Below are 57,671 nucleotides of genomic sequence, written 5' to 3' on the forward strand. Positions count from 1 at the left end.
CAATCAGAGTTATATCGCTCTTGGTGCATACAGTGAGCGAGTGGTGGTTACTTTATATGTTTCAGAGACAGCAGATAAAAGTTGGCTTGCGAAAAACGAATCCAATTACCCTATTTTACGATTGAACTCGCAGCCTGTTCCTATTGAGTCTGAAGATTATCTACTCGTTGATCCTTTAGGGCAGTGGGTAATGCGTTATCCGCAAGCTGAAGCTAGTGCGCTGGTGGTGCAAAACAAAGGTTTAATCGCGGACGTAAGGAAAATATTGAAGCTTTCGCGAGTAGGGTAGCGACCACAATTATGCGAACAGAATCTACGCGAGGAGAAGATATGCATGGATGCATTTCAATACAAAGATTGACCTGGCTAGCCTTAGTAATGACTTTTGTTGTGATTGCATTAGGCGCATATACTCGACTCGCCGATGCAGGACTTGGGTGCCCTGACTGGCCAGGGTGTTATGGAAAAATTGCCGTGCCAATGCAACCAGAAGATATTGCTAAGGCAGAGCTACTGTTTCCTGAACGAGCGGTAGAGGCTCATAAAGCTTGGCTAGAAATGATACATCGTTATTTTGCTGGTACTCTCGGTCTAGTGGTATTTGCGCTCTCTTTTCTTGTCTGGAAAAGTTCTTCAATTAACAAAGCCTTCCCTATCATTTTGAGCGTGGTGATTATTGCTCAAGCGGCTCTTGGAATGTGGACAGTGACGCTAAAACTCATGCCTGTGATTGTCATGCTACATTTGCTCGGTGGATTTACCTTATTCAGCTTACTCACCTTACTTATGTGCCGGTTGAAGAACACACAAAAGCCTTCGATAAACTTGTCTCATTCATCCTTATCCACCTTGCGAGGCTTCACGGGATTTGCCACCGGAATCTTGATTCTGCAGATCATGCTTGGAGGCTGGACATCATCTAATTATGCCGCCCTGATGTGTACCTCTTTACCTATCTGCCAAGGTGAATGGCAGAGTCATCTCGACTTTGGTAACGCTTTTAATTTCATTCAATCCGGTTTTGAAAATTATGAGTTTGGGGTTCTGGATTATGGGGCAAGAATGACCATACATGTCACACACAGGGTAGGGGCGTTGATTACAACCGCTGTCTTATTATCTTTGATGGTGTTGTTGTGGCGCAGTTCTTTACCATCGGCAAGGATCTATCTAAGAGCCATTGGCTTTGGCCTTGCGGTTCAGGTTTGGTTGGGCATTGCTAATGTTATTTTTCACCTTCCCCTGATCAACGCGGTAATGCATAACTTAGGCGCAGCACTGTTATTGGTCACCTTAGTCGCAACCAATCATTTCGTATGGGCGAGGGTCGCTGCTTCTAACCCACAGTCACAGGATTCTGAAACGGAGTATTCAGTATGAGCAATCTTGCAGGTTCACAGACACTGACGAGAACCAGAAGCACCCTTCAGAGTTATTACCAACTGACTAAACCCAAAGTCGTTGCACTAATGCTACTTACTGCCGTGGTAGGTATGTGCCTTGCGATGCCCGGCGCTTTGCCATTGCAACAATCGCTGCTTGGTTTGCTAGGGATAGGCTTAATGGCGGGCTCTGCTGCCGCGTTTAACCATCTTATCGACCAACGTATCGATGCCATCATGGCTCGCACCTACAAGCGTCCTTTGCCCTCAGGGGATTTATCCTCTGCCAAAGTCTTTGTGTTTGCAGCCTCTATTGGAGCCATAGGGTTTGTAGTCTTGGTGACTTGGGTGAACACATTAACCGCCGTGCTCACCTTTGCTAGCCTATTAGGCTATGCAGTGATCTACACAATGTATCTCAAGCGTGCCACGCCCCAGAATATAGTGATTGCCGGTATTGCAGGTGCCATGCCGCCTTTACTTGGGTGGGTAGCGGTTACCGGTGAATTGCATGCTAATGCATGGCTGTTGGTTATGATTATTTTTATCTGGACGCCACCACACTTTTGGGCGCTGGCTATTCACCGTAAAGATGACTATGCCAAGGCTGATATCCCAATGTTACCTGTGACACATGGTGTTGATTATACAAAAACCAGTATCTTGTTATATACCATCTTATTGGCATTAGTTTGCGCTATGCCTGTATTGGTGGGTATGAGTGGTCAGATATATCTTGCCAGTTCAACCATCCTTAGCGCTGGCTTTATCTATCATGCTTGGAAGTTGAAATATAAATCTGACAACAAACAAGCGATGGAGACATTTAAATTTTCCATCTATCATTTGATGCTGTTGTTTGTGGCATTGCTGGTGGATCATTACCTATAAATAAGGTGTCGTCCCCTTTTTCCATACGATGACTTTGTTCATTAACATCATCCCAGAAGTGTTCAATTGGGAACATGTTTCAGCCTTATTTACTACGATATATGGCACATTGAAACTTACTAACTAGAGAGAGTCGTGTATGTTCAGTCACGTAATGATCGGTACCAATGATATGCAAGCATCAAAGCAATTTTATGATGCAGTGCTTTCAACCTTAGGGTATTCAGAAGGAAGTATCGATGATAAAGGGCGCTGTTTCTACTTCTCTGATAGTGGGGCATTTTGTCTCACAACCCCTATCAACGGTGAACCTGCTACTCACGGAAATGGTATGACGATTGGCTTTAAAGCTGCCAATAAAGAGTCGGTCGATAATTGGCATCAAATTGGTTTAGATAGTGGCGGGTCTGAATGTGAGGAGCCGCCAGGAATCCGCGGTAATTCTAAAACTCAGCTTTATATGGCGTACTTGCGCGACCCTTCAGGAAACAAAATCTGCGTTACTCACTTCATGTAACCCATTTCAATCTGTGTTTTACAATGCCCTATTGAGTTACTTGATGGGGCGTTTTGTCATCTTTAATTAAAGATTCGAACATGGTTATTCTAAGGGGCTGTTGAACAAAACTATATCAATCATGCGTAGCCCAATTCTTTTTTCTCCCTTATGTCCTATAAGTTTTGTGGAGTTTCTTTTCTATACTTGCTTAATCTCACTTTGTGGTGAGTGACGAGCGGTAAAGTGCTGGTAGACGTTGTTTCAACTAATCAAAACAAGACAGCGATCATAATAAATTAAAATTATGTTTTAATTTTATTTGAAATGCAGTTTCAAAAATTGCTATAGTACTCTGCAACAGAGAAATGACATCTTTGAAACCACATACCTTTTGAGGAACCTACATGATTCTTGATTCTTTTAGCTTACAGGGCAAAGTTGCCATAGTTACCGGCTGCAATACAGGTCTTGGTCAAGGAATGGCTCTTGGTCTTGCGAGCGCAGGCTGTGACATTGTTGGTGTTAACCAGTCTGAGCCTAGTGAAACGAAGCAGAAGATTGAAGAGTTGGGTCGTAAGTTTGTCGATGTTCGAGCGGATCTTTCTAAAACAGATGATATCCCTAACATTGTAGACCGGGCAGTGACCGAATTAGGTCGTATTGACGTGCTGGTGAACAACGCGGGTATTATTCGTCGTAACGATGCTATCGACTTCTCAGAACAAGACTGGGATGACGTGATGAACGTTAATGTAAAATCAGTTTTCTTCCTTTCGCAAGCGGTTGCCAAACAAATGATTGCTCAGGGAGAAGGCGGTAAGATCATCAATATCGCTTCCATGTTGTCGTTTCAGGGTGGTATTCGAGTGCCTTCTTATACAGCTTCGAAAAGTGGTGTAATGGGTGTAACACGATTAATGGCCAATGAATGGGCAAGTCATAACATCAATGTGAATGCTATTGCTCCGGGATACATGGCCACAAATAATACAGATGCACTGCGCGCAGACGAAAAGCGAAACAAGGAAATTGTCGATCGCATTCCTGCTGGTCGTTGGGGCAAACCTGAAGACCTTGCTGGGCCTTGCGTATTCTTGGCTTCATCTGCATCAGATTATGTCAACGGATATACCATTGCCGTCGATGGCGGTTGGCTATCTCGTTAACCAGAACACAGGACAGATTCGGGCCACGCTATCGCTAAAATATTAATAGCCGTGTGTCGAGGAGAAGCGCTTACAACAGCGTATCTTCAGCCCAAGACTTATAATTAGATTAATTTATTGCAGTCTACTGCAGGAGTATTCAATGAAAATCGCATTAATGATGGAAAATAGCCAAGCGCCTAAGAATGCTATGGTCGCAACTGAGCTTAACAATGTTGCTGGTGGTCTTGGTCATGACGTATTTAACGTTGGTATGACTGACGAAAACGATCATCACCTAACCTATATTCACCTAGGTATCCAAGCAAGCATCCTTCTTAACTCAAAGGCTGTAGACTTTGTAGTAACGGGCTGTGGCACAGGTCAAGGCGCGCTAATGGCAAGCAACCTGCACCCTGGTGTTGTTTGTGGTTACTGTTTAGAACCATCTGATGCATTTCTATTTAACCAAATTAACAATGGTAATGCGATTGCTCTAGCATTTGCTAAAGGCTTTGGTTGGGCTGGTGAGCTGAACGTTCGCTACATCTTTGAAAAAGCATTTACAGGTGCTCGTGGTGAAGGTTACCCAATTGAGCGTGCTGCTCCTCAACAAGCAAACGCTGCGATTCTAAGTGAAGTGAAATCTGCAGTATGTAAAGACGTAGTTTCTTCTCTACGCGCGATCGACCAAGAGCTAGTGAAACAAGCAGTAGGTAGTGCACAATTCCAAGAGTGCTTCTTCTCTAACTGTCAAGATTCTGAGATTGCTGAGTACGTTCGTTCTCTAATCGATTAATTTTCAGCATTAGTAAACGTTAAGGCCAGCTGTTATTGCAGCTGGCCTTTGTTGTTTTAGGATGAAGTTAAACTGGCTGGTTGGTTTGCACCACTAACTTACCGAAGTTCTTTCCTTCCAGTAGACCTATAAAAGATTCAGGTGCATTTTCTAGGCCTTCAACAAGATGCTCTCTGTAAGTGATTTTACCTTCGCTAAGCCAAGTCATCATCTGTTGTGCAAATTCAGAATAACGGTGGCCATAATCGTCAAATATAATGAAGCCTTGCATCTTGATTCGCTTAACTAACAACTGCCCCATCAACAGAGATAGTCTGTCAGGACCTTCTGGCAGCGATGTAGCATTGTATTGTGAGATCAGGCCACACAAAGGAATGCGAGCTGAAGTATTCAGTAGGGGCATAACTGCATCAAACACCTTTCCCCCAACGTTTTCAAAATAGATATCGATTCCATCACTACATGCGTTAGCCAATTGTTCGACAAGGTCATTAGCTTTGTGATCAATACATGCATCAAAACCCAGAGTATCGACTGCAAACCTGCATTTTTCTTTGCCGCCGGCGATTCCTACAACTCGACAACCTTTGATCTTGGCGATTTGACCAACCATAGAGCCAACGGCTCCCGTAGCAGCGGCGACGACTACAGTTTCACCAGCTTTGGGCTGACCGATATCCAAGAGCCCCATATAGGCAGTAAAGCCAGGCATGCCCATCACACCGAGAGCATAAGAAGGATGTTCTGGGTTCAAGCCAAGTTTAATTAAACCTTCACCATTAGATACCCCATAATCTTGCCACCCAGTAAAAGCGAGTACCCACTCACCTATAGCAAAGTCATTGTGCTTAGATTCAGTGACTTGACAAACTGTGCCACCCACCATGGTGTCGCCAATAGCAATCGGCTCAGCGTAAGATTTTGCGTCACTCATTCGACCGCGCATATAGGGGTCTAAAGAGAGATAGACACTTCGCAGTAATATTTCTCCGTCGGTGATCTGAGGAATATTGGAGGTTTCTAATCGGAAATTACAAGGCTTTGGTGCGCCAACGGGACGTGAGGAGAGTACTAATCTGCGGTTAATTGCGGTCATGAATGTTCCTTGTTGGTTACACATACAGTAACTTTGTTTTTAAAATCAATTGAATGGGTTACTGAATTTTTCATCATTGAGCATATCATCATCGGTCAACGTGTTTAGAAAGGCAACTAGTGCCTCCTTTTCTTGCTCAGTAAAATCGAACCGTACAGGATTGCCTTCAGAGTCGAGTAAAGGTGCGCTTAAACGAGGATGTGCTTGTATACCAGAGCTGTAGTGCTCAATAACAGCCTCAAGACTATTAAAACGTCCGTCATGCATGAATGGGGCTCGAACAGCAATATTTCGTAGCGACGGTGCTTTGAATTTGCCCTGATCGCGTCGATTCTGAGTCGACTCAAATATACCTTGATCATTAGTCGATTCAGCGTCTAAACCATTGTTAGTTGAGTGTGTTGTGATTTGTTCAAGATCATTGGGTATAGGGCCGGCAAAGGCTTCTGTCACGTGACATCCTGCGCAATTTACATTAGTGCCATCGGCCAGTTCCCGAGGTAAAAAGAATAAGCTTTTACCTGTATTCTCTTGTTCAGTAAATGCCGGAAAATCAACAATGGGAGATTGCACTTCGCTTCGAGCAATATCATATTTGGCTGTAGTGCTGACTAGGCTACGAATAAACTGCGCAAGGGCTCTTGCTATGCGGTCACTTGAAATGTTTTCATCGCCAAAAGCATTACGAAATAGCTCAGGATAGTAGCTTTGATTAGTGACTATTTCCTCCAGTTCAGCCAATATTAACCCCATCTCTATGGGATCTTGAAAGGGCATAAGAACTTGCTCTTCTAAGCTACCTGCACGTTCATCCCAAAAGAATTTACCACTAAAAAAGAATCTCGCATTCACTAATCCCATCGAGTGACGGCGAGTCAATTCGCCATCAAAACCTCTACTTTGTATTTCTGGGTCTGAAAAAGCATGTTGAGCTTGATGGCATGATGAACAGGAAATAGTCCCGTTCGCACTCAATCTTTTGTCGTAAAAAAGTACCCTACCTAGGGTAGCTCCAGCATTAGTCACGGTATTGTCGACAGGGGTATTATCAAAATCAGTCGCTGCGTACTGAAACTGAAAACGTCCAGGGAAGTCATTCTGCGTTAAGTGCTCAGGGAGATTGAGATTAGCATAGTTAAAATTCTCCTCTGGCAGAGTAGGGACAGAAGTATTTTCATTCTGAATAGTATCGTCATCTGAGTCGTCACTACTATTGCAACCAACAAGTGTTGCTGTAAGAAAAATAGATAAGCCTAAACGAATAAAGGGTCGTGACATAACTTCCTACTAGCCTGAACGAAAGGGGTGAGATAAGCCTAGCACCCGTTGCGTAAAACAACGTAAAGGGGAGTACTTTTTCTACTCTATGACATATAGCCACAATTCATCGTGTCTACATAACAACTTAGCCACAAATCAATTGAACCTAATAACTCATAAATTAATATGGTAGCTATGTTAGTCACAGAGACTAACCCGCTATTTCCAAGGAAGGGTATGTTTCACAAATTACTAGTAGGTGTAAAAAAGCCGTTTTTGAAGATGTTACCTATCCCAGAGCCCAGATTAGTGATGGGAAGTGGAGTATCAGAACAAATAGGTGAACTATGTCGAGAGTATGAAATTTATCACCCCCTCGTAGTCACTGATAAGCTGTTGGTAAATTTAGGTGTCATTGATCCGATACTGGATTCTCTCCGTGGTACCAATCACCCTTTTACTTTGTATGATGAGGTGACACCTGATCCCAGCTTTGATGAGGTGAGGAATGGGGTACGCTTATTTATAGATAAAGGGTGTGACGGAATTATAGCGGTAGGCGGAGGCTCTCCAATGGACTGCGCCAAAGCGATATCGGCGAGTGCTAAAACGAATAAGGATGTGACCCGACTGCTCGGTCTCATGAGGGTTCATAGGCCTATTCACCCGATTATTGCAGTACCGACCACTTCTGGAACGGGCTCAGAAGGTACCGTTGCTGCTGTAATTAGTGATCACCAAGCAAGAAAGAAGCAGGCGATTACAGACCCTTTTATTGTGCCTAAGGTTGCATTATTAGACCCCAAGTTAATGGTTGGTCTACCCCCTAAAATTACTGCCGAAACAGGAGCAGATGCGCTGACGCACGCAATAGAATCTTATATCAGTGGTTACGCTAACGACTATTCGCAACAGCTTTCTATTTCGGCAATTCAAAGAATTTTTAGATGCTTGCCGGTTGTGGTGGTGGACGGTAATCATTTAGAAGCGCGTCAAGAAATGGCACAGGCCAGTTATGAAGCGGGTCTTGCATTTACTCGAACCTACATTGGTTATGTTCATGCCATAGCTCATCAATTGGGTGCCTTCTATCATGTTCCTCATGGCCGTGCGAACGCTATCGTATTACCATCAGTATTGCGATTTATTGTAGCGATAGACCCCAAATCGATTGCATCACTGGCTACGACTGCGGGTTACGCAACCGGTGATACCGATAGTGCAAATGCTTTGGCGTTTATAGAGAAAGTCGAACAGTTACTTGCGCAATTGGGTATTCCTAATTTTGTAGCTGAGCTAAAAATCGCAGATATATCTCAAATTGCAAAGCAAGCTATTGATGAGGCCTTTGGCGATTATCCCGTTCCAGTTGAAATGAGCGAAGAACAATGCCATCACATATTAAAAGGACTAGTTAAGAGAATGGATAAATGACGACTAAGAACCACAAAAGCCAAATCAGAATCATTGTAGCAACGCTCGTTGTCGCCTTTTTGTCTATTTTTGGGCACGTCATTCTTACCCCTGTATTAGCTAAGATGGGGTGGGTTGAATATGTTGCTGCGGCTATCCCGTTTACCATGATGGGATTATGTGTGTGGGCCGTTCGTGATGCTGCAAAGGCCTTAGATGACGAAAATGAAGATAACGAGTCTTTGTAGTTTCACTGTAAGGTCTATTCTTTTTAAGTAGATAATTAAAGTTAACTTAAAGTTCAGTGGGGATGACAATGGTCTTAAATACACGTTTCTTCACGGTTGGAGAGGCAGCTAAGCGCTGCGGGGTAGCGACATCAGCGTTACGATTTTATGAGAGCAAGGGGCTGATTGAAAGTATCAGAACGGAAGGCAATCAAAGACGTTATCCAGCCAGTACCATTCGCGTCATTTCAGTCATCAAAGCGGCGCAACAAATAGGAGTGAGTTTAGAAGAGATTAAACTTGCACTGAAAACCTTACCTAACCATAAGCAACCGACCAAAAAAGACTGGGCTCGAATGTCTAAGCAATGGGCTGCGTCTTTGGATCAAAAGATACTGGAGATGCAACGACTAAGAGATAACCTGGACGGCTGTATTGGTTGCGGATGCTTATCGTTAAAAAGCTGCAAGCTATTTAACCCTGAAGACACTGCCTCCGCTCTAGGCACTGGCGCTCGTTACTTAATTGATGGTTCACCGAGCTCTGAAGACTAATCTATAGATGTTAGTGGTGGGCACTTGTAGGCTGTTCCTATAAAGGTCGCAGATGTTTTGAAATAGTGGGGGCTAAGTAACACAACCGTATTTGCCTTAGTGAGATAGGCATTATTTTTTATTTCATTTATTGCCCCTTGTATAAGTACATCATTGGGATAGAAAAGATGCGAATACCAATGCCCTTCACTGCCGGTGACTTCACCGACCCACTCACAGTGTCTTTCTAATGGTAAATTATTGGTGCGAACTTGTACGTCTTTTGCTTCTGGCATCAGGTTTTTTTCTGGCGAAGTACACCCGATCAGAACCATCGACACCCCTAGTGCTAGCCAAAGCTTCATCATTTTTCTTAACCTGCTGAGATAATCGATTCAGAATTTAATTCTATTCATGAATTGTTAACGAGGAACCCCCTAAATTCAATTATTTAACTGTTTTCTTTTGTATGAATATTATGATTTATTAAAGCATCGAATAAGAAAATTCATCCTATGAGGGTGAATTGAGAACTTGAGAACCTTTCAATGGCACTTTGCACTCAGAGATTATCTCTGACACCTTTATCTGAAAATGATTGGGCACTATTTTATAGTTTGCATGTGGATGAGCGTGTTATCGCTTTATGCTTTGACCAACCTAGCCTTAAAGATATTCAGTTGAGGTTTCAAGGGCGAATCCAACCTTGGAATAAGGGTTCTCGTCATTGGTTGTGTTTGGTTATTACTGATCGTGTTTCAGGAGATAAAATAGGTCTTACGGGATTTTTCTTGCAAGATGAGGTTGCGGAAGTAGGTTACATGCTATTGCCCCAGTTTCATGGGAAAGGCTATGCGACAGAGTCTTTAGGATGTTTGATTGATTGGGCAAAGCAGACGCATGGCATTGAACAGTTTTCTGCCACGGTTACCAAGGGCAATTTAGGCTCTGAGCGAGTGCTTGAAAAGTCGGGTTTTTCTCTTACTAAAACCATCCCTGATGCTTATGTAATAAGTGGTGTATCTCATACTGACCACATATATCGACATTCAATTCAGTCCCCGTTAGCAATTAGCATCGTCTTATTCGATTGGGGCGATACCTTGATGGTTGATTTGCCTAATCAACAAGGGAAGATGTGCGACTGGCCAGAGGTATATTCGGTCGAGGGGGCCATCGAGGCACTTCAAACTCTTTCTAAAAAATACCCAATATACGTGGCGACCAATGCTTTAGATTCAACTGAAAGTGACATTCACAAAGCCTTTCAAAGAGCAGGTTTAGCCCCGTTCATCTCCGGTTACTTCTGTAAAACCAATATGGGTATTGGTAAAGGGAGCGCAAAGTTCTTTTACACGATTGCAGAGGCACTAGGTGTATGCCCTGATTCGATGTTGATGATGGGAGATACACTAGATAAAGATATCAACCCTGCAATCGAAGCAGGGTTGAAGGTGATTTGGTTTAATCGGCAAAATTCTGACACGGTAGATAAACGAAATATCCCTCAGATTAGCACCTTATTTGACTTACCTCATACGGTAAAATCTTTGTAATAAACGAAAGTTATCGAGTGCGAATGAAGGTATTTTTTACCATGTGATCCGCTAGTCTTTCGCAACCTTGATGTTTGAATTTTAAAGGTGCGGATAACTCGCTAAATAAGGGAATACCACCACCAAGAAGGACAGGGATGGTTGTAATGATAAGCTCATCAATAAGATCGCACTGAAGGAAGCCTTGTATTGTTTTACCACCATCAATATAGAGTTTTCCAAATCCTCTTTCATTCAGTGATTGAACAATCTCAGGTAACTCACCACTGACCAAGAACACCTTGCCTTCGAGTCCTTCCGGTACTTTTGTCAGTGTGTTACTAAGCACGAAAACAGGCTTTGAATACGGCCAATCAATGCCAAAACTGAGTACGATTTCTAGAGTATTCCGACCCATTATTAAAGCGTCAATACGATCCATAAACGCTGAAAACCCAAAATCTGATCCTTCAGGATTTGGCACGTCGTGAAGCCAATCAATTTGATTGTTCTTATCTGCAATATAACCATCAAGGCTAGTGGCGATGTATACGATATTTGGCATTAGTTCGGCTCATTCAAGCAATAAATTATCAAATTAATATACATCGGATATTCAATTCCTTTAAATAAAAATCAGAAATTGGAAAGAGTACCGTAAGTTTTTTCTTGTGAACTTAACACTTTGTTACGCATAACCTTAGTGTCTGTTATCGTTAACTTTATGTTTTATATAGATATAAATGATTCTCTTAGTGTCTTTTTGTGAGTTAATGTTCTTGAAATATTGGTGTCATATTTTTATCATTAACCTTGCCTACGCTCCTTTTCAAATTTACTAAAGGAATGTAGGAATTAACAATGGCTTTTCAAAAAACGCTTTGTGCGACGCTCATCTCAGCCGCACTTCTTGTGGGTTGTAATAGTGGTAGTGGGAACGACACTCAATCTCCAAATCAACCGCCGGATGAAACCCCAGAACTACAATACTCGACGAAGATTGGCATCCTAACTGATACCCAAGGTGGGGGCGACAATGTCGCAGTTAATCAGATGGAAAGTATCTTAGATTACTATCGTGAGAATGACGTCGATATTGTTATTGCGGTTGGGGATCTTACTAACAGCAATACTGAACATGAATATGAGCAGTGGAAAGCGATTGCCAGTCAATATACAGACCAGATTACTTTCTTACCTTTGATGGGGAATCATGACCGTAAGCCAGGTGATAACTACACGTGGAAGAGGATTATGGAAGAATTTATTCCGCGTGCCAACATCAACCACATGCCGGGAAGAGAGTTTCAAACCTATGCCTATCAACATAATAATGTGTTGATGGTTCAGATCTCAGACCAAGATATGCCTTATGCCTATGAATGGGCTGAAGAAGCGATTGAGCAACGCGATAGCAAGATCTCCCATGTGTTTGTTTCTACACATAGCCCGTTCGTGGGTCCATATCGTGGTGGTGTGGCCATGGAGCGAGTGACAGCACGATGGAATGACCAACGTGAAAATGACATGTTGACGAGGGATTTTGAGAGTTGGCGTTCATTGTTTACTGATAATGACGTCATTTTTGTATCTGGTCACGATCACCAATACAGCCGTTCTGTTGTATGGGATAACGGTGCTGGAATGGATACGCAGTCTGGCGAACCATCAACAAACCATCGCTTTTTCCAGCATGTCGTAACAGGCAACGCTTCAGAGAAAGGGTATTACAATCGAGTGGGTGAGTTTGAGCGTCTGCAAAGTATGCTGATGTACAAGACGCGTTATATCACTCCAAAAACAGTTGACCCATCCCAGCGTCCTGAGTGGACTCAAGATCTGCTCGATCGTGATAGTGAAGCGACTGGAGACCTAATGGTCAATGCGTCGTGGTTTAATGTGACGGATAATGAAATTGAGTACTCGGCATTTTATGACACATTCACCGATTCTAGTGATTTATTAGTAAGTACAGATTGGAAATTATTCGATCGATTCACTCGAACCAATAACCGTTGTGACAAGATTGTTTACCCAAGTAGCGTGCCATTTACTACGGAATACTATAGCGCTGTAGACAGCAAATATCGCACCGTAAATTGTTACTCATCTCAAGGTGTCAGAGCGCGTATTATTGATGGGCAAAATGATGTATTTAACCGAGTTGACCAAGCCTTAGATGGTGCTTTGTGGATGGGCTGGTCTGATCCAGACGCTATTGCTCGTATGTGGGAGTACATGATAGTTAAACCAACGATTAGAAGTGCATCAGAGGATGCTATTGGCAACCCTTCTGGCGAAGACTTTGTAGTCGATGGCCGCAGTGGACTAAATCTCAATCACGCTCATCGTTTCTCAATCAATCAAGACAACCGTATGCACTGGTATCCAGCGACCTATGATATGAAAAAGCTTGTGTCATTGAACTGGGCTAATCAGGAAGAAGCTACCGCATCAGATGTTTTGATCATCAATGGTATTCAAAGCCAAACAGGAACCTATATCAATGCGTACGGTGCGGAGAAAGATATAACCAGAGAAGCCGGTTGGCCGGGTACTTCAGCAGAAGATATTGAAGCAGGTGGTGACCATAAAAACCTAAATGCGATTGCTAAGCGTCCATTAAGTGACAATGGTTATCCGGAAATACTTAAACAGAAATCGCCTTATCGCCTAGATGATAGCCGTAGCTGGATTCTTGATAATAGCGTTCGTGGCGATAACTATACCTTTGAGATTTCAGTACCGAAAGGTGAGAAGGCGTCGAATCTTCAGTTAGCAACTAAAGTTGGTAATGAGTGGAAAGCCTTGGTGGAAGAAACTTGTATAAGTGAGGAGAGTTACAAATCTGAATACCTGAATTCGCTTCCATCTGATTTGGTTGATAAGGGATGTCAAAATCAGTGGGTTGTTGGTCAGTCAGGAGATTCGTTCTGGGCTCGTGTTGATATGGACGGAAGATTCGCTCTAATATCTAAATAACACCTAAGCATTTCTATAGGCCATTAGTCTCTCTAATGGCCTTTATTTCACCTGTGTATACCTAATTATGATCAAATATTTTATTACTGGGCTGGTCTGTCTTTTTTTAAGTGCGTGTAGCCAAGAAGATACATTTCAATCGCGGGCTTCAACGTTAACTAACTGGGAGCAGCTACTTGCACCCGAGCAAAAAGAGATATTCCTTGGTGTCATGGAGCAAGAAAAATTAAGAGCCAAGGAGCACGATGAGCTGGATCCTTTCATTCAGCCCCAATCTATTGGTAATGATGTCGCTATGGTAAATCCTGAAATAGTAAATAAGCGAGCGTCTATTGCTGGGTTTGTTGTTCCATTAGAGTGGGATATGGATGTGGTGACTGAGTTTTTGCTTGTTCCTTATTTCGGGGCATGTATTCACATTCCTCCGCCACCTGCGAGTCAAATGATACATGTGCATTACCCTGAAGGTGTTCCTAATCTACTCATGCGAGACGCGGTCGTGGTAAGCGGTATGCTAGTAAGCCAGCAAGATCAATTTGGTGATGCTTGGGATGTGGCTTACCAGGTGACCGATGCTATGGTTGAGGCGTATTAGAACAGTGCTATCTATCTAAGCGGTATGATTTGAACAGCTCAGCCACGTCCACTTTAGCGTTGAGTCTTGCCGCGAGAAGGTATAATCCCCCAATTTTTCGGTGCAAGAAAAGAGCATCCGCAGGCGGTGTATGCCAGTAATCTTGTTCCATACTGAGTACTGTGCCTGCTTGGCTAAGTCTTTGCGCTAAGTTGCTCGAACCAAAGTCATATTTGCCATTAAATTTGAGTGGCTCACAGGCGAGTTTGACCAGATTAAAGATGGCTTGCTTTTGCTCTGGTAATATCTGTTGGCTGAAAAAACCTATTTGAGTCAGGGCTTGGTCCAATCCCTCGTCATCATGATTGATGAGAGAGGTAAAGGCGAGACGATAACCATCGCTAATGTTCTCGTTGTAGGCGCGCGTTGCACCAAAATCTAGAAGTACGACTTTCTGATCCTTCTCATCGTAAAGGAAGTTGGCGAAGTTTGGGTCTGTTTGTACGAGCTTGAAGCAAAATATCTCTTTGAACAGCAAATCCAGTAAAAGTGTCATCACTCTATCGCGGGTATGTTGATCGGCGTGCTCTAGTGACTCTATCGGTTTGCCTGCTACATGTGTCATCGCGAGAACATTGTCAGTGGTAATGTCCTCGAGCACGTCGGGAATAACAAAGTCGGGACTGCCTTCTAATAACAGTTTATAGCGATTGAGAAGGTCGGCTTCAAGAAGATAATCGGCTTCTGCATGCAGTTGTTTCTTAGCTTCTTCAAGCAGGTCTTTATAATCCACACCCTTTGGAATTAATCCTACGATGTTGAGCAGGGTCCCAACATTATCCACGTCACTATCGATACTTTGCTTGATGCCGGGATACTGGACCTTTATCGCAAGTTTGGTTCCATCGTCGGCATGGGCTTGGTGCACTTGCCCAATAGAAGCACTGGCTATAGGCTTAAAGTTAAATTCAATGAAGTTGTGTTGCCAGTCTTGTCCTAATTCATGGGATAAGACTGTCGCTAACTGTTTGGTGGGCATAGGAGAGGCGTCAGAGCGAAGTCTCGATAAAATGTCAGCTAATTCAGGGCTAATGAGGTCGCCTGCATCCATGGACATTAATTGCCCAACCTTCATGGCTGCACCTCGAAGGTGAGCTAACTGGTCGGCGATTCTTTTAATATTACTTGGGGTGAGGAGAAGGTCTTTTGCCTTCGGCTTTTGTCCCTGCGCTATCTGTTTTGCGCCTTCGGTGACCATAGCGCCACCCACTCGAGTCGCGAGGGAGGCAAATTTGCCAAACCGAGAAAGGCGATGCGTAGGTACTTTGCTTTGTTCAGAAGCCATGTGAGTAATATCCCTGGTTCAGATTCTTTTTAAATTAAAGGCTTATACCAGACCTGACAAGCTTAAGATCAGAAACTAAAAGCCCTGTGGCATAAATGCGACAGGGCTTGATGAGTATTCTGCTAGAGCACTTGGCTCAAGCTCATTACCACAAGATCAAATAGCGCTCTTCTAGGGAGAGTATTTGATAGATACCTTCAAGCATTATTTGGCTCCTCTACTGGGTGATGTCTTCTATATTGATTTCCATAGCCTTTGCAAGTCCCTCGCCGTAAGCTGTGTCCGCCTGTAGCGCATGGGCAATATGCTTGTGCTTAATATGGATTGAAACTCCGTCCATAGCTCGAGCGGTATTATCAAACAAGCGCTGCTTTTCATCCTCTGGCATGATACGGAAAAGGTTGCCCGCTTGAGTGAAATAATCGTCGTCTTCACGATGATCCCAATGAGTGGCAACACTTTGCAGTTCTAGTGGTGGCTCTGAGAACTCAGGCTGTTGCGCCCACTCTTGATGTTGATTTGGCTCATACCCGATGGTCGATCCAAAGTTACCGTCGGTACGCATTGCCCCATCTCTGTGGTAGCTGTGTACAGGGCAGCGAGGCGCATTAACCGGAATTTGATGATGGTTAACACCTAAACGATAACGCTGAGCATCTCTAGTTAATTGTGGCCGATGACCAGCGCCATCTAGCCACTATCTGAAAATGGGCTGCTTTTGAGGTCGCTTTATTTAGGCTTTTAACGCGTCGAGTATGGTTTCAGCGTTACTCACTTCAAACGCACTGGCTTTCTCGACATTTAGATGGGTGACTACACCATTGTCTACTACCATGGCATAGCGCTGAGAGCGGATGCCACCGAAGTCGGCCGTATCCATTTCAAGTCCAAGTGCTTTGGTGAAGCTGGCATTCCCGTCACCAAGCATGAGTATCTCGCTGGCATTTTGTGCCTCCCCCCATGCGTGCATTACGAAGGCATCATTCACAGCAACACAAGCAATGGTATCAATACCCGCCGCTTTGATTTGATCGGCATGAACAACGTATCCAGGTAGATGAGCCTCTGAACAAGTAGGGGTGAATGCCCCTGGCACAGCAAACAGAACCACGCGCTTATTAGCAAATAGGTCATCTGTACTGTGACTGACCATGCCTGCATCAGTGAGTTCACTTAGGGTCGCCGCAGGTATTGCTTGTCCTTTATGAATCATTTTTGTTCTCCGTGTCGTTTAGTACAGATGAGTTTAGCTTATAGTTTGATTCAGCCTAGATTGAATTGGTCAGTTTGTTTTCTGGCTGATGCAGTTAGTGGACTCTAGCCAATCTCAAAGGAAGTAACGCCATAGGTCCGCTCTAGAGGTAAATCGGGAAACGAATCAGTATACATACGAGCCGTTTCAAAGGATTTCGTCATCTGGTATTTCTCTGCCAATGCAACCGCAGACGGATTGACCTCCGGTGTATCAAGAAAGATGGCATCAGAGTCGGTGACCCTTGCTGTAAGCGCTAAGAAAAGCTGTTCTGCTAGATCAGGGGAGTCGGCAAACAGAGGACCCATTTTGTAGCCATTTCGACACTGCCTAATCACGCCATATCCGGCAAGTTTATCTTCTTCCATGACCCCAATTGCGTGGCTGTCTGGCTGGCTTATCCATGCCTTAGTAAATTCAGCCCTATCGGTAGGAAAGAAAGGCTGGTCATAGGCATTCAAAGTATCGAAAGGAATCGATGAAAGCTCAATAATATCAGGGTTTTGAGGAGCATTTCCGCCGCCCAATCCCTCGTAACGAATATTTTGATAAGCCAATCTGAAACCAGATTTTTTATAGTTCTCTTGCTGATCAACCACACCATCAAGGCCAATATTCAGCCCCGATAACCGCTTAATGCCCACATCCCAGATCTGTATTCCATAGCCTTGACCGCGATATTCTGGTTTGACGATATAAAAACCAAGAAAACCGAACGACTCATCGTATTTGACCACTGAGATAACGGCGATGGGTTCATCATCAAGATACCCAACTAGAAAAGCGTCTGGGTCAGTAATGTAGTAGCAATCGGCATCATGCAACCCGGGGTTCCAGCCTTCACTGGCAGCCCATTCAACTGCAGTGTCTATCTCTGCGCGGGTCATAGTTTGTATTGAGTAAATACGCTCGCTCATTAGCTTATCCCTAAACGGTCATATTGACTAATCCATGTCAGTCACCGATATCAGTATAGACCTGAGTTAAAATGAAATATGGGCGAGCGTCGCTATTGAACATGGGTATAGTTCACGACGTATTTCTTTTGAAGACTGCAATTCAGATGACCGAATTTGAAAAGATGCTTGAAGAACAAGGTTTTGATGGTGGTGACAAAGAGATCAATGATTCACAACTTCAAGCGTGAAGAGCACCGTCAGATCTTGGCTGAATTAGCTAAGATTGCAGAAACCGGTGCGCTGATTCCGGTTGTTGATCCTAGAACGTTCAATCTTAGTCAAGCCAGTGATGTATACGCACACCTAGCCTCTGGTAAGGCGATTGGCAAGGTTGTGATCAGCGTTATCTAAGCCTCCGTGCAAGCTCAGACTATCTTCAATAAGACTCTCTTTTTTAAGTGAGCCTTATTTGTGTTCAAATATAGCGTATATTTACCTTTATCTAGAAGCCGATGCTGAGTCAAAGCAGGCCAAACTAAGTGAATATAGAGCACCTCAAATTATTCGTCCGAGTAGCGTCTACTCATAATATTAGTCAAGCAGGTCAAGAACTTGGTCTGTCTGCTCCCGTTGCCAGTATGCACATTAATCGCTTGGAAGAGAGTGTGGGGGCTCGTTTAATTCACCGGACTACGCGTAAGGTGTCTCTGACAGAAGAAGGAGAAGCCTTTTTACCTCATGCTGAAGAGTTACTGTTAGGCGTTGATGCAGCGTTAGCATCAGTAGGTAAAGGAGCAGAAAGACCACAAGGTACGCTTCGAGTTACGGCTCCTGCTTCGTTTGGTCGTATGCACTTGATGCCCGCTTTGAAGGGGTTTCTTAAAGAGAACCCTGACTTATCTGTCGATATTCAACTTACCGACTCTATGATTGACCTTATAGATGGTGGTTTTGATGTGGCAATTCGAGATGCAGAGTTGCAAGACTCTAGCTTGATAGCGAAGAAACTCGCAGTTGATGAACGCATTATGTGTGCTTCACCCGAGTACATTGAAAAGTATGGCTTACCTGAGAGCCCAGAGTCATTAAGTAAGCATCAGTGCATCGGACAATCTGGTCTTAAGATTTGGACTTTTGATACACCGAAAGGACAGGTCAATATTAAGGGAACGGGTAGTATCCGAGTCAATCATGGTGAGGCGGTGAGAGATGCATGTCTAGATGGATTAGGTATTGCTAAGTGCGCTACGTGGCTTGTGCATGAGAATCTTAAGCGTGGTGAACTTGTACAGGTGCTTCAAGGCTATCCTCTAATAGATGGTGCAGCAATATGGGTTGTTTACCCCAGCGCTCGCCTAGTCGCACCAAAGGTGAGAGCTTTCGTTGATTACTTCTCTCAATATTATGGAAATCTCCCATACTGGTCACTAGGGCTAAACTAATGGACAAAGTAAAGATACGAGTATGTATTGCTCTGCTGGCGGCCTACGTATTGGCGTGGGTGCTGATTATTCTAGTACCTACATTGGGACTAGAACCGCAACAAAGTGATTTGTACACTTCATATTTATTGATTGCCGAAGAAGTATTGCTACTGGCGTGTGTAATAATAATTGGCCCTATGTTTATCACAGATATTAAGGCCAAACTTACTGGAAGTGATAATAAACAATAGTTCCTGATATTGCTTAACATCGCGCCTTCTGGCCGCGGATAATTTGTGGCTTTTCGCAGCCAGACTACTAACTATTCGATAACAAAAGCATCTCAATAGCCAGTTGCTTATTGTTAAATTGATTCAGGCTACGCTCACGACTCAGAGCTATAGTTAATGAACTTGAAATTTCTTCATATAGCTGATGAACAGCTTTCACTATCAATCGACTCTTCACTCGTATTCAATGTGAGTTATCCAGTAGAGTTGTATGGAAGCAATATAGATGGCAAATGTAATCATTCTTGATGGAGGCATGGGGCGCGAACTAAAACGCATTGGTGCTCCATTTTCTCAGCCGCAATGGAGCGCGCAGGCGCTTATAGAGTCGCCTAAACATGTTGAGCAGGCTCACCTCGGCTTTATTGAGGCAGGTGCTCAGATAATCACAGTAAATAGTTATGCCTGCGTACCATTTCATCTAGGTGAAGCCTTGTATCAAGAGCGAGGAGCAGAACTCGCGCGGACAGCAGCAGAGCTTGCAAGAGAAGCGGTTAATATAAGTAAGCAAAACGTTGCTATTGCAGGTTCTATTCCTCCTGCGTTAGGTAGCTATCGTCCTGATCTATTTGAACAAACAAAGGTCAAAGAGATCACTCAAACGCTATTTGAGGCACAAGAAGAGTATGTCGATCTATGGTTAGCAGAAACCGTAGCCAGCATCGCAGAGTTTGAAACTATTAGCCAAGTGCTATCCCAAACTGATAAACCTTGTCACTACGCATTTACCTTACAAGATGATGAGTCTGATATTCCAAGAATACGTTCTGGAGAAACAGTCAAAGAAGCTACGCTGAAACTCTGCGAATCAGGCGCCGATGGTCTCTTTTTTAACTGTTCAATTCCTGAAGTGATGGCGCAAGCAATAGCGGAAGCTAAAGCCATTATTGATGCTCAAGGCGTTGATATTGTGATTGGAGTGTTTGCTAATAGTTTTACGCCGATTGGTGCAACCCATGAAGCCAATGACACCATTCAATCTATGCGTGAACTTTCTCCTGAAGATTATCTCGAATTTGCAAAGCAATGGCATCAAGCTGGAGCCACTATTATTGGGGGTTGCTGCGGGATCCACCCGTCACATATTCAAGCTTTAGCTGAATGGAGAGACCGCAAGTGAGAAATCTAAATTATGGGTTAGCCATTCCAGCAGTGGTGATGGTGATTGCTTTATTGTTTGTCTCGTCTTTATTTCCGGCACAGTCACAAGCTATGGCTGGCGGAGCCATGACCTTTGTCACCAATTGGTTTGGTTGGTTAGTTCAAATTGCGAGTTTGGCGCTGGTAGCATTCCTGTTTTGGCTTGCCTTTTCCAAGTACGGAGATATTAAACTAGGCGAAGAGGACCCTGAATATAGCAACTTTACCTATGGCGGCATGATTTTTACTGCAGGTGTAGGCGCCTCCTTAATTTATTGGGGAATTGGCGAGCCTATGTATTATCTGCAATCGCCTCCACTGTTTGCTGAGGCCAATAGTTTCTCTGCTGCGGCTTGGGCGGTGACATACTCTATTTTCCATTGGGGCATAACCGGGTGGGCGATTTATTGTTTCCCTGCTATTCCATTTGCCTATGCATTTTACGTAAAGAAACAACGTACATTAAAGTTGTCGACTCTGTGTGAATCCGTGGTGGGCACTAATCCTATTGTAGCGAAGACGATAGACTTGCTGGCTATCTTCGGTACCTTAGCCGCATTTGCCAGTTCATTGTCGTTGACCGTCTCATTGCTGAGTACGGGAGCGTCGGAGCTATTTGGCATTGAAAATGGGTTACTTTTGCAAGGTGGCATTATCTTGTTATTTGTCGCGGTATTAATGTGCGTGATGCTGGTGGGCTTTAATCGAGGGATTAGTAAGGTATCAGATTATACGGTTTTGATGGCCATCGGGTTCGCACTGTTTGTGTTGTTCTCGTCCAATACACAATTTGTTCTGAATAACTTCACAGACTCAATAGGGGTGATGTTAGATAATTTCTTTAGAATGTCGCTTTGGACCGACCCGGTTCAGCAAAGTGGATTTCCTCAAAGTTGGACTCAATACTATTGGTTCTGGTACTACGCCTACCTCATCATGATGGGCTTGTTCATCACACGCATATCGCGAGGTCGCACCATTCGCCAAGTGATACTGTGTACTATCTCTATGGGAACACTTGGCTGCGCCTTCTTTATTTCAATCTTTGGTGGTTATGCAGTATGGGCTCAGATGCTAGGTGGTTACCCCGTCCAGCAATGGATGAGTGATGGAGGGTTAACCTATGCGGTGGTTTCTCTTATCGAAACATTGCCTGCACATTCGTTTGTTCTAGGTATATTCTTGGTCATCCAGTTCTTTTTGATGCTAACGACTATGTCCAGTGCAAGCGTCGCGACCGCTATGCTGACGACCAATCGATTAGAGCTTAATGGTGATCCTGATAACAAGGTAAAATTATTGTGGGCAGGAGCAATTGCCGTCATCAGCTTTAGTGTTTTTTTGGCGGGTGGTGGGATCAATACCATCAAATCACTATGCGTTGTGGCAGGACTACCTATGATGTTTATCTATGCCATTTTGGTGAAGCATCTATTACATGAGCTTGGTGTAATCAAGAGTAAGAAGTGGAAGAGTAGTGATGTGACCTTAGTAGAGGCTGTCACTAATTAGTGAGAGTAACGCATTAAAAAAGTGCTGAACCGTTTGGTTCAGCGCTTTTTGTTATACCAGTCACAGTAAGTAAATGGGTTTAGATAGAGGTATGAAAGTTTCTGATCCCTTCAACGCTCACCTTTTGATAGAACGGCTTTTGCGACATTTCACGCAGGCCTTGGAAAGTTTTATAAGGCTGGGAAATAGCCACTTTATTGACTAGCCATGCCGGTAAACTGCCACCAGGTTCGGTGAACACTTGATAAGTAACTCGCGTTTGCGTTTCACTGATAGGTGTAAACACCCACGTACTATGCAAGGTCTCAATACGCACTTTATTCTTAGTGCGAGGCACTTCATCTGGGACTGCTTCTTGCTTTATTGTCACCGCTAAGGTGTCAGGGTTTTGGCTAATGTGGTTATGAACAACAGAGTCCCTATCGGCGACAGGCCATGGTGCTTTGGTCATAGCGTAGGTCACGTTGTCCATGTTGGAGTTTGCCTTCACTAGACGCATTTCATCAACATTCTCGACCCAAGTCGTGCCCACCTCAACATCGTTAAAAACCGCCATTAGCGTTGTTAAGTCTGACTCTATAGTCATTTCAGCTCTAAAAGCCTTAAAGCTACTGCCTTCGATACTGCGATTGTAGACTGTGATACCGTGGCTATTTTTTACTTCTTTCCAACGGGTCGTTTCAGCAAAAACATTGAAGGAAAGTGTTGCAACTAGCAGTGCAATTACGTTCTTGGTGATCATTGTGGCAAGCTCCTATTTTTCCAAACTACACGGTTTAACTTTTGTAACCGCCAAGCATTGAGTGCGAGAAAACCATTCATGCTGATGCCCATTGGAACGAAAATAGCATGACGAATAGGAACCGAGAGTTCTCGAACTAAGCCTGTATAAGTGCCAAGTAATACGATGTTGGTGATGATATTAATAGCCAATATCAACGCATTTTCATTTGATGCTGATTGCTGATATTGCAGTACAGAAGCCACTAATAATAATGGTGCTGTCCACGCAATCCATTGACATTTTATCCAGTACCAAGTCGCCTGTGGCAGGGTTTCTGCCTTGACAATCCGATTCATATTCTTGGAAAAACCTTGCCAAATTTCGGTAGTACTGGTGTACATGCGCGTACGCATTAGAGAATCTGCAAATGCCCAAAAAATCCGAAAGCCGCGTTGCTTCATTTTCTTAGCAAAGGCCAAGTCTTCGGAAACATCGCTTTTGACTAATTCATGCCCATTAACCGCGCGGTAGCTTTTTGCCTTAAACAGCATAGCTTGGCCATTAGCAATAGCTTCTTGCTGGGTTGGGTCGTTTGAAGCAACAAAATCCATCGAGTTAGCTGTAGATAGGAAGATGCCAGGTAGTAGGGATTTTTCACCTTTTGATACCATCACTTGCTGAGGGTTAAATGACAGCATCTCGATATCTCGAGTCTTGGTGAAGTCGATAACACTCTTGATCATATGCGGTGAAGAGTGTGTATCGGCATCAATGAAAAAGAGGTAGTCACCAGTTGCGTGCGTCGCTCCCCACATGCAGGCGTTACTTTTGCCTAACCAGCCTTTTGGAAGTGCTCTTCCGCGGATACATTGAGCTGAAAATTCAGAATTAGCCATCAAATTTTCGGCAATCTCTTTAGTACCATCATCAGAAAAATCATCAATAACAATGACTTCTAGTTTGTCAGTTGGATAGTCTTGTTCAAGTATACTTCCAAGTGATCCAGTGATGTTTTCGGCTTCGTTGCGCGCGGGGATAATAATTGAAACCTTAGGCCAATCATTTTTATCTTGTGTAGCGTCGGGAATGTGGATGCGTTGTTTAGCCAGTCGAAGTAACCTGAAAATAAACACCACAACAGTCAGTAAACAAAAGACTGACAGTATAAGTAGTAACATGGAATAACCCTTAAGCACCCTAAAATTTAAGCGATTCGAAGTTCAGTCGCTTAGTTTTGGCATCCATGCAACAAAAATACGATGCAGTTACGCTATCAAGTTACGTGATGAGGTTCTAACTTTTACTGTCTATTATTTTCATTTGCTTACAGTTTTATTGCAGGTTTGTGTGGGTTTTATCCAATTTCTTGTCGTAATTGATTTAAATATTGGCGCATGAAGATTACTCGCTTATTGGCTTCTTTGGCTGCTGATTTGGTATTCATTAGCTCCGGTAACTTAAACAGTTTTTCGAAGAAGTGGTCAACCGCATAGGTTTTGTCATCTAATGCTCGCTCTTCGGCGAATGGATCTTCTGGAGAGTAAAGTGCGGCGTTAAAGCTATTGCTGACTTGAATACAGCGGGCAATGCCAATAGCGCCGAGAGAGTCGAGCCTATCCGCATCTTGCACGACTTGGGCTTCTATGCTTTTAGGTTGGATATCAGCACTATAACTATGAGCACTTATTGCGTGGTAAATATCTTCGTAGGTATAAGTTGGGTACTTAATAGAAGCTAGAAATTGCACCGCTTTATCTGCCGCTAATTGCGAACTAAGATGTCGTTCAGGATGATCTTTAGAATAAGAAAAGCAGTCATGAAGATAAGCCGCAGGTAATACGACCCAAAGGTTGGCTTTTTCTTGTTTAGCCAGAACCTTCGCTGTGGCTACTACTCGTTGTACATGGCTTAAGTCATGTGCAGCGTCTGTTTTCATCTCTTTTCGGATGAACGATTCAAATTGCTCCTCAAAGTCGGTGGGTAGTTTCATTCAACATGCTCTATTCAATAGGAAAAACCTTCTCAAAATACTCTAGCACTATTTCAGAATCTTCATTGAAACTAACACTGATCTCTTTGGCATATTCTGAGAAAAAATGAGTGTGTTCTTTCTGCCACCATTCAAAACTGCCGTCACCTTCTCCCTCCAATGCAGCAAACTCTGCATCAATCTCCTTAAAGGGCTTGGTTTCAACTTTATGAGTTTTGATAATACAGACAGGGTTTTGGGACCAATCCAATACGATAGTGAGATCACTCTGCTTCGGAAGGGGTACGTTCTCTTTGTCATAGCCGATTTTTAAGCTGCACGTTGCTCGTTTCTTTCCCTTGTTGACTAATTGGGCGCATTCGTTGGCATTAAATTCATCGGCGCAGAAGTGATCAGCGTTGATCGTGCCTATGCTTTGTCGCTGTGCATCATTGAGTGTCGCGAGATATTTATTTAGCAGAGTATCGTGTTTATTTGGCATAGTTGAGCTCTCAAAAATAATCTACAACTAGCTTATCTGGTCAGGCTCAATTGAACAGCTAGATTGTGATTTTTAGTGAAGTGTATTTTAGTTTTTTACAATTTTATCAGCATGTTATGTGACCTGTGTACGATTGAAGCCTGATCGCAACCAGTATAAATTGAACCAGTGATGATATGCTCTCCAGACGCTAGTTTGTCGGCTTACAGTCGCTCGAAACCATCACTGCTATGATGAAGAGATTAGCTTACGACTTTGCACATGGACGAGGAATGCGATGCTGGAAATTAAAATGTTAGACATGTTTCTTTTATTAATGGAGACACGCTCTACTTCTGAAGCGGCTAAGCGTAGTGGGTATTCTCAGTCCTATGTCTCCAAGATATTGTCTCAACTCAGGGATGAGTTAAATGATCCTTTGTTTATTCGTGATGAAAGTGGTTTTAGCCCTACAGTGTTCGCATTAGAGATCGAGCCTAGGGTTCGTAGTTCACTAGATTCACTGGCTAAGGCAGTACAGCCAACAGTGTTTTCTGCAGAAAATATCGACAAGATTACCCTACATATGATGGAGCCTTACATTATTGTCTATGGCAGAGATATTATTAGAGCAATAAGAGAACACACCAAAGCTCATATAGAGCTATTGCAATGGAATCAGCAAAGCGATCAGCTTATTTTAGATGAATTAGTGGATGTGGGTGTTACTACTATGAATGGCCGAAACCAAGCCTTCCATGAGCAATTTTTGCACTCAGGGACTGGTAATATTATTGGTCAAGAAGAAGGTGAGTTCGTTAAGTATTTGGTGCCTGGGTTTAATGATTATTCAAATCTTTATCAGCAATTATCTCCACGTTTAGAGCCGACTATTGTGGTTGATAATCATGTGCTAGTAACGCAACTCATGGATGAGTATCAAACATTGAGATATCGAGTTTCTGACCCGTCAAAAACGCCGAAGATAAAGTTAGATATGGCGCTAGTCACTAAAGCATCAACCCGTCGAAGCGCCAAGATTACATGGTTAACGTCTTTACTTTATCCTATTCTGGAGCCTTCTAGGCCGGTTCCTTATCAGTTTTAGCTTCAGGAGCTGATCTTTTCAAACTTCATACCAATCACTAATAGTGATAGTTGCTATTCCTGTGCGTAGTCCATCCTACGCCGTAAGCTTAGCTCAAATGTTAAGCAACGTTGAGGTGAGCATATGAAGCATACAATTTTGATTTTAATCACTGCTAGTTTAGTTATTGGTTGTCTTGGTTCTGTCGCTCTGACAGAAGGTGGGCAGCTGATCAACATACCTCGTGATTGGGTATTCACATTGTTTAAACACAAAACATTGTTAACAGTGTCAATGCTTTCTATTGGCGTGGTTGCAGTGCTGCTAAATGTGCGAAGTGGCACCTTCAGTAAAGTGATGATGTCTTTGTACGTAGTGTCCGTATTTGGTTGCACCTTTTTAATGAATTGGTTTGCACCTGATTTTTGGCTTCGCTCTCAACAGCACAACGCAAATTTCATATCAGTGCACGAAGCTGATTTACGTTTAAAGCCTAGTGATGATGTATTTGTACTAGAGATCGATGGTGATGCTCGCGCTTATCCTAGAGACTGGATGCAACTTCCGCATATTGCTGGAGACAAGGTGGGTGGACAAGATACGGTAATGACGTATTGCGCTTTAAGTAATCTACCGTTGGCGTTCAATCCAAAAATGAATGGTGAAGACACCAATTTCAAAATTATTGCGCAGGTGAATAACAATTTGATTTTTACTGACCGCAATAGCGGTGAGTTGATCCAGCAAGTGACCGCGACAGCTGAATACAGTCAAACGGAGTTAGAACAATATCCAGTGCAGCGTATGCCGTGGAAATCGTTCAAAGAATTATACCCACAAGGGCAAGTATTTAACTATGAACCGTTTTTGTACGACAACCTAACGTTAAAGCTCTTTGATACCGCAATGGAGCCTCATTATCAGGGTGAACCAATGTTCCCTACACTGAACTTGGACGACGATAGAGTAACTAATGAAGAACAGGTTTGGGGTGTACATGTTGGGGGAGAATCTTTAGCGGTTACAGCAGATGACTTTACCGATAACAATCAGTTTGTAGTGGAGTTATCGGGTCAGAAAGTCTTATTTGTGAACTATGAAGAATTTGACACTGTAGCGGCTTATTACGTCGACGATAACCAAGATTGGGAAACCATTGATGTTAACCCATATGGTGAATATGACTTGGGGAAGTTGGATCGAGTGAACCTATATTCTGGAATGCCTTGGATGATTTGGAGTCACTGGTTCCCGCATACGCAACTAGTTAATCGCGCTTAGATTCACCTAGTAATTACAACACGGTTTAATAACTGAATTAATTGGTGTGAGGTAATTATTATGAATAACACTTCAATGGAACTATTGAGCTCTGATACGAAGAAAATTAGAGGACAACTTATTTTTAAAAAGTAGCATCGGAAAGGGATCAGCTAGACTGATCCCTTACTATCTTCGACTCGTTTAAAATGCCGCTACTCTCAAGCGATAAATTTTTATTGCGCCAGTTCTTCACCATAGATATCAAAACTAAAGTATTTGGCTGCAATCTTGTCGTAAGTACCATTGGCTCGGATCTCGGCAATTGCTTTGTTAAACTTCTCTGCCAATTCCTTGTCTTGCTGGCGTAGTGCTAGCGCAGTGCCTTCGCCGATATAAGCTTTATCAGTGACAGCTTCCCCCTTAAACTCAAACCCTTGTCCAATTTCTTTGTCCAAGAAAGCCAGAGCTAGCTGATCTGAGTTACCAAATGTGGCATCCAAACGACCATTTTGCATATCGATATACACTTCATCTTGACCACCATAACGCTTGATATCGGCAATTTTGCCAAACTTATCAGTTACGTAACGGTCATGAATGGTGCCTTGCTGAACACCAATCACTTTTCCTTTCAACCCCTCTTCATCAATAGTGAAATTGCTGTCAGAGTTAGCAACAAATCGAGCAGGAGTTTGGTAATACTTATCGGTAAATAGGATGCGTTTTTTACGTTCTTCAGTGATACGCATCGATGCCATGATAACGTCTGACTTACGTGCCAATAGACTTGGAATTAACGAATCCCAGCCTTGTGAAACCCAAGTACATTCAAGCTCAGCTTGCGCACACAATGCATCTGCAATCTCAATATCAAACCCAACAGGTGTGCCTTCGGCATTTTTGTAGTTAAAAGGTGGGTAAGTAAAGTCTGATGCTAAGCGCACCTCTTTTGCCATTGCTGTAACTGATCCAAGTGAAGCAACGAAAGTAAGTGCAAGTAGGAGTTTTTTCATTCTTAATTCCCTTTTAGAGCGATGAAAATGAGTATTGATTGATAAGTTCAGCGACTTCTTGCATCGATTCTGGTGAACCTATCGTGATTCTGACACAGTTCTTCAATGCAGGTTCATGAGATTGGTTACGAGTAACGACTCCCTGTTCCTTCAAAAAGTTAAAGAGGTCTGCATCTTGATGTGTGCGAATAAGCACGAAGTTAGTAGATGATGGATAAATGTGTTCTATCCATTCTAAATTTTGTATAGCGTCAATAAAACGTTGCCGAGTTTGAATAATGCTGTGCGTATTGCTCATTGCAATATCAATCCCTTTTGTAGACAGAGCATCTAGTACTATCTTGGCCGAGCAATCAGGCATTGGGTACGGAGGGATAAGCTTCATCACGTATTCCATGACTTCTTCTGTAGCAAGAATAAATCCACAACGTACTGCCGCCAAACCAAATGCCTTAGATAGAGTGCGGATAACAACCAAGTTAGGGTATTGTTCAATCAGGTTGGTAACGGTTTCAGCTAGTTCGAATTCTATATAGGCTTCATCAACGACAACAATGGCTTCTTCCTGAGTACCCTCCAGAACACGAATGATGTCATCGCGAGAAAGCAGGTTTCCTGTTGGGTTGTTTGGCGAACACAAGAACACAATTTTCGCTAGAGGTGCCTGTTTGATAATCGCTTCAACATCAAGATTAAAAGCTTCCCCTTTTAGCGGAATATCAATAGTCTCAATGGCCAGTGCGTCGGCACAAAATTCATACATGGCGTACGTCGGGGAGCTGATTAATATCTTATCTTTGCCAGGCTGACAAAAGGTTCGGATCAGAAGATCAATTGCTTCGTCTGCACCACGAACAGCCACTGCAGGCATCTCGGTTTGGCAATACTCTTGATAAGCTTGAGCGATGTCATGAGGCAAAAAGTCAGGGTATCGATTGTAATCAGAGGCATGTTCACTGTAATGAACCCCTTGTTCCAATTCGTTAGCATTAAGCCAAAGGCGACCCGATCCGCCAATACGGCGCGCTGATTGATATGGTATTAATTTTTTTATACTCTCAGGCGCTAATTTTGAAGCCAGTGACGTCATTAGTACTATCTCGATTTGAATTCTAAATCACTTTAATTGCTTAATGATTTATTATTTGACTATCCATGTGATTAATCTAATCAAAAATGTTTTGAGTAAGAATCGAAATAAATACATACTAGCCATGCAAATAACTCATGGATGGTGCGTTAAATGAACACTCGATTACCTTCAACTAAGAACCTACAAGCGTTTCTGTCTACAGCAGAGCATCTTAATTTTACTCATGCGGCTCAAGCTATGAATATGACTCAGGGGGCGATCAGTCGTCAGATACAGTCATTGGAGGAGTTAGTGGGAGTGGCGCTGTTCTACCGACAAGCGAGGGGACTGGCACTAACACCTGAAGGAAGCAAACTTATTCCTATGGCCGAAGACATATTAGTACGCCTAAGAAAGGCGGTTATTGATGTGGCCGATCGTTCCAATAAGATCAAACTTAACGCGCCAAGTTGCGTAACCTCTTGGTTGTTACCAAGGTTGATGTCCTTTCAGCAAGAAAATCCTGATATAGAAGTCGAACTCACTTCAAGCATCAAACATCAACTGCTTCCTAATTTTGAATCGTTTGATCTGGTCATCGTCTACGGCAGGCCTCCGCGTTCGTTATCGGTGAGTGAATATATACTTTTTGAAGAACAACTCACTCCAATCTGTTCACCAGAGTTATGGAAACAGGTCATTGGTGAGAATGAGCATTGGAACGATAAAGACCTTGCAAGATTTACTTGGCTACACGCTAATCCAATGCAAAGTGATTGGAACTTGTGGTTAGACAAATCGGGTAGCAATGCAAAAAAAGGCAGACGGAACCAGACATTCTCAACCCTTGACCAAGCGATGAATGCTGCCCAACAGGGGTTTGGTATTGCGATCGGGGATATCACCCTCGCAGAAGAAGACTTAAAGTTAAATCGATTGATGCAACCTTACTCTGAGTATGTAACTTCAGGACAAAGCTACTACCTATTGAGACCCGCAGAAGCACAGAGCGCCGCTATTGATGACTTTTTGGCGTGGTTGTTGCCGAAGTGATATGTAAAATCATGATGGTAGTGTTTGCTCATTATGGAACAGTTCTTCTGAACATATTTATATGAGCGACCTTGTTAAATGACCTAAAGAATGAAGACCATGAGTATTGCAACACTGAGCTACAAGCAACTAGCACTTGTTTAGACGTGCGCTAGTTGCGGAGCTTAATTTTTGTAAAGAGTAAAAGCGCTAAACCTTAAAGCAAAAAAGGAGTTTATCGCTTAGATATTTCACTTGAATTTCGTTAGTAAGTTGGTTGCCTATTAAAAAGATCTACCGAATTAATAACAGAGGAACGTGAGTGCTAGACAGAACTTTAGTGGTATTACTCCCCACAAAGAATTGTCTTAATTGTGAGTGCCCATACGCCCCCATCACCATCATACTAACTCCGTGCTGTTGTTGGTAATCGATAAGTGCCTTGTCGACCATCCCCGTTAGTATCGCAGCTGTTACTTTGACACCGGATTCTTCGAACTGGATTCTTGCTTTCTCAAATGCCACGTTGTGATTTCCGCCATCATCGATCATCACCAAATGACAATCTAATCCTTTTAGCAAAGGTGTTTGAATTGCTTTGTCGATCAATTTCTCGCTAATGGCACTGCCATCAAACGCAATCATGTATGAGTCTGGAAGCCTAAAGTTTTCACATACAACGAGTATATGGGTCTTAATAGAACGAATCACGGTTTCAAGTTGTGAGCCGACAGAGTGATCATCTCCAGATCTTCCGATAACCAAAACGCGTAACTTATCTTGAAGTTCCAATAGTCCATCTAATAAACTGCCGTGACGCTGCAATTTACTCACGTCTTTTACACCTTGGCTTAATGCCCATTTTTGAGCTTCTTTTAGTAACTCACTACCGTGCTTTAGCATGATTTTACTGCGAGCTTCATCCAATTCAGCTAGTTCTTCAAGTAACTCTTCTTGGCTCCCCAAACCTATTTGGCCAGAAAAATCACTCACTACGGGTTGAGTTGAATGATCTAGAGCATGGAATAGAACCAACGGAGCATCTACTTTGTTCGCAACCCAAGCACTGGCTTCACAGGTGGAAGTTGTTGAGTTAGAGCCATCAATACAAGCGATTATGTTTTTCATGTGTTTTCCTTAATGTCCAGCCAATAGCTTTTCAACTTCTTCGGGTTTATCGTGTACACCAAATTTATCCACAATGGTACGCGTGGCTTGGTTCATTCCAATCAAGTCAACATGTGTCCCTTCACGGCGAAACTTAACGACAACTTTATCTAATGCTGAAACTGATGTGACGTCCCAAAAGTGTGCCGATGATAAATCTATCGTTACGGACTCAATCACTTCTTTAAAATCAAATGACTCAATAAACTTATCTGATGAAACGAAAAAGACCTGTCCTATAACGGTGTATCTACGGCTGTTCTGTACCATGCTGTCATTTTTGATTACCATCATTCGACTGATCTTGTTAGCGAAGAACAATGAGGCAAGCAACACACCAACAAGTACGCCAATGGCTAAGTTGTGGGTAGCTACAACAATAATGACAGTAGCAAGCATCACAATATTTGTTGATAAAGGGTGTTTCTTTAGGTCGCGAATAGAGCCCCAAGAGAAGGTCCCAATCGCCACCATTATCATAACTGCAACCAATGCTGCCATTGGGATCTGCTTTAGCCAAGGGCCAAGAAAAACGACCATAATTAGTAAGAATACACCGGCCGATAGTGTCGACAATCGACCGCGACCACCCGATTTAATATTGATCATTGATTGCCCGATCATGGCACAACCAGCCATACCACCTAAGAAGCCAGTAAAGATGTTTGCAATGCCTTGACCTTTGCATTCTCGGTTTTTGTCGCTGCTAGTGTCGGTAAGGTCGTCAACAATCGTCGCCGTCATCATTGATTCCAATAGACCGACTACAGAAAGTCCAATTGCATAGGGGAAAATGATAAACAAGGTTTCTAAGTTGAGAGGTACATCTGGCCATAGGAAGATAGGTAGTGTGTCAGGTAGGTTCCCCATATCGCCTACGGTACGAATATCAATATCAAACCACATTGCGATCGCAGTGAGGAGGATGATACACACCAAAGGTGAAGGGATTAACTTGCCAATAACAGGAAGGTAAGGGAACAGGTAAATAATACATAGACCGCCAGCGGTCATCGCATACACATGCCAAGTTACGTCGGTGAGTTCAGGCAGTTGAGCAAGAAAAATTAAGATAGCGAGAGCATTTACAAAGCCAGTTACGACAGAACGTGAGACAAAGCGCATAAGGCTTCCTAGTTTTAGGTAACCAGCGAGGATTTGCAGAATGCCAGTCAGTACAGTCACTGCCAGTAAATATTCCAGGCCATGTTCTTTTACTAAGGTAACCATTAACAAGGCCATGGCACCAGTAGCCGCTGAAATCATCCCCGAACGCCCTCCGGTGAAAGCAATAACAACAGAAATACTGAAAGAGGCGTACAGCCCAACTTTAGGGTCAACGCCAGCGATGATAGAAAAGGCTATGGCTTCAGGAATTAAAGCAAGTGCAACAACGAGACCTGCAAGTAGGTCTCCGCGGATGTTCGACATCCAATCAAGTTTGATATTTTGGTACATTGAATTCTCAATTTGGACACAACAAAACGCACCAGAAATAGATTTTGGGTACGGATGAGTGCTTCTTTGATAAAACTTTGGCGCGAAAAAACAGCCTAAGATAGGCGGATAATTAACCAGCGCAAAGAGTGAGCAAGATACTAAGGGTAAGTATTGTGCTTCAGTTAGCAGTGAGAGCTAAAGGGGGGATTGAGCGTTTAAGGCGGCGTTATCGACACTAGTGTTAATTCCTCTTCTCTAATTTTAAAAAAGCGAATTATACGCCATTGTGGTTATCATTCAATCAACCTTTGGAGGTGTAACCATGAAATGCATTGAGGGGGAGCGAAAACTTATATTTCATTTTTAGTGCCTCAAGGTATTCCCATTAGCTTTATGTGAAAGGCTAGAGTCGAGCCTTATAAAATGTGCAACCATAAAACCAGTAAGGATGACCTTACTGGTTTTATTTCTTTTCATTGTATTTTTTAAATTTGCCTAGCTTAGTTTTAGGTCAAACTCACTCACATATACCACCGGTAAAATGTGGGATTTGGTGGGCTGTACCCATAGGCTTTTTACCTTGAATACCAAATTCAATCGTTTGCCCTGGGCGAATAAGCGCGTTCCACTCTACGTCTTTCGCGGTATAAGGATTGTTCCCGCTTAAGCTAGCATTCCACACGCTATCCGCTTTGGCATTGTCTGTGTAGTTCCAGTTCACTTCCCAACCGTAGATAGTTTCGTTTCCAAGATTTTGAATGCGTACGTTAGCAATAAAACCATTGTCCCACTCACTAGAGATAGAATATTCACAGCTCGCTGTTGGCAGTGACATGTCGCGAGGCTCAAACATGAAATAGTGAATATTAAAGTTATTGTTAGGAGCGCTGTTATCTACTCGGAATGTAAATTCTTGCTTACCAGCGTCGAGATACACTTCCCCGACACTATCATGCATCATTAGACCATGAGAACTGGTATTCATCACTTCGTGGTGCATGATGTTAGCATCATCAAATTCGAGGAAAAACGATCCTGCATTTTGCTGTCTTGATGAAACTCGCGCAGAGACATCGTAGTAGCCAGCCTGAGGGATCACTATTTCGTATTTTACCCATTCGTCATTACGAATATTACACATCAGAAGTGTGCCGTTCTTGTCACAGAACTCAATAGCGTCCGCAGGGCGTGTTGGACCGTTAGAAGGAGTAGCTACCGAATCAAAATAAGATTCACCAAACCCCTCCATACCAAACTCATCGGCCATCACAATCACTGAATTATTATCAAGGTGAGGCAGAGACTTGTTTTCAAGCCAGTAAGTCATTTCATCAATATTGTCAGTTTGGATGATGTCAGCGCGCATATGGCGGATTAAACGTCCCCAACCCGCATCAGGGTCAAAGTGACTCACTTCATCGGTCGCATCTGGTGTCTGACCATACCAAAGCGTATTGTACATAACCTTGGTCCCATTAGACTGAATACGATCTAATGTTTCTGGCTGAATATGCGATTCAAGGTAATTATTATAATTAAGCGAATACGTATATGGGACATAGTTTAAATCTTCAAAGTGTTGAATATCACCAGCTTTACTCGCATTGATTCTATATAGTTGTTGAATACGGCTATCTTTTTTTCCGAACTCTGCAACAGCATCAGGTCCTGCACTCGTATCGAAAATAACGTGGTCAAGCATATCCATAGATTTAATTAATTCATAAGCTTCTTCACGCAGTGCCCATCCCTTATCAAGGAAAATCATGGCTTGGCCGTCAATCAACTCTAAAGCTTCTTTAAGCGTAGGCATGTGGTAATCAGTAACAGCCGCTTCGCCTCCCCAATATTCGCGAAGACGTAATTTCAATATATCATCGTAAGTCATGGATGAAATTGAACCACTACCATTGGTTGTTCGATTCACAGTAGTGTCATGAGATAAGACAATCACACCATCAGAAGTCATTCGAATATCAACTTCAATAATCTCAACCTTTTTATTCAAAGCAGATTGAATAGCAGGTAGGGAGTTTTCTGGAAATGCACGCCAGTCTGCTCGGTGAGACATCATCATAATATCGTCACGCGAAATATCCTGTGCGTTAACTGCACCCATCAAACAACTCGCAGAGATCAATGTGACCCCCATTACATTTAAAAATTTCATTTTTGTCCTTAAAAGTTATATAGGAAGTTTACTTACTATTTTTTGCCAATGAATTTTTGAAGAACAGACCAGTAAATTGTTTTCCCTGTCAGATAATTTATATTCTGTGTTATCTATTTTGGCAGCATAACCACCGGCCTCATTAATAATTAGTACGCCTGCTAAGTGATCCCAGGGTTTAGGGGACTCATGAGTTAAATAAAAACTTGCACCTCCATTTAGAATCATTTTATATTCAAAACTTGAACACGATAGCGAGAACACTCTGTCAAAATTATTCATCCATTTTGAAATGCTAGTTCTCGTATTAATGTCTTTAAAGTGAAAAGGAGAACATAAACCTATATTAGGCAGGCTATTAGTAATAGCGACGCGATGGGTTATATTGTTTTTTGTTATAACGTAAGCACCTTCGCCTTTAACGCCATAGATAAATTCATCATTAAGAGGGTCATAAATAACACCTAAAATACATTCTCCGTTTTGTAAAATAGAAAGCATGACCCCAACAAGATTGCTACCATGGGCGTAATGCCAAGTACCATCTATTGGGTCAATAATAATAGCTAAACTGGAGTCTTCCGCTTTCTTAAGCAGTTCTGGTTTATCATGTACACTCTCTTCTCCAATAATAACTGCCGTTGGAAAGACTCTGTAAAGTGCCTCTCTTAATTTTCGTTCTATTTCCCTATCGTCTTTCGTTGCGATATCACTTGCTGAGGTTTTCTGATTTATCTCAATGTCAGATGTTGTGCTGAGGCCTTGTAATATTATTTCTCTTGAACAATTTTTTATAATTTTAAATACATCATCAATATAATCTTGAATATTATGCACTTATCCTCCGGCCTGTTTGTGGATGAAATAAGTGACAGTTTTCTTCTAGAATATCAAAGCTTACAATGTCGCCTATATTAATATCTAACCCAAGCGTTGTATTAATACAAAAATCTTTATTTTGTCCAACATCTAAAGTAAGTACCTGATAAGCTCCCATATCTTCAATGTATTTAAGTGTACCTTTAATTTTTCCTTCAGAATCAACTTTGATGTCTTCTGGTCTAACACCCAATACCGCATTATCGATATTCGCTCTTCCTAGAATTTTATTTCCAGCACTGTCAAAGTAACTATCATTTACTTTATTGACGGGAAATAGGTTCATTGCTGGTGATCCAATAAAGTCAGCGACAAAGGTCGAAGCTGGTTTTTGATAGATATTCTTTGGCGTATCGAATTGTTCAACTTTTCCTTTGTTTAGAATTAAGATCTTGTCAGCGAGTGTCATGGCCTCTACTTGATCATGGGTGACAAAAATAGAGGTAGCACCAAGCCGCTTGTGCAGCATTGTCAATTCCATTCGCATTTCTTGACGAAGCTTTGCGTCTAGATTCGATAGTGGCTCATCAAACAACATGACTTTTGGTTCTCGGACAATTGCACGACCTATTGCTACTCGCTGTCGCTGACCTCCTGAAAGTTCAGAGGGAAGTCGGTCTAAGTAGTCGGTCAAAGATACAATTTTGGCTACTGCTTCAACACGCTGTTTAATCTCGGTTTTCGGTATGCGACGAATTTTCAACGAATAGGCAATATTGTTGAACACGGTCATGTGTGGGTAGAGTGCATAGTTTTGAAATACCATGGCACAACCGCGATCTTTGGGCTCTAGTTGGGTAACATCGGTTTCGCCGATAAATATCTCGCCAGACGTGACTTCTTCAAGTCCGGCTATCATATTCATGGTTGTTGATTTACCGCATCCAGAAGGACCTAAAATGACATTAAATTCACCTGACTCGAATGTAATATTTAGATCATCAATAACATCACTGCTATCGTAACTTTTGCTGATATTTTTTAGAATGATGTTTTCACCATTATGGTGATTTAGTTCTATTGACATTTTATTTTTCCGAAAGAGTTAAACCTTGGACAATATACTTCTGCATTATGGCAATTAACAAAACAGGAATTATATTAACCAAAACTGCACCTGACATAACCATAGGGTAATTAGGTATCGCACCATCAGTGACGATAGTCATATTAACTAAACCTATTAAAGATGTTTGCATTTCAGGTTTTGAGCTAACGATTAATGGCCATAAATATTGATTCCAACCTCCCATGAACATCAATACATAAAGAGAGATGACGGTAGATTTTGACAATGGCAAAAGAATGTCATACATAAATCGCAATGGCCCAGCACCATCCATTGTTGCGGCATCAACTAATGATTTGGGAACTGTTTTGAAAAACTGTCTGAATAAAAAAGTTCCCGTTCCAGACGCTAATATAGGTGCCGCCATCCCTAAATAAGAATCTAGTAAACTCCACTCTAGGTATACTTCTTTTCCAAACGCAAAGCTTATTAAACTATTAATTCCAAGTAGTCCCATTAAATAGTTAAATGGCGACAATACATTTGAGGCAATTTCATAGCTCGCGACCACTCTTAAATCCATCGGCACCATAGTGGAAAGAAGAATAAAGAAGAACAACAATGTTCCATAACGAATTCTAAAATAAACAATGACAAATGCTGATAAAAAAGCAAAAAAGGTTTTTCCTGTCGCAGACAGTGTTGCCACTATAATGCTGTTTAGTAACTGTTTAAGTAAGATAGTTTCACTAATTACCATCTTAATATTCGATATAAAATGTCCACCGGGAACATAACTTATGCCGTTACGAATAAAATCATCATATGATTGTGTTGCGGTAACAACCATTAAATAGATAGGGACTAAAATAAATACTAACCCGATACCAATAATAGCTACCGCTACACGGTCTAATTTTTTGTTATTTTCAATCATAGCTATCTAGCGTACTTCACTTTCTTTTCAAGAAATAAGAACTGACAGAATGCAACCAACAAAACAAATACAGTTAGAATAACGGTTTGTGTTGATGCTCCAGATAAATCAAGCCCTAAAAAGCCATCTTCATATATTTTATAAACCAAGAACTTAGTTGATCCTCCTGGTCCCCCTTGAGTCATACTGGCCACAAGCGCAAAGGCAGATACCACTGAATCTGTTACTTCAAGTACAAAGCTTAGAAATAATTGTGGCGTTAATAGTGGAATATAAATATCCCAGATTCTCCTAAGTCCCGATGCTCCATCTATCGCAGCAGCTTGATTCAAGCTATGTGGAATAGCATTTAATCCGCCTAAGAAGATAATGAAATTAAATGGAATTCCTCCCCATACATGGGCAATCACTATGGTCCAAAAAGCATCATTACCATTGAGGCCAGGGTTCCATAGGTTAGGCTCAATGCTATTTACAAAAGAGAACACGCCAACAAATGGGTTGAAAATAAAAGCAAATACGACACCTATTGAAGCACCCGCAACAGCCTTAGGCCAAACGAGTAAGTTCCTCGCAATACCAGACATACGAACCTGTCGATGCACCGCCAGTGCTAATATCAAGGGTACGATTACTGATAGTGTTGATCCAAAGAACATGAACTTCATCGTTAGCATTAAACTGCGATAAAATTCAGCGTCTGTTAGGGTAATAATATAGTTTTCAATACCTACCCATTTAGAAGGACCACCAAATGGATGTTGTAAAGTTGTCGACCATTCGATGGACTTCATTATTGGTAGATAGAAAAACAACGCTAGGACGATAACCTGAGGACCAGCGAGAAACATCGCTAGCCACTTTTTGTTATAAACAGAAGTCATGCAGTCTTATGTAGGGGCGAACATGTCGCCCTCTCTCCCTTATAACAGATACGTTCTTTCAAAGCGTCGCAGTAGCAGGTCACCGCGAACTTTTGTATTGTCCAACGCTTGTTGCATTGAGATTTGGTCAGCAAACGCTTTCTGAGTTTCTTCCTCGAAAATGCTACGGAATTGGCTGTAGAACCCAAGACGAATGCCCTTCGATGCGGCGTTATTCTCTTGAGCCAGTGACTCAAAGCCAGGTGCAATAGAACCAAACTCAGCTTTGTCTAGGACACCAGCTTGCTTAATGAATTCGTAACCATCACTCGTTACAGGTAGGTAGCCTGTCATGGAAGTGAATGTCAGTTGTTGCTCTGGTTGACGAAGGAAGTTTAAAAACTCAATAGCAGCCTTATCTTTCTTAGCGTCATGTCCTTTTAGCAACCAAACTGAACCGCCACCGACGAAAGTATTGTGGCGTTTGTGGCCCTCATACATTGGCGCTAGAGATAGCTCAAGATCATCCCCTAACGTCGACTTTGATGCACCGTAAGCTGATAGCGAGCTTTCCATCAAAGCACATTCACCAGAAGCCATTGCTGCTGTCTGGTTACCTGAAACCGTCTCTGCTGTTAGTTTAAGCAAGCCCTGCTGGTTCCACTCTTTAAGGTTGTTCAAGTGCTTAGCTATCAAACCTTGATTGACCATGTATTCGCCATCTAAGCCTTCAAAACCGTTAGCATTACTGGCAATTTCGACACCATGGCGCGCAGCAACCTGTTCAAGAATTCGCCATGAACCGCCATCAGTAACCATAGGGCACTGATGACCATTGTCCTTAAGCTTTTGCAGAACAGGAAGTATGGTTTCATAGGTTGTTGGAACTTCCTTTATACCAATGTCCGCAAGCGCCTTTTTGTTAGCGTACATAACTAGGGTTGAGCTGTTCCATGGCTGGGACATCATTTTCCCTTCCGAAGATTCGTAATACCCTCTAGCTCCACTGATATATGAAGCCCAATCGGCATCAGAAATGGTTTCTTCAACAGGATTGAAGATTCCTGACATCATGACATCAGTAGTACCAACATCGTTGAACTGCATCAGGACTGGGTGTGTTTTTGATCGCACAGACGCTACGGCTTTTTGCATCGCCGTTTGGTAATCTCCTTGGAAAATACAGTCTATCTGGGCGGTGCTTGATTGTTCATTAAATGTCGAGCACAAATGTTCTACGGCTTCAGAGTTTTTTCCACCTAAAGCATGCCAAAATTCAATTTCCGTTTTATCTGATGCCTGTACCGCTGTTGAGCATGCTAATAGCACCAAACTGGATAACGTCGTTTTTGTAACCATGTTTCCCTCTGATCTCATTACAATATAAAATTGCAGCTTTGCTGCTCGATTAAGTTTATTTAATCAACTTAATATTTCATAATTATTTAAGAAACATTTATTTTTTTATATTGTTCTTAAGGCATTGAAAATGAATAACTTTTTAAGTTAACAAAATCAATTTAAGTGTGTGGGTTTGACTGGGATAGGGGTTTGAAGCAATATAATGGGATATTAAATGATGATATAGCGACCATGGATACCAGATTAAACACGAACCATAAGAAGCTGATTTCCTTTGTGAAAAAGCACAAATCTCTATCTAGGGTACAGTTAAGTCAGATAACCGGACTGACCGCCAGTGCAGTGACAAAAATTAGTAAGGAGTTGGTTGCCGATGGGTTTCTTATTGAAGGAAAGCGAATTCCAACGCCGCGCGGTCAACCGGTCGTTCCACTAGAAGCCAATCCCCGTGGTGGATACTCTATCGGTTTAGCTATGGAGTTAAACAGGGTACAGGTGGTTTTAGTCGATTTTTGTGGCCAGATTGTAACGTCGTCAAGCATTGAATGTGATATCTCAACCCCAGACAAAGTAGCTCAAAAACTAAAGTCGCTCGCTTTCGACATGCTCAAGGACAATAAAGTACCTGCTGCTAAAGTCTATGGAGTTGGCTTGGCTCTGTCTGGCTACTTTGATCGTGAAACAGGTTACCTCTATCCACCTGAGATAATTAAACAATGGCGTGATACAGATCTTGAAAAGCTCTTCTTAGAGACGGTTGGCATACCCGCTTATATCGATAATCTTGCCAATGCTGGTGCCATTGGAGAGCAATACGCGGGTCATTGGGGAGAATACGATAACGTTTTTTATCTTCATTTGGGATATGGTGTTGGGGCGGCGAACATCCTTAATGGTGGATTATACCGAGGCAATGTTAATAACGCTGGTGAAATTGGCGCCTTTTTTCCACATGGACAACCGAGACCTTCTGCGCTTGATTTGGTTAATAAACTAAAAGAAGCAGATATAGACTGTCACTCATTTTCAGCGTTGGATGAAGAACGTATTATCAACCATCCTGTGACTAAACAGTGGGCGAAACATGCAGCCTCGCAGCTTAGAAAAGTTATCGAGCCTGTCATATGGTTGCTGGCTCCCGATGCTATCGTTATTGGTGGATTGATTCCCAAAAAAATTGCACAGCACATCACAGATGAATTAGATGTGGAAAAGATAATTGCAATAAAGCCTAATTATTCGAAACCTAAGATATTAGCTGCAGATAATGGTTTGCTGTCAGCAAGCTTGGGGGCTGCAACTCTTCCGTTCTTTAAAGCATTTTCTTGATTAACAATCACGTCGAAATAGTCTCTTAGACGCAACGAATTTTACAATGAACATCACTGCTAGATGCGCTGACTCGGCTAACTTTTAGTATGGAAAACACGTGCCACCGAAGTGAGAATTGAATGTGTGTTAACGAGTTTTGGATAGGGCTAAGCCACAAAATCGGCATTGATCTTATGAACGCTAAAAGTATTGCATATTGGAATAGAATTTGAATAAAAATGCCAAATCACCCAGTGTGGCGATTTGGCATTAGTCAATCGATAGACTTAAGCCACAACGTTGAATTTGGCAGTGTGCAAATCGCAGTCTTTGGAACTCGCTCCTACCATGAGTTCAAAATCACCGGGCTCTACAACTCGTTCTAGTGCGGAGTTGATTAGGGCTAGGTCATCAAATGCAATTGTCATGTTAACCACTTTGCTTTCGCCGGCTTTAAGGGTAATACGCTCAAATGCTCGTAAGCTCTTGATTTCAGTGGTTACGGAACTGAATAGGTCATTGAAATATGCCTGAACAATTTCCACTCCATCTTGCTCGCCCACATTGGTCACTCTTATGCTGAATTTAAGATCCTCACCAGCAGATAGAGTAGGGTTTTCGACCTGTAGTTCAGAGTATGCATATTGGGTGTATGACAGCCCTTCACCAAATGCGAATAACGGCGTTTCAGGCATGTCGATATAGCGTTCTTGATTATCTAGATCCGCTTCCAATTGGGCATGCCACCCTGAGTATTTATTATAATAAACAGGCACCTGGCCTACATGATGAGGGAACGATATTGTGAGTTTTCCGCTTGGATTGAAGTGCCCAAATAGAAGTTCTGCTAGCGCTTGGCCACCTTTACAGCCTGGATTGAATGCAGAGACAACAGCGTTACATTGTTCAATCATCTTAGGAATAGTCAGTGGTTTTGATGCGACTAGAATGCCCACTACAGGGGTTCCAGTTTGACTCACCGCTTCAATTAATTCATTTTGATAGCCACTTAAATCGAGATTTGCGCGATCATGAAACTCACCATTTTGTTTTAGCGTATCGCCAACACAAGCAATCACCACGTCAGCCGATTGTGCCGCGTCACGCGCCTTCTCTAGCTCTTCAAATTCGTTATCTAGGCAGTCTGCCCCCTTGATATATTCCACTTCAAATCCTTGCTCCTGTCCCATTTGTTGTAAGGCAGCTAGAGGGGTGATGGTGTGGCCTCGGTGGTAGTTTTCGTGAGTGGCTTCTGCTTGCATAGAGCCAAATGACCAATCACCTAATTGAGCGATAATGTCGTTGGCATTAGGTCCAACAACGAGCACTTTTTTGAGTTGGTTTGCTGAAAGCGGCAATACATTTTCATTTTTCAAAAGCACTAAGCTTTTACGGCTAGCTTCAAGGGATATCTCCCATGACTCATCACTGCCTAGGAGTGCTTTTCGCTCTAAAGAGGTGTAGCGGTTTTCGTCAAACAAGCCTAGCTTAAATTTGGCCTCTAGAATTCGTCGCACAGAATCATCGATGAGAGAAATGTCGACGAGCCCTTCTTCTACCAGTTCTATGGCTGATGGGTAGAATTCTGGTGTTGTCATCATCATATCGTTGCCACCGACTAATGCTTTGTAACTCGCTTCTTTTAGGGTAGCCGCCACGCCTTGTTTGTCATGCAACGAACCTACGTTATTCCAGTCAGTGACAATAAAACCATCCAGCCCCCATTGTTCTTTCGCTACTGTTTTTAATAACCAAGAGTTGGTGGTGCATGGTTCGCCATCAATGGACTGGTAGCCGGTCATTAACGTTGCGCATTTGGCTTGTTTGACGGCTTTTTCAAATGGAGGCAGGAACAATGAAAGCAGTTTTCTTCTTGAAGTATCGGCTTCATACGAATCACGTCCTCCTAGAGTCTCTCCATAACCGACATAATGCTTGGCGCACGCTAAGATAGAGTGTTGGCTAGTAAAATCGTTACCTTGATAACCGACGATGGTAGATGCCGCAAGTTCACCGATTAACCATGGGTCTTCACCATAGGTCTCATCAACACGGCCCCAACGAGGATCTCTAGCAACGCAGAGTACAGGAGAGAATGTCCAGTGCTGGCCAGAAGCGCGAGTTTCAAATGCGGTTACTTGGGCCATTCTTTCCATTAAACTCTTGTCCCAAGAGCAAGAAGCACTCAACTGAGTAGGAAATACGGTCGCATCGTCTTCAAAGCAATGACCGTGTATGGCATCAATACCGAAGATCAGCGGAATACCGAGGCGTGTGTTAGCGGCGCGGTCTTGAAGTTGCTGTGGTTGCTCTCCCGTGCAGTGCAGGTAACTGCCCACATTCATTGCTTCTAGGTTATCCACATGAATTTGGTCATGTGCAGGAAGTTGTAGCATTTGGCCCACTTTTTCTTCAAGCGTCATGCGAGAGAGAAGATCATCTAGGCGTTCTTTAACATTAAGTTTTGGGTTCTGGTAAGGGTGAGTCATCTTTGGTTCTCCAGTAATTTTGATTTACCTTAAGCTCTTGATGCTCTATAAACCTTGTAAAAAGCGACATTTACTAGCATTATTCCGACATGATAACGACATATAGACTTAGCTCTCACCTTCTTCACCCACATATTCCGTTCTGTATTCAGCCAGCAATACACGATGGGGCGTTTCACTTACATCGACATGATTTTTCTGAGTTGATGATAGTGTTGTCAGGTCAAGCAGAGCATATTGTTGGCAATAAGCGCTCTATGATTAAAACTGGCGATGTCTTTGTCATGAATGGGTCTGTTGAGCATGGTTTTAGTAATGCCCATGAGTTGGTTATTTATAACCTGATGTTTGATGGACAGAAGCCTTATTTTGAGACCTCAGGGATTCGCGTTTTACCGGGTTATCAAGCTTTGTTTAATATTGATCCGCTAGCTCGTGAGCAAGAATCTGAAGTACCGTATCTCAATTTGAAAGAGAGTACTTTGGCTAAAGTAGAACTGTTGCTAAAGGAAATAGAGGAGGAATACACCAGTGCTGCGCTTGGATTTGAGTCGGCATTAGTTGCCTTGCTACAGCACCTGTCAATCTTGCTAGTGCGTAATTACCCTGAACAAGCTAACCCTAAACAAAAGAATACCTTAGCTCTGGCTCGTGCCTTGTCTTATATCGAGAAGAACTATTTTGAGCCTGATCTACGTGCGACTAATATTGCGGATAATAGCTTTTTAAGCACTCGTCAATTAGAACGATTATTTCATCAGTTCTTCCAAACCACACCTAGCCAATACTTGAGTGACCAAAGGATTTCTAGAGCTAAAGAATTATTGGTCAGTGATATCAATTTGAGTATCAACCAAATTGCTCAGAGCTGCGGCTTTAGTGACAGCAATTATTTCTCTCGCGTGTTTCGTAAGCAAATAGGAATACCCCCTAGGGATTACCGTAAGCAGGAGTTTGTAAACAATAGGTAAGCTTGAATAGAATTAAGGTAACCTCACTATGGCACTATTTTAGTGATGCGGTATCTGTCATCGAAGACCGCGCGCTTTGGTTATTATATTGAGTTGTAATGTCATCATCCATACTGAAACTGATAGAAGAGATACATAAAGTCGTGATGGCAATTAGTTTTTTAAGCAATGGTGTGACCTCGATAATGACCTGGTAAGCGTGATGCTATAGATTCGGAAGAGTTTCATTGCGACTATCTTAGCGGATAGATCCAGATGTTACTTACCACTACGCGCCAGTTGAAAGTGTAACTTAGGTTACTTTTTGCAGATTGTTTGTTTAGGGAAAATCTATTATCGACATACTGCTTAGCTAAAACTTCTTAGACTTATCTATTGCTGATAACCTGAATTGCTTGGTTTGTTAATGCTTCGGTATAGTCATTGATTTTCCAATGGGTTGGACACCAGCCTTTGACGAAACGTTGAAAGTCGGCCCATGCAATGCAAAACAGTGATCGCCATGCACTCTCCACCTCTTGAGCGTTGAGATTAGGTTGAGTGTTCTTGATAGCCTCTTTTAAGTGCCTAAAATAAGTATCCAATATCCACTGCTCTTTTTGAGCGCACTGCTGTGGAGTGACTGCGCTACTCATAAATAGCGCGACATCTTTCATTGCACAGCCTTTACCTACATATTGAAAATCAACCGCGGCGGCTTTCTCGCCATCGGCGGTAAAACAGAAATTGGCTAGCTTTGCGTCCCCATGAACCAGAGTTTGAAAAGGTGCGCCTTTGAGGATTTGATCTAGCTGTTGTGCATGCTCTTTCAATATTGAGTCTTCTAAAGCTTCGAGCTCATCGGGTCGCGTTTCGATATGCCAATACGTGCCAATGTCCCAAAGATTTTTGCCTTCGTTTTCAATATGAGTAGCGTGAAACCATGCCAGCCACTTTAAGCAAGCATTCAAATGCACATTATTGGCCTCAGTAGTGGTTTGGTTGTAACCCAACTGCTGTAAATCTTGCATCACTAACAAGCATGTACTCTCAGACTCAACAACCTTGATAGGTAGGGGAGCTGGACAGTTTGCATGAAGCTCGGGAGCAAAGTCTTGATACCAATGGAGCTCCACCTGATACGAGAGAACCTTTCGTTGATGGGATAGTGTGGTATTCCAACCCCTAGGATGGTTTTGTATTTCAGGTAAGGTGATATGTTTAACGATGATGCTCATATCATCGATAAATAAGCGCACCAATTCACCATAGCCTCCCCACAAAGTTTGAATTTTTTGAGCACTGTGAAGTTGCTTATAACCCAATTGTTGAATTAAAAGTGTGTAGTCCATGATGAGGTAAACGACCTGCGAGTAGAGCGATGGTGTTGGCAATGTATCATACAGACATAATTCATAGCTTAGTTTATTTGCAAGTAAAGACGGCTAGGCTAGAGCGCTTTCGCCGTATTAACACCATTTCCTGAGATAAACCTAAATAGTTTAGAGCTAGAGCTAGAGCTAGAGCTTAGCGAGTTGTTCTTTGTGTTGAGCAGTGTTGGTTCTAGCTTGCTCTATCAAATTAATTAATTCGCTGATATTCCATTTAGTAGGCACTTGCCCAAATACTGTCTGGTTCATTTTACTCATCTCCTGGCGAATACTCTGGGCGTCTTCCGGGGTTATATTGTGAGTGTTTAGCCATTGCTCTAGTAGCGATTGAGCCTTGATAGTATCTCTATTTTTAATCGATTTTATTAGCTCTGACTTTATAGGCTGGGGTTTAGCTTCGCTTTGATTGACAGAGGAACATGAACCTTGCTTCCTTGCACGTAACCACATCATAGTAGAGAGTACCCACAAGCAGGCAAAGAGTGCGGTTAGCATTGGCCAATAGCCACTGTCTTTAATAGGTTGAGTGTTAGTCGTTGGTGGTTGCGATAAAAGAGGAACGCCAGCTGAAGAGCCGTTGGCATTGACTGTGACACTCAATCCTTTTACTTCACTCGTCTGTGCTTTTTTGTTTGCAGAGTCCCACCATTGGACAGGCACGCTTGGTAAGACAAATTCACCGCTTCTTTTGGCAATGAGCACCTGCTTGGTGATCATGGTTACTGAGCCGTCATCATTATTATTAAACGCGGGTTTCTCACTGTAGACACGAAAAGCCTCAGGATTATTGATGGTCAGATTTGGTAATTGCGAAGCACTGAGCCCAGTTGCAGTGAGTGCTATCGTTCGCGTAAGGGAATCGCCTTCGTCTATAACCACTGAATCATCTGAGAGCTCTTTATTGTTATCCAGTTGCCAACGTTGAGATAGATTTAACTTAGACGTTGGTAGCCATGCGCCGTGGTAGTCAGCGGGTATGGGAAGTACTTTCAAGGCGACTTGTGATGATTTCCCGTCAAGTGTAATGAGGCGGTTACCTGTACGACTATTTCCGTAGCGAACAGCTCCGGTCAATGTCGGAATTTTTATCGAAAAGTCACCGCTATTGTTTGCTGTTACTCGAAACTCTTGATCAATGATCAGCACCTCAACGCCATCAAGTACTGCTTGATACTGCTTAGGCTCTGATAGAGGTTCAATCTGTAAACCTGGCGCAAGGGGCTGGGTTAGGTTAGGGTTTTGCAATCTACGAGGATCTACCTTAACGATGATGCGAGCATCTAGTTTTGTGCTTTCATTGGGATACAGCTCTTTCTTGCCAATCTTTGAACGCACTTCAATGATATCGTCGGTGTTTGGCATTTGTTCGCCAACCGTAACGTTAAGTGTAATTGGGGTTGTTGTCGCTTCATTCACTTTAAAGCTTGGAATGGTGACTGCCCCTGTTTTTTGTGGGGCAATAGACACGGTCCATATACTGCTATCGGAGCGCTTTCCGTTGATGATATTTACCGAAGAGCTGAAACTTGGCCTTCCTACATAGAAATTATCAGACAGAGTATCAAAGTTGATTTTGCTACCATCAAGCTTCTCGTCGGCTGCGACCTTTAACTGAATAATCTCATCCTTAGAGACACTCGTTTTACTGACGCTTGCCGTCACATTAAGTGCCCACGAGGAGAAGCTACAAGCCAAGCCTGTAACCAGTGTTAATGTGGTGAAGAGGGGTTTAAATTTAATCATTACGGTTACCAATCTTTCCCTGTTGATGAGGGCGCTGTTTTATCTTTTGCTTGTAGAAGCATCTGTGCACGCAACAAATAGCTAGGGTCCCTCACACTTTCAACTTGTTCTAGCTTTCTAATATCAGGGTCTACTTCCTGTTGCTGCGAAAGGGATGCTGAGCGTTGCTGGTTTTCGTCTTGCGTGTCTTCGTCTGACTCTCGCTCATTCGCTGTCGATTCAGCTTGTGCCTGTTGATTCTTTTGAGGCTGCTCTTGCGTTTTAACTTGAGCCGATTTGTCTTCGGTGTCAGAGACGTCTGATTGTGAAGACTGAGATTGCTGGTTATTTTGCGATTGCTCAGATTGCTCAGATTGCTCAGATTGCTCAGATTGCTCAGATTGCTTACTCTGACTCGAATCTGATTTGTCCTTATTGCTCTTATCGTTTTTGGATTGTTGTTTGCCGTCTTGTTGATCCTGTTTGGAGGTGCTCTCAGAATCTTGCTGTTGCTGTTGCTGTTGCTGTTGCTGTTGCTGTTGCTGTTGCTGTTGCTGTTGCTGTTGCTGTTGCTGTTGCTGTTGCTGTTGCTGTTGCACAATATCAAGGTTGTACTTTGCATCGGCATTTTCAGGCTCTTGCTGTAAAACTTTGTTATAGCTTGCAATTGCTTGGTCTAGCTCACCGTTTTGCGCATAAGCATTACCAAGATTGTACAGCGATTCGGTGTCAGAATGGCCTTGGAGGTTATTGATTGCACCTTCATAATCGCCACTCTCATACTGAGCTGCAGCGCGCCATTTCGCATCTTGGAACTCCTGACTTGCGCGCTCATAGTCTTTTTCTTTAAACGATGCATAACCTCTCTGATTGGCGTTAGAAAATGCGCTATCTAAGACGGAGGCTTGTGCATGGTTAGGGACAAAACCAAAGCTAAACATCATTGCAACCAACGAGAAAATTACGCCTTTGCGAAATAGGGGTAGAGCGCATAGCAAGGCAAACGGTAGCAGCCAAAACCCATTGTTGATCTTGGTTTCCAGCTCGTCGCCTTTCACTTTGGTGTTAACCGCATCAAATGAGGATTCTGAAACTAAGTTCGCTATGTCTTGGTTGTCGTGGCGGTATCTCTCGAACTGACCGTTGCCCTCACGTGCCGCAGATCGAAGATTGCTTAGCTGAGTTTTAGCTATAACAGTCTTGCCATTAGAAGTGGTTAATAATGAACCATCAGACAGTTGGATCGGTGCTCCTGCTCCAGTACCAAAGGCGAGCACTGATAAAGTCCAGTTTCCCTCACTTAATTGCGCTTTGATCTGCTCTAGCTCTTGCGTATCGAGATCATCGGAAAACAGTAAAATCTCACCCTGATTTAAGCCTGCCTGTTTCATGATAGATATGGCTTGCTTCACTCCTAAGTCTGCTCGTGCCCCTTGTATTGGCATTATTTTTGGCGATAGATTTTGCACAAGGTTGGAGAGAGTTGTAGAGTCGGTGGTTAGCGGACTTAACGTGTAAGCATCTCCTGCATAAGCCACTAAACCTGTTTGCCCTTGGTCTAATAGTGGCAATAGATCCTGCGCTTTGTACTTGATCTGGGCAAGACGACTGGGTTTGATATCGTTGGCATATACAGAGCGAGACATATCCAAAACCAGTACTCTCGCGTGCTCAGATTGAGATACAGGAATTGCTTGTTTCTCGAAGCTAGGGCCTGCTAATGAGATGGTGATAATCACACCAAGCAGTGCCACCCATCCATAATGGCGCCTGTTGTTTGCAGGCTTATCTATCATTGCTGCTACAAGATGGGAGGCAATCATTGATGAGTGTGTAGAGGAGCTTCTTAACCACACTATGATTACGGCTAGTGGGATAAGTAAAATGAAGGCCTCGGGATAAAGAAACTCAAAACTAGGCATCATTTCTCCTTATCATCACAGTGATTATAATCAGCAGTAATCCAATCAATGCAGGCCACATGAACCATTCTGTTCTTGGTCTCCAAGATTGAGTGGCTTTTTGGATAGGTTGCAAGGCATTGATGGTGTCGTAAATAGTAGCTAAATCCTTCGCATCTCTAGCCCTAAAGTATTGACCGCCGGTCATATCTGCTATCTTGATTAATGTCTTCTCGTCAAGGTCTTCTGCTGTGTTCACGGTGCGAGTCATAAAGAAGCTTTGTACCTGCATCTCTCCAGCACCGACGCCGATAGTGTAGATAGTGGTGTTGAACTTCTTAGCTATTTCTGCGGCTTGAATCGGGTCTAAAACACCAGAGTTATTGCTACCATCACTGAGCAGTACCATGACCCGCTGAGGCGCATCACTATCGACAAAAGTTTTGGTTGCCAAACCAATACCATCACCAATAGCGGTTTGTGTGCCGATGAGCTTTAACACAGTCTGATCCAGTTGTGTTTTTATCGTTTCACGATCGAAAGTCAACGGTGTTTGCAAGTAGGCATGATCCGCAAAATACACCAGCCCTAATCGATCTCCTGTACGTTTGTCGACAAAATCAGACACCACTTGTTTAACTGCGGTGAGTCTGTCGATGTAATCATTGCCTTCTCTCATGTCTTCTTGGCTCATGGAGTAAGATAGATCGATAACCAACATCATGTCTCTGTGCTTTGGGTGTACTTCTATAGGGTCGCCGTACCAAACAGGTCTCGCACTGGCGATGACTAACAAAATCCAAGCTAAAATGGCGAATAGCTGTGTAATCTTCTTTGTTTTATCGTGTGTCACGGTGGCTTGCGTGACATGGGGCAGAACAATCAACGATGAAGATCTCTGTTCCCTTAGAACGCGAAAAGCCAAATAGGGTAGAGGTATCGCAAAGAGCATCCACCACCATTCAAAGGTAAAACCACTCATGATGCGTTCCAGTCTTTGTATTTTCTTTTCGGTGGCAGTGCATGCTCAATCCAATAGCCACAGTCTTCAATTAAGGATGTGTTGATTGCGTGATCGTTCACCCCTGATGAGTACAAGACTGATTGCCACTGCTCTTTATTAGGAGAGAAGCGAGGTGTGGCAAGCTGCGAGTCCAAAAACGCTAACCACTCTGCTCCGGTCAATTTAGCGATATCGTTGCGCGGGAAGTAACTCAACGCAGCCTGTCGCAATAACTCTTGAACTTCTGAAGCGGTAAGGCTGTTTGAACCTTGCTTTAGGATGTGCAGCGCGGCTTTTTTAGCTCGGCTTTTATTTCGTAGTTTGCGCTGAATTATAAAGCTCAAGATAAGAGCGATAGCAACAAGTGCAAATAGGCTCCAGTAACCCCAAGGTAGGGGCCAAAAGCTAGGCTCGAGCGGTAAGTGAAGAGGTTTTAGTGGCAAGGTGTGTGCCTGTTCAATTTGACTCATGTAGTAATACTTAAAAAGGGTGCTGTAGCAATTGTTGTAATAGCGGTGAGCCGCTGGAAACCTGCGAGAGCGTAATGCCATATTGGCTCAGTTGCTCGCTTAACTGCTGTTGTTGATGCGTGAATGCGTGTTTTATGGAATCTTTGGCCTTGCTACTGGATAAATTCACTGAGAAAACCTGATCTCTGCCTTGCAGTGTTTGTATGCCTTTAGCTTGAGTATTCCCAAGCTCTATTGGGTCGTAAATCTGTATTGCTCTCACTCGGTTCTGTGCAGCCATTTGACTTATTGAGGTAATGTCTTGCTCAGAAAGAGTCGAGAAGTCACTAATAAGAATCAACTCACTACCTTTATGACACAGGTTGGCAAGGGCTGGAAAGGGATCACGTCGCTCGATTACGTGAGGGGCCGAGGCTATCGTGCTCAAGCTTTGATTGTGAATCTCACACAAGCGATTAAGTAGCTGAAGCACCGCGGTCTTTGAGCTTGATGGGCGGATCTCTGTCAGTGTATCACCGCAGCGAATCATCGCACCTACTCTGTCCTTGCTGCCGATGGCAATCCAAGAGAGCAATGCAGCTAGATGGCAAAGCTGCACAGATTTTAATAACAGTTGAGTTCCGGTGAACATACTTGGGGTAAGGTCGATAAACAGTACGACCGGGCGTTCACGCTCTTCAGTAAATAGTTTTGTGTGCACTTTTCCTGTTCGTGCGGTTACGCGCCAATCAATTTGACGTACATCATCGCCGACTTGATATTGACGTACCTCTGAGAAGGTCATTCCTCTGCCTTTACGCGAGCTTGTATGCTGGCCATTAAGCTGGGACCAAAGACTTTTCGCGGGTGGTTGCCAGCGCTTACCGTGGATCTGATAGAAGCTCAACTCTTCAACACTCACCGCCACACCATTAGTGGCAGTAGGCAAATTACCTGAAGCAATTGTCTGTTCAAGCAGATTCGTGCTGTTGGTCTTTGTAGTAAATAAGCGGCGTAGTTTAAGGCGTTCAAACATAGTTAACGGCCTTAAGCTGAAGCGACTGTACGCAGAAGCTCTTCGATGACAGCATTGGCAGTAACCCCTTCAGCCTGCGCTTGGTAGGTTAGTAGTAGACGGTGGCGTAGTACAGGGAATATCACCGCTTGAATGTCTTCTGGGCTGACGAAATCTCTACCTGATAGCCATGCATTGGCACGCGCGGCTCTATCTAAGGCAATAGTGGCACGCGGACTCACACCCATTTCAATCCATTTTGTTAGGTCATCGCTGTAAGCTCGGGGATCACGCGTTGCCATGATCAGACGAATCATGTACTTCTCTATGGTTTCGGCCATGTGAATAGACAAAACTTGACGACGAGCTTCGAAAATATCCTGTTGCGACAATGGGGTTTCGAAGTGTTGAATTTCCCCTAAAGCTTCGCCTCGATTCAGGCGTAGGATCTCCAGTTCACTCTCTGCATTGGGGTAATTAACCTCGAGATGAAGTAGAAAACGGTCAAGCTGAGCCTCTGGAAGGGGGTAGGTGCCTTCTTGCTCTATTGGGTTTTGGGTTGCCATTACCAAAAATAGATCTGGCAGTGGGTAGGTGGTCTGGCCGACACTGATTTGTTTTTCGGCCATAGCTTCAAGCATGGCCGCTTGGACCTTAGCTGGAGCTCGGTTGACCTCATCGGCGAGTACTAAAGAGTGAAAAATAGGACCAGATTTAAACTCGAATTCACCTGTTTCGGGACGATAGATATCGGTGCCGGTTAGATCAGATGGTAGAAGATCTGGTGTGAACTGGACTCGATGAAAACTTCCTTCAATACAATCTGCTAGTGATTTTACTGCACGAGTTTTAGCGAGACCAGGAGGCCCTTCCACTAAAATATGACCATCAGCCAATAGTGCAACAAGCAGTTGCTTAACGAGATTGTCTTGACCAATAACTTGAGATTCTAGGTAGCGTTGTAGTTGCTGGAATGACTGCGCTGGCATATGTGATGTTCCTTAAAGCGAGCATTTTAGTAAATAGATAGAGGAGAAATTTGTAAAAAAGTTCCCATTCTTTTTCTATTATTTTTTTCATAAAAACAGGTATTGATATTTAAGGTTAATATTTGGGCATTTTATCGTGAGTTCAAGAGGTTACAGGCATAAATTGATAGAAAACCATACGCTATTCAATGAGTTTGTTATACATCTTGAATTTTGAATTAGCGCATTTTCATACACATATAATGACGATAGGATCTAAGTCATTTAGACTTGGGGCAATTCAGATTAAAGGACAAATTTATGTCAATCCGTCAGTTTCTCAAAGGTGAACGCGTAGCGCTTACCGCACAGCTAACCATTCAACTTATTCAAAAATCAGACTTGCAAGATATTATTACAATGTTGGACAACCCTAATGTTGCAGAGTATCTGTTTTTTGCGCCTGCCCCTGCTGAGGTGTACGAAGGTTACTTTGGACCAATGATTGATAATACGCAGCAAGCGATTGAAGATCAGACCTACCCTGACAATATCATAGGCATTATTCGTGATAACAGCGGTCGTTATATGGGGATGGCTGCAATTACTAGCGTGATGTTTATGGATGGTAATTATGAAGTTGGCTACCAGCTTGCGGAACACGCATGGAAGCAGGGCATCGCCACTATCACTTGCCAATTCTTCACTAACATCGCGTTCGATGCACTAGGGGCACATAAAGTGTGTGCGGATTGCTATGCCGCCAATGTGGGTTCGTATCGTACTTTAGAGAAAAATGGCTATGAGCGAGAAGGCATGCAACAGAGTTACTATAAGTTGGAAAGTGGCTTTGATGATCGCTTACATTACGGCATGACACGGCAGCAGTATTTGCAGAAATAAAAAACAGAGGCTAATGAGCCTCTGTTTTTCTATAAGACTAGAGTGTTCAAGCGACAATCAAGAAGAAGATACAAGTCGCTACAATACCAATCAGTGCGTATGGGAACTGTGTTCTAGCATGTTGCATTGCCGTAACACCTGAACCTTGTGCCGACAGTACGGTTGAGTCACTGAAGAAACATGAGTGACTACCCGCCGCAGATGCAGAAAGCAATGCCGCTACAGTTAGATGAAGAGGTACGCCTAGCTGTTCGCCCAAAGGTAGGACGATAGGCATAGCTACAGCAAATACACCCCAAGAAGACGCTGTTGCAAATACTAATGCGCCAGTAATCATAAAGATAATCGCAGGGAAGTATTGTGCAGAAAGCAGTGGGCTTACGGTCTCGATGACAAACTGAGTTACGCCCAAGGAATCATTGACGTTTTTCAACATGAAACCACCGATAACGGTTGCCAGCGGCAGCAGCATCACTTTGATACCATCATAGATAGCATCGAACATAGAGTTCATTGAGATTAGATTTTGCATTCCATAGAAGCAAACGGTAAAGATAATTGCTACGAATACACCCGCTAATAGGTCAATGCCAAAGTACCAGCTCGCTCCCACTAGCACGACCATAGGTAGCAAGAAGTTGATTAGGCCCATTGTAGGGTTTGTGTGTGAAGCAATATCAGAACCCAAGTCCATCTCTACAGAGTCATCAGGTTGTACTTGTCCGCCTTTCGCACGTTTTTCAGCAGCCTTCATTGGCCCAAGATCTGGCACTTTCTCAAGAGCTACTAGCAGTACAATCGCCAACGTTACCCAGCCGTAAGCCATGTAAGGGATTGCTTGGATGTAGGCTTTAATACCTTCGCCTGCTTCTGCAACACCATTCGCTTCAAGCAGAGAACTAAAGAATATCGCCCAAGTAGAGATAGGGACCAAGATACAAATTGGCGCCGCTGTTGAATCAACCAGGTAAGAGAGTTTTTCTCGAGAGATATTGTAACCGTCGGTCACCTTCTTCATCGAAGAGGAGATAGCAATCGCATTTAGGTAGTCATCGATGAAGATCAAGATACCAAGAGCGAATGTCATCAGCATTGATTGCTTACGACTCTTCACTTTAGTGACCAACATATCGGAAAAGCTAAGGATACTGCCACCCTTTTCAAGGATTGCGATTAACCCGCCCATCAGACCACAGACTAGAATGATCCATGCGATGGTTTCATCCATCATTACATCCATTGAGATGCCAACGATTTCTTCCACAGCTTCCGTTGGGTTAAGCAGTAGTACCCCAGCGATAGCACCAGTGAAAAGTGCTTCAACCGTACGGTGGGTAGTCAGTGCAAAGAGCAGTACAAGCCCTGTTGGTAGTAGGCCTATCCATCCGTACGCTTCTCCCTCAGCATGATTTAAGCCAATCGAGACAAAAAGGAGGAAAACCGCTATTGAAAAGATAGTGATAAAAGTGTGTTTACTGGTGATTTTCAACGATGGTGGCATCGTCTTGGTCTGTGTATTCATGTAATAGTTCCTTTATTAAGCCGTATGTAGCATCCAGTCGATTTCGGTCGTGGTAATTGCACGCTCAAATTCGGCTAACTCGCTATGCTTGCAGGCTAGATACAAACCGATGAACTCCTTCGAGATAAACTGAGAGAGTTCACTGACTTCAAGTAAATTCAAGGCTTCGAACATACGTCTAGGTAGTTCAGCCGCCTCTTCATTAAGAGCAGGTGGACATTGCTCTTGCGTGTATTGGTCACTCGCTAATACTGAAGACAGCACTACGGCAGCAAGGATATAAGGGTTAACGTCAGCACCAGCAATGCGGTGCTCAATTCGACGATTCTTTGGGTCACTCAGTGGCACGCGAAAAGACACGCCTCTGTGATTTGTTGCCCAGTCAGCCTTTGTTGGCACATAGGCTCCGGGTACGAAACGGCGGTATGAATTTACGTTGGGGCAAATTAAACCGATAGAACCGGCCGATTGAGCCAGCATTGCCGTCATTGTTTGATAGAAAAGAGGGCTTGCTTCGCCATTGTCTTGGCTAAACAGATTGTTATTGTCTGAATCAAGAAGGCTGATATGAGCATGCATGCCACTACCCGCTTCATCAGCGAAAGGCTTAGCCATAAATGTGGCATCAAAGTTGTGCTTGCTTGCGACCTGACGAATTAAACGTTTGGCAATGATGATCTCATCACATGATCGAAGCACATCTTGAGAGTGGTTGAAGTTGATTTCAAATTGGCCTGGTGCAGATTCAGATAACGCGCCAGAGGTATTCAAGTTTTGCGCTTGGGCAAGAGTATTTAAGTCTGTTAAAAATCCATCATAGTCATCTAGACCGTCTACATCATATACCTCAGTGTTCTTTTCTCGAATATTTTTGGCAGGATTCATGGCCTTAAGTAGCTCACCCGATCTCGTTCGTTCCTTATCAACTAAATAGAACTCAAGCTCAAAAGCCATACAGGGATATTGGTTGTTGTCTTTCAGTTGTTTGAGTTGTTTTTCAAGGATGTTGCGAATAAAGAGAGGGCTGGGCTGAGTAGCAGAATCGTCCATCATAGTCAAAAGCACTTGGCCTGTATTCTCTCGCGCTGTTGGCGTTAAAGAGGCTGGAACAGGAAAGCAAATATTGTCGGGTTCGCCAAGCTCTTCACCTAATCCGGCTGACTCCACTACATTTCCTTTGGTATCGAGAGTAATAGTCGATAGAGGCAGTGCGATTCCTTTACCCACCTTCTCTAGAGCTTCTGCAGGAATGCGTTTTCCTCTTGGCGTTCCGTTGATGTCGGTAAAAATAAGGTCGATAAACTCTATATTTGGCCAATTTTGTCGAAAATTTTTAACTTCCTGTTGAAACCATTCCATTTTAACTCTCCAGTAATTCATT

55 protein-coding genes and 2 pseudogenes (1 of these 57 cut by a window edge) are annotated in these 57,671 nt (G+C 43.0%); 25 read left to right on the forward strand and 32 right to left on the reverse strand.

The features are described 5' to 3' along the window. The 6 genes from OCU48_RS19200 to OCU48_RS19225 form a co-directional block, all read left to right on the forward strand. Positions 1 to 289 carry the 3' portion of a hypothetical protein gene (locus tag OCU48_RS19200; protein WP_141346170.1) on the forward strand. 272 nt of this gene lie to the left of the window's left edge, so 289 of the gene's 561 nt are visible here — the last part of the coding sequence; its start codon lies off the left edge, out of view; it ends in the stop codon at positions 287 to 289. A 41-nt stretch (positions 290 to 330) separates the two neighbouring features. After that, the gene (locus OCU48_RS19205; protein WP_141346171.1) at positions 331 to 1,380 is read left to right on the forward strand and encodes a COX15/CtaA family protein; all 1,050 of its coding nucleotides are present in this window, start codon (positions 331 to 333) and stop codon (positions 1,378 to 1,380) included. Further along, a complete protein-coding gene (cyoE, locus tag OCU48_RS19210) occupies positions 1,377 to 2,273 on the forward strand; it encodes a heme o synthase (RefSeq protein WP_141346172.1) in 897 nt (298 codons plus the stop codon). The genes OCU48_RS19205 and cyoE overlap by 4 nt, the downstream gene beginning before the upstream one ends. 139 nt (positions 2,274 to 2,412) lie before the next feature. Further along, on the forward strand, positions 2,413 to 2,790 hold the full coding sequence (locus OCU48_RS19215) for a VOC family protein (RefSeq protein ID WP_141346173.1): 378 nt from the start codon (positions 2,413 to 2,415) through the stop codon (positions 2,788 to 2,790). A gap of 386 nt (positions 2,791 to 3,176) precedes the next feature. Continuing rightward, positions 3,177 to 3,938 (forward strand): 2-dehydro-3-deoxy-D-gluconate 5-dehydrogenase KduD, encoded by a 762-nt coding sequence (gene kduD, locus OCU48_RS19220; protein WP_141346174.1) that lies wholly within the window; start codon positions 3,177 to 3,179, stop codon positions 3,936 to 3,938. Positions 3,939 to 4,080: 142 nt separating this feature from the next. Beyond that, positions 4,081 to 4,716, forward strand: a complete 636-nt coding sequence (locus OCU48_RS19225) for an RpiB/LacA/LacB family sugar-phosphate isomerase (RefSeq protein WP_141346175.1) — start codon at positions 4,081 to 4,083, stop codon at positions 4,714 to 4,716. A 67-nt stretch (positions 4,717 to 4,783) separates the two neighbouring features. Here OCU48_RS19225 and OCU48_RS19230 read toward each other — a convergent pair whose 3' ends face one another. After that, on the reverse strand, positions 4,784 to 5,812 hold the full coding sequence (locus OCU48_RS19230; RefSeq protein ID WP_141346176.1) for an NADP-dependent oxidoreductase: 1,029 nt from the start codon (positions 5,810 to 5,812) through the stop codon (positions 4,784 to 4,786). Positions 5,813 to 5,857: 45 nt separating this feature from the next. Further along, complete coding sequence (locus tag OCU48_RS19235) at positions 5,858 to 7,090, reverse strand: cytochrome-c peroxidase (RefSeq protein WP_141346177.1); 1,233 nt, start codon at positions 7,088 to 7,090, stop codon at positions 5,858 to 5,860. Positions 7,091 to 7,309: 219 nt separating this feature from the next. Here OCU48_RS19235 and OCU48_RS19240 point away from each other — a divergent pair, with 219 nt between their 5' ends. The 3 genes from OCU48_RS19240 to soxR all read left to right on the forward strand — a co-directional run bounded on the left by OCU48_RS19240 (position 7,310) and on the right by soxR (position 9,266). Beyond that, positions 7,310 to 8,506 (forward strand): iron-containing alcohol dehydrogenase, encoded by a 1,197-nt coding sequence (locus OCU48_RS19240; protein WP_141346178.1) that lies wholly within the window; start codon positions 7,310 to 7,312, stop codon positions 8,504 to 8,506. After that, positions 8,503 to 8,733 carry a hypothetical protein gene (locus OCU48_RS19245; protein WP_141346179.1) on the forward strand — a complete coding sequence of 77 codons (231 nt, stop codon included), beginning with the start codon at positions 8,503 to 8,505 and terminating at the stop codon, positions 8,731 to 8,733. Before OCU48_RS19240 ends, OCU48_RS19245 begins: the two co-directional genes overlap by 4 nt. Positions 8,734 to 8,801: 68 nt before the next feature. Further along, positions 8,802 to 9,266: a redox-sensitive transcriptional activator SoxR gene (gene soxR, locus OCU48_RS19250; RefSeq protein WP_141346180.1), complete on the forward strand. Its 465-nt coding sequence runs from the start codon at positions 8,802 to 8,804 to the stop codon at positions 9,264 to 9,266. Here the strand turns inward: soxR and OCU48_RS19255 are convergent. Further along, positions 9,263 to 9,613 carry a DUF4156 domain-containing protein gene (locus OCU48_RS19255; RefSeq protein ID WP_208727170.1) on the reverse strand — a complete coding sequence of 117 codons (351 nt, stop codon included), beginning with the start codon at positions 9,611 to 9,613 and terminating at the stop codon, positions 9,263 to 9,265. The two genes, soxR and OCU48_RS19255, sit on opposite strands and share 4 nt — an antisense overlap. A gap of 180 nt (positions 9,614 to 9,793) precedes the next feature. On the opposite strand from OCU48_RS19255, the pseudogene OCU48_RS19745 reads away from it, so the two are divergent. Together OCU48_RS19745 and OCU48_RS19750 are read left to right on the forward strand one after the other, a co-directional pair. Then, a pseudogene (locus tag OCU48_RS19745) lies at positions 9,794 to 10,162 on the forward strand (GNAT family N-acetyltransferase); the annotation flags it as partial. Between the two features lie 189 nt (positions 10,163 to 10,351). Beyond that, positions 10,352 to 10,801 carry an HAD family hydrolase gene (locus OCU48_RS19750; RefSeq protein ID WP_371859119.1) on the forward strand — a complete coding sequence of 150 codons (450 nt, stop codon included), beginning with the start codon at positions 10,352 to 10,354 and terminating at the stop codon, positions 10,799 to 10,801. A 10-nt stretch (positions 10,802 to 10,811) separates the two neighbouring features. Here the strand turns inward: OCU48_RS19750 and OCU48_RS19265 are convergent, their stop codons facing one another. Further along, entirely contained in the window at positions 10,812 to 11,345 is a 534-nt protein-coding gene (locus tag OCU48_RS19265; RefSeq protein WP_141346182.1) for a dihydrofolate reductase family protein, read from the reverse strand. A gap of 296 nt (positions 11,346 to 11,641) precedes the next feature. Here OCU48_RS19265 and OCU48_RS19270 point away from each other — a divergent pair, with 296 nt between their 5' ends. Both OCU48_RS19270 and OCU48_RS19275 read left to right on the forward strand, forming a co-directional pair. Then, positions 11,642 to 13,762: a metallophosphoesterase family protein gene (locus tag OCU48_RS19270; protein WP_141346183.1), complete on the forward strand. Its 2,121-nt coding sequence runs from the start codon at positions 11,642 to 11,644 to the stop codon at positions 13,760 to 13,762. A 67-nt stretch (positions 13,763 to 13,829) separates the two neighbouring features. Continuing rightward, positions 13,830 to 14,357: a DUF3299 domain-containing protein gene (locus OCU48_RS19275; protein ID WP_141346184.1), complete on the forward strand. Its 528-nt coding sequence runs from the start codon at positions 13,830 to 13,832 to the stop codon at positions 14,355 to 14,357. Between the two features lie 7 nt (positions 14,358 to 14,364). Here OCU48_RS19275 and OCU48_RS19280 read toward each other — a convergent pair whose 3' ends face one another. The 4 genes and pseudogenes from OCU48_RS19280 to OCU48_RS19295 form a co-directional block, all read right to left on the reverse strand. After that, positions 14,365 to 15,681 (reverse strand): ABC1 kinase family protein, encoded by a 1,317-nt coding sequence (locus tag OCU48_RS19280; RefSeq protein WP_141346185.1) that lies wholly within the window; start codon positions 15,679 to 15,681, stop codon positions 14,365 to 14,367. Between the two features lie 217 nt (positions 15,682 to 15,898). Beyond that, a pseudogene (locus tag OCU48_RS19285) lies at positions 15,899 to 16,339 on the reverse strand (catalase-related domain-containing protein); the annotation flags it as partial. Positions 16,340 to 16,414: 75 nt separating this feature from the next. Next, on the reverse strand, positions 16,415 to 16,894 hold the full coding sequence (locus tag OCU48_RS19290; protein WP_141346186.1) for a peroxiredoxin: 480 nt from the start codon (positions 16,892 to 16,894) through the stop codon (positions 16,415 to 16,417). Between the two features lie 104 nt (positions 16,895 to 16,998). Next, positions 16,999 to 17,850: a GNAT family N-acetyltransferase gene (locus OCU48_RS19295; RefSeq protein WP_141346187.1), complete on the reverse strand. Its 852-nt coding sequence runs from the start codon at positions 17,848 to 17,850 to the stop codon at positions 16,999 to 17,001. A 71-nt stretch (positions 17,851 to 17,921) separates the two neighbouring features. Here OCU48_RS19295 and OCU48_RS19300 point away from each other — a divergent pair, with 71 nt between their 5' ends. The 6 genes from OCU48_RS19300 to OCU48_RS19325 all read left to right on the forward strand — a co-directional run bounded on the left by OCU48_RS19300 (position 17,922) and on the right by OCU48_RS19325 (position 22,198). After that, positions 17,922 to 18,080, forward strand: coding sequence for a hypothetical protein (locus tag OCU48_RS19300; protein WP_167496200.1), 159 nt, complete (start codon positions 17,922 to 17,924; stop codon positions 18,078 to 18,080). After that, complete coding sequence (locus OCU48_RS19305; RefSeq protein ID WP_244312326.1) at positions 18,058 to 18,243, forward strand: zinc-binding dehydrogenase; 186 nt, start codon at positions 18,058 to 18,060, stop codon at positions 18,241 to 18,243. Before OCU48_RS19300 ends, OCU48_RS19305 begins: the two co-directional genes overlap by 23 nt. Before the next feature lie 128 nt (positions 18,244 to 18,371). Beyond that, the gene (locus OCU48_RS19310) at positions 18,372 to 19,274 is read left to right on the forward strand and encodes a LysR family transcriptional regulator (RefSeq protein ID WP_141346188.1); all 903 of its coding nucleotides are present in this window, start codon (positions 18,372 to 18,374) and stop codon (positions 19,272 to 19,274) included. Further along, positions 19,274 to 19,507, forward strand: a complete 234-nt coding sequence (locus tag OCU48_RS19315) for a hypothetical protein (protein WP_141346189.1) — start codon at positions 19,274 to 19,276, stop codon at positions 19,505 to 19,507. The genes OCU48_RS19310 and OCU48_RS19315 overlap by 1 nt, the downstream gene beginning before the upstream one ends. A 265-nt stretch (positions 19,508 to 19,772) precedes the next feature. Next, positions 19,773 to 20,666, forward strand: a complete 894-nt coding sequence (locus tag OCU48_RS19320) for a homocysteine S-methyltransferase family protein (protein ID WP_141346190.1) — start codon at positions 19,773 to 19,775, stop codon at positions 20,664 to 20,666. Next, entirely contained in the window at positions 20,663 to 22,198 is a 1,536-nt protein-coding gene (locus OCU48_RS19325; protein WP_141346191.1) for a BCCT family transporter, read from the forward strand. The genes OCU48_RS19320 and OCU48_RS19325 overlap by 4 nt, the downstream gene beginning before the upstream one ends. A gap of 79 nt (positions 22,199 to 22,277) precedes the next feature. On the opposite strand, the gene OCU48_RS19330 is transcribed toward OCU48_RS19325, so the two are convergent. The 4 genes from OCU48_RS19330 to OCU48_RS19345 all read right to left on the reverse strand — a co-directional run bounded on the left by OCU48_RS19330 (position 22,278) and on the right by OCU48_RS19345 (position 25,393). After that, a complete protein-coding gene (locus OCU48_RS19330) occupies positions 22,278 to 22,940 on the reverse strand; it encodes an START domain-containing protein (protein WP_141346192.1) in 663 nt (220 codons plus the stop codon). Then, the gene (locus OCU48_RS19335; RefSeq protein ID WP_141346193.1) at positions 22,937 to 24,100 is read right to left on the reverse strand and encodes a glycosyltransferase family 2 protein; all 1,164 of its coding nucleotides are present in this window, start codon (positions 24,098 to 24,100) and stop codon (positions 22,937 to 22,939) included. The genes OCU48_RS19330 and OCU48_RS19335 overlap by 4 nt, the downstream gene beginning before the upstream one ends. A 176-nt stretch (positions 24,101 to 24,276) precedes the next feature. Next, complete coding sequence (locus OCU48_RS19340) at positions 24,277 to 24,912, reverse strand: HD domain-containing protein (protein WP_141346194.1); 636 nt, start codon at positions 24,910 to 24,912, stop codon at positions 24,277 to 24,279. 10 nt (positions 24,913 to 24,922) lie between these two features. Beyond that, positions 24,923 to 25,393 (reverse strand): ASCH domain-containing protein, encoded by a 471-nt coding sequence (locus tag OCU48_RS19345; RefSeq protein ID WP_141346195.1) that lies wholly within the window; start codon positions 25,391 to 25,393, stop codon positions 24,923 to 24,925. A 292-nt stretch (positions 25,394 to 25,685) separates the two neighbouring features. On the opposite strand from OCU48_RS19345, the gene OCU48_RS19350 reads away from it, so the two are divergent. Then, positions 25,686 to 26,480: a LysR family transcriptional regulator gene (locus tag OCU48_RS19350; protein ID WP_167496201.1), complete on the forward strand. Its 795-nt coding sequence runs from the start codon at positions 25,686 to 25,688 to the stop codon at positions 26,478 to 26,480. A 123-nt stretch (positions 26,481 to 26,603) separates the two neighbouring features. Continuing rightward, on the forward strand, positions 26,604 to 27,740 hold the full coding sequence (locus OCU48_RS19355; RefSeq protein ID WP_141346197.1) for a DUF3179 domain-containing (seleno)protein: 1,137 nt from the start codon (positions 26,604 to 26,606) through the stop codon (positions 27,738 to 27,740). A gap of 215 nt (positions 27,741 to 27,955) precedes the next feature. Here the strand turns inward: OCU48_RS19355 and OCU48_RS19360 are convergent, their stop codons facing one another. Together OCU48_RS19360 and hisC are read right to left on the reverse strand one after the other, a co-directional pair. Then, positions 27,956 to 28,735 carry an ABC transporter substrate-binding protein gene (locus OCU48_RS19360; protein ID WP_141346198.1) on the reverse strand — a complete coding sequence of 260 codons (780 nt, stop codon included), beginning with the start codon at positions 28,733 to 28,735 and terminating at the stop codon, positions 27,956 to 27,958. A 13-nt stretch (positions 28,736 to 28,748) separates the two neighbouring features. Continuing rightward, complete coding sequence (hisC, locus tag OCU48_RS19365; RefSeq protein ID WP_141346199.1) at positions 28,749 to 29,825, reverse strand: histidinol-phosphate transaminase; 1,077 nt, start codon at positions 29,823 to 29,825, stop codon at positions 28,749 to 28,751. Between the two features lie 153 nt (positions 29,826 to 29,978). On the opposite strand from hisC, the gene OCU48_RS19370 reads away from it, so the two are divergent. Continuing rightward, entirely contained in the window at positions 29,979 to 30,860 is an 882-nt protein-coding gene (locus tag OCU48_RS19370) for a LysR substrate-binding domain-containing protein (RefSeq protein ID WP_141346200.1), read from the forward strand. 273 nt (positions 30,861 to 31,133) lie between these two features. Here the strand turns inward: OCU48_RS19370 and OCU48_RS19375 are convergent, their stop codons facing one another. The 8 genes from OCU48_RS19375 to OCU48_RS19410 form a co-directional block, all read right to left on the reverse strand. Continuing rightward, positions 31,134 to 31,967 (reverse strand): universal stress protein, encoded by an 834-nt coding sequence (locus tag OCU48_RS19375; protein WP_141346201.1) that lies wholly within the window; start codon positions 31,965 to 31,967, stop codon positions 31,134 to 31,136. 9 nt (positions 31,968 to 31,976) lie between these two features. Next, entirely contained in the window at positions 31,977 to 33,464 is a 1,488-nt protein-coding gene (locus tag OCU48_RS19380) for a SulP family inorganic anion transporter (protein WP_141346202.1), read from the reverse strand. Positions 33,465 to 33,963: 499 nt separating this feature from the next. Continuing rightward, a complete protein-coding gene (locus tag OCU48_RS19385) occupies positions 33,964 to 35,616 on the reverse strand; it encodes a cellulose binding domain-containing protein (protein ID WP_141346203.1) in 1,653 nt (550 codons plus the stop codon). Positions 35,617 to 35,631: 15 nt separating this feature from the next. Beyond that, positions 35,632 to 36,453, reverse strand: a complete 822-nt coding sequence (locus OCU48_RS19390) for an inositol monophosphatase family protein (protein ID WP_141346204.1) — start codon at positions 36,451 to 36,453, stop codon at positions 35,632 to 35,634. After that, entirely contained in the window at positions 36,446 to 37,522 is a 1,077-nt protein-coding gene (locus tag OCU48_RS19395; RefSeq protein WP_141346205.1) for an ABC transporter ATP-binding protein, read from the reverse strand. Before OCU48_RS19395 ends, OCU48_RS19390 begins: the two co-directional genes overlap by 8 nt. 1 nt (position 37,523) lies before the next feature. After that, positions 37,524 to 38,441 (reverse strand): ABC transporter permease subunit, encoded by a 918-nt coding sequence (locus OCU48_RS19400; protein WP_141346206.1) that lies wholly within the window; start codon positions 38,439 to 38,441, stop codon positions 37,524 to 37,526. A gap of 2 nt (positions 38,442 to 38,443) precedes the next feature. Continuing rightward, positions 38,444 to 39,325, reverse strand: a complete 882-nt coding sequence (locus OCU48_RS19405; protein WP_141346207.1) for a carbohydrate ABC transporter permease — start codon at positions 39,323 to 39,325, stop codon at positions 38,444 to 38,446. Positions 39,326 to 39,364: 39 nt separating this feature from the next. Continuing rightward, positions 39,365 to 40,663 (reverse strand): extracellular solute-binding protein, encoded by a 1,299-nt coding sequence (locus tag OCU48_RS19410; protein WP_141346208.1) that lies wholly within the window; start codon positions 40,661 to 40,663, stop codon positions 39,365 to 39,367. Between the two features lie 192 nt (positions 40,664 to 40,855). Here OCU48_RS19410 and OCU48_RS19415 point away from each other — a divergent pair, with 192 nt between their 5' ends. Then, a complete protein-coding gene (locus OCU48_RS19415) occupies positions 40,856 to 41,995 on the forward strand; it encodes an ROK family protein (RefSeq protein WP_141346209.1) in 1,140 nt (379 codons plus the stop codon). 269 nt (positions 41,996 to 42,264) lie between these two features. Here OCU48_RS19415 and OCU48_RS19420 read toward each other — a convergent pair whose 3' ends face one another. Then, positions 42,265 to 44,466 carry a glycoside hydrolase family 3 N-terminal domain-containing protein gene (locus tag OCU48_RS19420; protein ID WP_141346210.1) on the reverse strand — a complete coding sequence of 734 codons (2,202 nt, stop codon included), beginning with the start codon at positions 44,464 to 44,466 and terminating at the stop codon, positions 42,265 to 42,267. 89 nt (positions 44,467 to 44,555) lie between these two features. Between OCU48_RS19420 and OCU48_RS19425 the strand changes: the two genes are divergently transcribed. Next, on the forward strand, positions 44,556 to 45,437 hold the full coding sequence (locus OCU48_RS19425; RefSeq protein ID WP_141346211.1) for an AraC family transcriptional regulator: 882 nt from the start codon (positions 44,556 to 44,558) through the stop codon (positions 45,435 to 45,437). A gap of 368 nt (positions 45,438 to 45,805) precedes the next feature. Here OCU48_RS19425 and OCU48_RS19430 read toward each other — a convergent pair whose 3' ends face one another. The 7 genes from OCU48_RS19430 to OCU48_RS19460 all read right to left on the reverse strand — a co-directional run bounded on the left by OCU48_RS19430 (position 45,806) and on the right by OCU48_RS19460 (position 53,886). Further along, entirely contained in the window at positions 45,806 to 46,768 is a 963-nt protein-coding gene (locus OCU48_RS19430; RefSeq protein ID WP_141346212.1) for an aminoglycoside phosphotransferase family protein, read from the reverse strand. Positions 46,769 to 46,936: 168 nt separating this feature from the next. Next, complete coding sequence (locus tag OCU48_RS19435) at positions 46,937 to 48,550, reverse strand: BatD family protein (protein ID WP_141346213.1); 1,614 nt, start codon at positions 48,548 to 48,550, stop codon at positions 46,937 to 46,939. Positions 48,551 to 48,555: 5 nt separating this feature from the next. After that, on the reverse strand, positions 48,556 to 50,451 hold the full coding sequence (locus OCU48_RS19440; protein WP_141346214.1) for a vWA domain-containing protein: 1,896 nt from the start codon (positions 50,449 to 50,451) through the stop codon (positions 48,556 to 48,558). Further along, positions 50,444 to 51,412 carry a vWA domain-containing protein gene (locus OCU48_RS19445; protein WP_141346215.1) on the reverse strand — a complete coding sequence of 323 codons (969 nt, stop codon included), beginning with the start codon at positions 51,410 to 51,412 and terminating at the stop codon, positions 50,444 to 50,446. The genes OCU48_RS19440 and OCU48_RS19445 overlap by 8 nt, the downstream gene beginning before the upstream one ends. After that, a complete protein-coding gene (locus tag OCU48_RS19450) occupies positions 51,409 to 51,903 on the reverse strand; it encodes a DUF4381 domain-containing protein (protein WP_141346216.1) in 495 nt (164 codons plus the stop codon). The genes OCU48_RS19445 and OCU48_RS19450 overlap by 4 nt, the downstream gene beginning before the upstream one ends. Before the next feature lie 10 nt (positions 51,904 to 51,913). Next, positions 51,914 to 52,918 (reverse strand): DUF58 domain-containing protein, encoded by a 1,005-nt coding sequence (locus OCU48_RS19455; RefSeq protein ID WP_141346217.1) that lies wholly within the window; start codon positions 52,916 to 52,918, stop codon positions 51,914 to 51,916. Between the two features lie 11 nt (positions 52,919 to 52,929). Continuing rightward, complete coding sequence (locus tag OCU48_RS19460; RefSeq protein WP_141346218.1) at positions 52,930 to 53,886, reverse strand: AAA family ATPase; 957 nt, start codon at positions 53,884 to 53,886, stop codon at positions 52,930 to 52,932. A gap of 300 nt (positions 53,887 to 54,186) precedes the next feature. On the opposite strand from OCU48_RS19460, the gene OCU48_RS19465 reads away from it, so the two are divergent. Then, on the forward strand, positions 54,187 to 54,768 hold the full coding sequence (locus OCU48_RS19465; RefSeq protein ID WP_141346219.1) for a GNAT family N-acetyltransferase: 582 nt from the start codon (positions 54,187 to 54,189) through the stop codon (positions 54,766 to 54,768). Positions 54,769 to 54,814: 46 nt separating this feature from the next. On the opposite strand, the gene OCU48_RS19470 is transcribed toward OCU48_RS19465, so the two are convergent. Both OCU48_RS19470 and OCU48_RS19475 read right to left on the reverse strand, forming a co-directional pair. Beyond that, positions 54,815 to 56,290 carry a Na+/H+ antiporter NhaC family protein gene (locus OCU48_RS19470; protein WP_141346220.1) on the reverse strand — a complete coding sequence of 492 codons (1,476 nt, stop codon included), beginning with the start codon at positions 56,288 to 56,290 and terminating at the stop codon, positions 54,815 to 54,817. A gap of 15 nt (positions 56,291 to 56,305) precedes the next feature. Further along, positions 56,306 to 57,649 carry a glutamine synthetase family protein gene (locus OCU48_RS19475; RefSeq protein ID WP_141346221.1) on the reverse strand — a complete coding sequence of 448 codons (1,344 nt, stop codon included), beginning with the start codon at positions 57,647 to 57,649 and terminating at the stop codon, positions 56,306 to 56,308. Positions 57,650 to 57,671 lie beyond the last annotated feature (22 nt).

It is taken from the genome of Vibrio inusitatus, from assembly GCA_024346935.1.
Taxonomy (GTDB): domain Bacteria; phylum Pseudomonadota; class Gammaproteobacteria; order Enterobacterales; family Vibrionaceae; genus Vibrio; species Vibrio inusitatus.

Coding starts and splice junctions, on each gene's coding strand:
- OCU48_RS19205 (WP_141346171.1), top strand. CDS start 331: ATGCATGGATGCATTTCAATACAAAGATTGACCTGGCTAGCCTTAGTA.
- cyoE (WP_141346172.1), top strand. CDS start 1,377: ATGAGCAATCTTGCAGGTTCACAGACACTGACGAGAACCAGAAGCACC.
- OCU48_RS19215 (WP_141346173.1), top strand. CDS start 2,413: ATGTTCAGTCACGTAATGATCGGTACCAATGATATGCAAGCATCAAAG.
- kduD (WP_141346174.1), top strand. CDS start 3,177: ATGATTCTTGATTCTTTTAGCTTACAGGGCAAAGTTGCCATAGTTACC.
- OCU48_RS19225 (WP_141346175.1), top strand. CDS start 4,081: ATGAAAATCGCATTAATGATGGAAAATAGCCAAGCGCCTAAGAATGCT.
- OCU48_RS19230 (WP_141346176.1), bottom strand. CDS start 5,812: ATGACCGCAATTAACCGCAGATTAGTACTCTCCTCACGTCCCGTTGGC.
- OCU48_RS19235 (WP_141346177.1), bottom strand. CDS start 7,090: ATGTCACGACCCTTTATTCGTTTAGGCTTATCTATTTTTCTTACAGCA.
- OCU48_RS19240 (WP_141346178.1), top strand. CDS start 7,310: ATGTTTCACAAATTACTAGTAGGTGTAAAAAAGCCGTTTTTGAAGATG.
- OCU48_RS19245 (WP_141346179.1), top strand. CDS start 8,503: ATGACGACTAAGAACCACAAAAGCCAAATCAGAATCATTGTAGCAACG.
- soxR (WP_141346180.1), top strand. CDS start 8,802: ATGGTCTTAAATACACGTTTCTTCACGGTTGGAGAGGCAGCTAAGCGC.
- OCU48_RS19255 (WP_208727170.1), bottom strand. CDS start 9,613: ATGATGAAGCTTTGGCTAGCACTAGGGGTGTCGATGGTTCTGATCGGG.
- OCU48_RS19750 (WP_371859119.1), top strand. CDS start 10,352: ATGGTTGATTTGCCTAATCAACAAGGGAAGATGTGCGACTGGCCAGAG.
- OCU48_RS19265 (WP_141346182.1), bottom strand. CDS start 11,345: ATGCCAAATATCGTATACATCGCCACTAGCCTTGATGGTTATATTGCA.
- OCU48_RS19270 (WP_141346183.1), top strand. CDS start 11,642: ATGGCTTTTCAAAAAACGCTTTGTGCGACGCTCATCTCAGCCGCACTT.
- OCU48_RS19275 (WP_141346184.1), top strand. CDS start 13,830: ATGATCAAATATTTTATTACTGGGCTGGTCTGTCTTTTTTTAAGTGCG.
- OCU48_RS19280 (WP_141346185.1), bottom strand. CDS start 15,681: ATGGCTTCTGAACAAAGCAAAGTACCTACGCATCGCCTTTCTCGGTTT.
- OCU48_RS19290 (WP_141346186.1), bottom strand. CDS start 16,894: ATGATTCATAAAGGACAAGCAATACCTGCGGCGACCCTAAGTGAACTC.
- OCU48_RS19295 (WP_141346187.1), bottom strand. CDS start 17,850: ATGAGCGAGCGTATTTACTCAATACAAACTATGACCCGCGCAGAGATA.
- OCU48_RS19300 (WP_167496200.1), top strand. CDS start 17,922: ATGAAATATGGGCGAGCGTCGCTATTGAACATGGGTATAGTTCACGAC.
- OCU48_RS19305 (WP_244312326.1), top strand. CDS start 18,058: ATGATTCACAACTTCAAGCGTGAAGAGCACCGTCAGATCTTGGCTGAA.
- OCU48_RS19315 (WP_141346189.1), top strand. CDS start 19,274: ATGGACAAAGTAAAGATACGAGTATGTATTGCTCTGCTGGCGGCCTAC.
- OCU48_RS19320 (WP_141346190.1), top strand. CDS start 19,773: ATGGCAAATGTAATCATTCTTGATGGAGGCATGGGGCGCGAACTAAAA.
- OCU48_RS19330 (WP_141346192.1), bottom strand. CDS start 22,940: ATGATCACCAAGAACGTAATTGCACTGCTAGTTGCAACACTTTCCTTC.
- OCU48_RS19335 (WP_141346193.1), bottom strand. CDS start 24,100: ATGTTACTACTTATACTGTCAGTCTTTTGTTTACTGACTGTTGTGGTG.
- OCU48_RS19340 (WP_141346194.1), bottom strand. CDS start 24,912: ATGAAACTACCCACCGACTTTGAGGAGCAATTTGAATCGTTCATCCGA.
- OCU48_RS19345 (WP_141346195.1), bottom strand. CDS start 25,393: ATGCCAAATAAACACGATACTCTGCTAAATAAATATCTCGCGACACTC.
- OCU48_RS19350 (WP_167496201.1), top strand. CDS start 25,686: ATGTTAGACATGTTTCTTTTATTAATGGAGACACGCTCTACTTCTGAA.
- OCU48_RS19355 (WP_141346197.1), top strand. CDS start 26,604: ATGAAGCATACAATTTTGATTTTAATCACTGCTAGTTTAGTTATTGGT.
- OCU48_RS19360 (WP_141346198.1), bottom strand. CDS start 28,735: ATGAAAAAACTCCTACTTGCACTTACTTTCGTTGCTTCACTTGGATCA.
- hisC (WP_141346199.1), bottom strand. CDS start 29,825: ATGACGTCACTGGCTTCAAAATTAGCGCCTGAGAGTATAAAAAAATTA.
- OCU48_RS19370 (WP_141346200.1), top strand. CDS start 29,979: ATGAACACTCGATTACCTTCAACTAAGAACCTACAAGCGTTTCTGTCT.
- OCU48_RS19375 (WP_141346201.1), bottom strand. CDS start 31,967: ATGAAAAACATAATCGCTTGTATTGATGGCTCTAACTCAACAACTTCC.
- OCU48_RS19380 (WP_141346202.1), bottom strand. CDS start 33,464: ATGTACCAAAATATCAAACTTGATTGGATGTCGAACATCCGCGGAGAC.
- OCU48_RS19385 (WP_141346203.1), bottom strand. CDS start 35,616: ATGAAATTTTTAAATGTAATGGGGGTCACATTGATCTCTGCGAGTTGT.
- OCU48_RS19395 (WP_141346205.1), bottom strand. CDS start 37,522: ATGTCAATAGAACTAAATCACCATAATGGTGAAAACATCATTCTAAAA.
- OCU48_RS19400 (WP_141346206.1), bottom strand. CDS start 38,441: ATGATTGAAAATAACAAAAAATTAGACCGTGTAGCGGTAGCTATTATT.
- OCU48_RS19405 (WP_141346207.1), bottom strand. CDS start 39,325: ATGACTTCTGTTTATAACAAAAAGTGGCTAGCGATGTTTCTCGCTGGT.
- OCU48_RS19410 (WP_141346208.1), bottom strand. CDS start 40,663: ATGGTTACAAAAACGACGTTATCCAGTTTGGTGCTATTAGCATGCTCA.
- OCU48_RS19420 (WP_141346210.1), bottom strand. CDS start 44,466: ATGACTCACCCTTACCAGAACCCAAAACTTAATGTTAAAGAACGCCTA.
- OCU48_RS19425 (WP_141346211.1), top strand. CDS start 44,556: ATGATAACGACATATAGACTTAGCTCTCACCTTCTTCACCCACATATT.
- OCU48_RS19430 (WP_141346212.1), bottom strand. CDS start 46,768: ATGGACTACACACTTTTAATTCAACAATTGGGTTATAAGCAACTTCAC.
- OCU48_RS19435 (WP_141346213.1), bottom strand. CDS start 48,550: ATGATTAAATTTAAACCCCTCTTCACCACATTAACACTGGTTACAGGC.
- OCU48_RS19440 (WP_141346214.1), bottom strand. CDS start 50,451: ATGCCTAGTTTTGAGTTTCTTTATCCCGAGGCCTTCATTTTACTTATC.
- OCU48_RS19445 (WP_141346215.1), bottom strand. CDS start 51,412: ATGAGTGGTTTTACCTTTGAATGGTGGTGGATGCTCTTTGCGATACCT.
- OCU48_RS19450 (WP_141346216.1), bottom strand. CDS start 51,903: ATGAGTCAAATTGAACAGGCACACACCTTGCCACTAAAACCTCTTCAC.
- OCU48_RS19455 (WP_141346217.1), bottom strand. CDS start 52,918: ATGTTTGAACGCCTTAAACTACGCCGCTTATTTACTACAAAGACCAAC.
- OCU48_RS19460 (WP_141346218.1), bottom strand. CDS start 53,886: ATGCCAGCGCAGTCATTCCAGCAACTACAACGCTACCTAGAATCTCAA.
- OCU48_RS19465 (WP_141346219.1), top strand. CDS start 54,187: ATGTCAATCCGTCAGTTTCTCAAAGGTGAACGCGTAGCGCTTACCGCA.
- OCU48_RS19470 (WP_141346220.1), bottom strand. CDS start 56,290: ATGAATACACAGACCAAGACGATGCCACCATCGTTGAAAATCACCAGT.
- OCU48_RS19475 (WP_141346221.1), bottom strand. CDS start 57,649: ATGGAATGGTTTCAACAGGAAGTTAAAAATTTTCGACAAAATTGGCCA.